Source organism: Paenibacillus sp. J31R122, assembly GCF_056269185.1.
The window spans coordinates 1-57,671 of the sequence record NZ_JBWDNM010000023.1; the positions used below are offsets into that span (position 1 = coordinate 1).

The 57,671-nt window shown below is 45.5% G+C and carries 52 protein-coding genes, 1 rRNA gene, 1 pseudogene and 1 riboswitch; of the genes and pseudogenes, 2 read left to right on the top strand and 52 right to left on the bottom strand.

What is annotated here, in order from left to right:
- The 34 genes from AC0YN7_RS27050 to spoVT all read right to left on the bottom strand — a co-directional run.
- Positions 1-65, bottom strand: a 16S ribosomal RNA gene (locus AC0YN7_RS27050); the annotation flags it as partial.
- 389 nt (positions 66-454) lie between these two features.
- Complete coding sequence (gene lysS, locus AC0YN7_RS27055; RefSeq protein ID WP_475813133.1) at positions 455-1,987, bottom strand: lysine--tRNA ligase; 1,533 nt, start codon at positions 1,985-1,987, stop codon at positions 455-457.
- A gap of 72 nt (positions 1,988-2,059) precedes the next feature.
- Positions 2,060-2,536 (bottom strand): transcription elongation factor GreA, encoded by a 477-nt coding sequence (greA, locus tag AC0YN7_RS27060; protein WP_475813134.1) that lies wholly within the window; start codon positions 2,534-2,536, stop codon positions 2,060-2,062.
- A 356-nt stretch (positions 2,537-2,892) separates the two neighbouring features.
- The gene (gene dusB, locus AC0YN7_RS27065; RefSeq protein ID WP_475813135.1) at positions 2,893-3,933 is read right to left on the bottom strand and encodes a tRNA dihydrouridine synthase DusB; all 1,041 of its coding nucleotides are present in this window, start codon (positions 3,931-3,933) and stop codon (positions 2,893-2,895) included.
- Positions 3,934-3,990: 57 nt separating this feature from the next.
- Positions 3,991-4,203: a helix-turn-helix domain-containing protein gene (locus AC0YN7_RS27070; RefSeq protein ID WP_475813136.1), complete on the bottom strand. Its 213-nt coding sequence runs from the start codon at positions 4,201-4,203 to the stop codon at positions 3,991-3,993.
- Positions 4,155-4,709, bottom strand: a complete 555-nt coding sequence (gene folK, locus AC0YN7_RS27075; protein ID WP_475813137.1) for a 2-amino-4-hydroxy-6-hydroxymethyldihydropteridine diphosphokinase — start codon at positions 4,707-4,709, stop codon at positions 4,155-4,157. Before folK ends, AC0YN7_RS27070 begins: the two co-directional genes overlap by 49 nt.
- A complete protein-coding gene (folB, locus tag AC0YN7_RS27080; RefSeq protein WP_475813138.1) occupies positions 4,687-5,073 on the bottom strand; it encodes a dihydroneopterin aldolase in 387 nt (128 codons plus the stop codon). The genes folK and folB overlap by 23 nt, the downstream gene beginning before the upstream one ends.
- A 106-nt stretch (positions 5,074-5,179) precedes the next feature.
- On the bottom strand, positions 5,180-6,034 hold the full coding sequence (gene folP, locus AC0YN7_RS27085; protein ID WP_475813139.1) for a dihydropteroate synthase: 855 nt from the start codon (positions 6,032-6,034) through the stop codon (positions 5,180-5,182).
- 114 nt (positions 6,035-6,148) lie between these two features.
- Complete coding sequence (pabC, locus tag AC0YN7_RS27090; protein ID WP_475813140.1) at positions 6,149-7,021, bottom strand: aminodeoxychorismate lyase; 873 nt, start codon at positions 7,019-7,021, stop codon at positions 6,149-6,151.
- Positions 7,018-7,599 carry an aminodeoxychorismate/anthranilate synthase component II gene (gene pabA, locus AC0YN7_RS27095; RefSeq protein ID WP_475813141.1) on the bottom strand — a complete coding sequence of 194 codons (582 nt, stop codon included), beginning with the start codon at positions 7,597-7,599 and terminating at the stop codon, positions 7,018-7,020. Before pabA ends, pabC begins: the two co-directional genes overlap by 4 nt.
- Before the next feature lie 30 nt (positions 7,600-7,629).
- A complete protein-coding gene (locus AC0YN7_RS27100) occupies positions 7,630-9,204 on the bottom strand; it encodes an anthranilate synthase component I family protein (protein WP_475813142.1) in 1,575 nt (524 codons plus the stop codon).
- Between the two features lie 360 nt (positions 9,205-9,564).
- Positions 9,565-10,503: a cysteine synthase A gene (gene cysK / locus AC0YN7_RS27105; protein ID WP_475813143.1), complete on the bottom strand. Its 939-nt coding sequence runs from the start codon at positions 10,501-10,503 to the stop codon at positions 9,565-9,567.
- A 104-nt stretch (positions 10,504-10,607) separates the two neighbouring features.
- Positions 10,608-11,612: a peptidylprolyl isomerase gene (locus tag AC0YN7_RS27110; RefSeq protein WP_475813144.1), complete on the bottom strand. Its 1,005-nt coding sequence runs from the start codon at positions 11,610-11,612 to the stop codon at positions 10,608-10,610.
- Between the two features lie 17 nt (positions 11,613-11,629).
- Complete coding sequence (gene hslO / locus AC0YN7_RS27115; protein ID WP_475813145.1) at positions 11,630-12,535, bottom strand: Hsp33 family molecular chaperone HslO; 906 nt, start codon at positions 12,533-12,535, stop codon at positions 11,630-11,632.
- Positions 12,535-13,308 carry a type III pantothenate kinase gene (locus AC0YN7_RS27120; RefSeq protein ID WP_475813146.1) on the bottom strand — a complete coding sequence of 258 codons (774 nt, stop codon included), beginning with the start codon at positions 13,306-13,308 and terminating at the stop codon, positions 12,535-12,537. The genes hslO and AC0YN7_RS27120 overlap by 1 nt, the downstream gene beginning before the upstream one ends.
- A gap of 5 nt (positions 13,309-13,313) precedes the next feature.
- Positions 13,314-14,189 (bottom strand): carboxylating nicotinate-nucleotide diphosphorylase, encoded by an 876-nt coding sequence (nadC, locus tag AC0YN7_RS27125; RefSeq protein ID WP_475813147.1) that lies wholly within the window; start codon positions 14,187-14,189, stop codon positions 13,314-13,316.
- Complete coding sequence (nadB, locus tag AC0YN7_RS27130; protein ID WP_475813148.1) at positions 14,182-15,798, bottom strand: L-aspartate oxidase; 1,617 nt, start codon at positions 15,796-15,798, stop codon at positions 14,182-14,184. The genes nadC and nadB overlap by 8 nt, the downstream gene beginning before the upstream one ends.
- Positions 15,799-15,854: 56 nt before the next feature.
- Positions 15,855-16,793: a quinolinate synthase NadA gene (gene nadA, locus AC0YN7_RS27135; RefSeq protein ID WP_475813149.1), complete on the bottom strand. Its 939-nt coding sequence runs from the start codon at positions 16,791-16,793 to the stop codon at positions 15,855-15,857.
- Between the two features lie 415 nt (positions 16,794-17,208).
- Complete coding sequence (ftsH, locus tag AC0YN7_RS27140; RefSeq protein ID WP_475813150.1) at positions 17,209-19,215, bottom strand: ATP-dependent zinc metalloprotease FtsH; 2,007 nt, start codon at positions 19,213-19,215, stop codon at positions 17,209-17,211.
- 119 nt (positions 19,216-19,334) lie between these two features.
- Positions 19,335-19,874: a hypoxanthine phosphoribosyltransferase gene (gene hpt, locus AC0YN7_RS27145; RefSeq protein WP_475813151.1), complete on the bottom strand. Its 540-nt coding sequence runs from the start codon at positions 19,872-19,874 to the stop codon at positions 19,335-19,337.
- Between the two features lie 51 nt (positions 19,875-19,925).
- On the bottom strand, positions 19,926-21,338 hold the full coding sequence (tilS, locus tag AC0YN7_RS27150; protein ID WP_475813152.1) for a tRNA lysidine(34) synthetase TilS: 1,413 nt from the start codon (positions 21,336-21,338) through the stop codon (positions 19,926-19,928).
- A 32-nt stretch (positions 21,339-21,370) separates the two neighbouring features.
- Positions 21,371-22,294: a serine/threonine protein kinase gene (locus AC0YN7_RS27155; protein WP_475813153.1), complete on the bottom strand. Its 924-nt coding sequence runs from the start codon at positions 22,292-22,294 to the stop codon at positions 21,371-21,373.
- The gene (locus tag AC0YN7_RS27160) at positions 22,278-23,003 is read right to left on the bottom strand and encodes a vWA domain-containing protein (protein WP_475813154.1); all 726 of its coding nucleotides are present in this window, start codon (positions 23,001-23,003) and stop codon (positions 22,278-22,280) included. The genes AC0YN7_RS27155 and AC0YN7_RS27160 overlap by 17 nt, the downstream gene beginning before the upstream one ends.
- Before the next feature lie 680 nt (positions 23,004-23,683).
- Positions 23,684-26,176: a stage II sporulation protein E gene (gene spoIIE / locus AC0YN7_RS27165; RefSeq protein ID WP_475813155.1), complete on the bottom strand. Its 2,493-nt coding sequence runs from the start codon at positions 26,174-26,176 to the stop codon at positions 23,684-23,686.
- A gap of 493 nt (positions 26,177-26,669) precedes the next feature.
- Positions 26,670-27,194 carry a S1 domain-containing RNA-binding protein gene (locus AC0YN7_RS27170; RefSeq protein ID WP_475813156.1) on the bottom strand — a complete coding sequence of 175 codons (525 nt, stop codon included), beginning with the start codon at positions 27,192-27,194 and terminating at the stop codon, positions 26,670-26,672.
- A 226-nt stretch (positions 27,195-27,420) separates the two neighbouring features.
- Entirely contained in the window at positions 27,421-27,729 is a 309-nt protein-coding gene (locus AC0YN7_RS27175) for an FtsB family cell division protein (RefSeq protein WP_475813157.1), read from the bottom strand.
- Positions 27,730-27,736: 7 nt separating this feature from the next.
- The gene (gene yabQ / locus AC0YN7_RS27180; protein ID WP_475813158.1) at positions 27,737-28,345 is read right to left on the bottom strand and encodes a spore cortex biosynthesis protein YabQ; all 609 of its coding nucleotides are present in this window, start codon (positions 28,343-28,345) and stop codon (positions 27,737-27,739) included.
- Positions 28,342-28,629: a sporulation protein YabP gene (gene yabP / locus AC0YN7_RS27185; protein ID WP_475813159.1), complete on the bottom strand. Its 288-nt coding sequence runs from the start codon at positions 28,627-28,629 to the stop codon at positions 28,342-28,344. The genes yabQ and yabP overlap by 4 nt, the downstream gene beginning before the upstream one ends.
- Before the next feature lie 177 nt (positions 28,630-28,806).
- Complete coding sequence (locus AC0YN7_RS27190; protein WP_475813160.1) at positions 28,807-29,553, bottom strand: hypothetical protein; 747 nt, start codon at positions 29,551-29,553, stop codon at positions 28,807-28,809.
- 221 nt (positions 29,554-29,774) lie between these two features.
- On the bottom strand, positions 29,775-30,059 hold the full coding sequence (locus tag AC0YN7_RS27195; protein WP_475813161.1) for an RNA-binding S4 domain-containing protein: 285 nt from the start codon (positions 30,057-30,059) through the stop codon (positions 29,775-29,777).
- 4 nt (positions 30,060-30,063) lie between these two features.
- Positions 30,064-30,336 carry an HU family DNA-binding protein gene (locus AC0YN7_RS27200; protein ID WP_475813162.1) on the bottom strand — a complete coding sequence of 91 codons (273 nt, stop codon included), beginning with the start codon at positions 30,334-30,336 and terminating at the stop codon, positions 30,064-30,066.
- A gap of 180 nt (positions 30,337-30,516) precedes the next feature.
- The gene (gene yabN / locus AC0YN7_RS27205; RefSeq protein ID WP_475813163.1) at positions 30,517-32,184 is read right to left on the bottom strand and encodes a bifunctional methyltransferase/pyrophosphohydrolase YabN; all 1,668 of its coding nucleotides are present in this window, start codon (positions 32,182-32,184) and stop codon (positions 30,517-30,519) included.
- A gap of 819 nt (positions 32,185-33,003) precedes the next feature.
- On the bottom strand, positions 33,004-34,986 hold the full coding sequence (locus AC0YN7_RS27210) for a polysaccharide biosynthesis protein (RefSeq protein WP_475813164.1): 1,983 nt from the start codon (positions 34,984-34,986) through the stop codon (positions 33,004-33,006).
- 250 nt (positions 34,987-35,236) lie between these two features.
- Positions 35,237-35,779 (bottom strand): stage V sporulation protein T, encoded by a 543-nt coding sequence (gene spoVT / locus AC0YN7_RS27215; RefSeq protein WP_475813165.1) that lies wholly within the window; start codon positions 35,777-35,779, stop codon positions 35,237-35,239.
- A gap of 371 nt (positions 35,780-36,150) precedes the next feature.
- Between spoVT and AC0YN7_RS27220 the strand changes: the two genes are divergently transcribed.
- Positions 36,151-37,281, top strand: a complete 1,131-nt coding sequence (locus AC0YN7_RS27220; RefSeq protein ID WP_475813166.1) for an ATP-binding protein — start codon at positions 36,151-36,153, stop codon at positions 37,279-37,281.
- Positions 37,282-37,433: 152 nt separating this feature from the next.
- Here AC0YN7_RS27220 and AC0YN7_RS27225 read toward each other — a convergent pair whose 3' ends face one another.
- From AC0YN7_RS27225 to pth, 4 genes are all read right to left on the bottom strand, one after another.
- Positions 37,434-38,525, bottom strand: coding sequence for a peptidylprolyl isomerase (locus tag AC0YN7_RS27225; RefSeq protein WP_475813167.1), 1,092 nt, complete (start codon positions 38,523-38,525; stop codon positions 37,434-37,436).
- A 71-nt stretch (positions 38,526-38,596) separates the two neighbouring features.
- Positions 38,597-42,184: a transcription-repair coupling factor gene (mfd, locus tag AC0YN7_RS27230; protein ID WP_475813168.1), complete on the bottom strand. Its 3,588-nt coding sequence runs from the start codon at positions 42,182-42,184 to the stop codon at positions 38,597-38,599.
- A gap of 169 nt (positions 42,185-42,353) precedes the next feature.
- On the bottom strand, positions 42,354-42,584 hold the full coding sequence (locus AC0YN7_RS27235; protein ID WP_475813169.1) for an anti-sigma-F factor Fin: 231 nt from the start codon (positions 42,582-42,584) through the stop codon (positions 42,354-42,356).
- A 64-nt stretch (positions 42,585-42,648) separates the two neighbouring features.
- Positions 42,649-43,209: an aminoacyl-tRNA hydrolase gene (gene pth / locus AC0YN7_RS27240; RefSeq protein WP_475813170.1), complete on the bottom strand. Its 561-nt coding sequence runs from the start codon at positions 43,207-43,209 to the stop codon at positions 42,649-42,651.
- Positions 43,210-43,445: 236 nt separating this feature from the next.
- Between pth and AC0YN7_RS27245 the strand changes: the two are divergent.
- A pseudogene (locus AC0YN7_RS27245) lies at positions 43,446-43,649 on the top strand (IS3 family transposase); the annotation flags it as partial.
- A gap of 227 nt (positions 43,650-43,876) precedes the next feature.
- Here the strand turns inward: AC0YN7_RS27245 and AC0YN7_RS27250 are convergent.
- The 14 genes from AC0YN7_RS27250 to AC0YN7_RS27315 all read right to left on the bottom strand — a co-directional run bounded on the left by AC0YN7_RS27250 (position 43,877) and on the right by AC0YN7_RS27315 (position 57,476).
- Complete coding sequence (locus tag AC0YN7_RS27250; protein ID WP_475813171.1) at positions 43,877-44,527, bottom strand: 50S ribosomal protein L25; 651 nt, start codon at positions 44,525-44,527, stop codon at positions 43,877-43,879.
- Between the two features lie 1,230 nt (positions 44,528-45,757).
- Entirely contained in the window at positions 45,758-47,155 is a 1,398-nt protein-coding gene (glmU, locus tag AC0YN7_RS27255) for a bifunctional UDP-N-acetylglucosamine diphosphorylase/glucosamine-1-phosphate N-acetyltransferase GlmU (protein WP_475813172.1), read from the bottom strand.
- Positions 47,156-47,388: 233 nt separating this feature from the next.
- Positions 47,389-47,670: a septation regulator SpoVG gene (gene spoVG / locus AC0YN7_RS27260; RefSeq protein ID WP_068686994.1), complete on the bottom strand. Its 282-nt coding sequence runs from the start codon at positions 47,668-47,670 to the stop codon at positions 47,389-47,391.
- Between the two features lie 130 nt (positions 47,671-47,800).
- Positions 47,801-48,199, bottom strand: coding sequence for a RidA family protein (locus AC0YN7_RS27265; protein ID WP_475813173.1), 399 nt, complete (start codon positions 48,197-48,199; stop codon positions 47,801-47,803).
- Positions 48,200-48,249: 50 nt separating this feature from the next.
- Positions 48,250-49,077 carry a pur operon repressor gene (purR, locus tag AC0YN7_RS27270; protein WP_475813174.1) on the bottom strand — a complete coding sequence of 276 codons (828 nt, stop codon included), beginning with the start codon at positions 49,075-49,077 and terminating at the stop codon, positions 48,250-48,252.
- An 82-nt stretch (positions 49,078-49,159) separates the two neighbouring features.
- A complete protein-coding gene (gene ispE / locus AC0YN7_RS27275) occupies positions 49,160-50,014 on the bottom strand; it encodes a 4-(cytidine 5'-diphospho)-2-C-methyl-D-erythritol kinase (protein WP_475813175.1) in 855 nt (284 codons plus the stop codon).
- A gap of 139 nt (positions 50,015-50,153) precedes the next feature.
- Positions 50,154-50,339: a small, acid-soluble spore protein, alpha/beta type gene (locus AC0YN7_RS27280; protein WP_475813176.1), complete on the bottom strand. Its 186-nt coding sequence runs from the start codon at positions 50,337-50,339 to the stop codon at positions 50,154-50,156.
- Between the two features lie 234 nt (positions 50,340-50,573).
- On the bottom strand, positions 50,574-50,849 hold the full coding sequence (veg, locus tag AC0YN7_RS27285) for a biofilm formation stimulator Veg (protein WP_475813177.1): 276 nt from the start codon (positions 50,847-50,849) through the stop codon (positions 50,574-50,576).
- Between the two features lie 155 nt (positions 50,850-51,004).
- Positions 51,005-51,895 (bottom strand): sporulation peptidase YabG, encoded by an 891-nt coding sequence (yabG, locus tag AC0YN7_RS27290; protein WP_475813178.1) that lies wholly within the window; start codon positions 51,893-51,895, stop codon positions 51,005-51,007.
- A 74-nt stretch (positions 51,896-51,969) separates the two neighbouring features.
- Positions 51,970-52,899: a 16S rRNA (adenine(1518)-N(6)/adenine(1519)-N(6))-dimethyltransferase RsmA gene (gene rsmA, locus AC0YN7_RS27295; RefSeq protein ID WP_475813179.1), complete on the bottom strand. Its 930-nt coding sequence runs from the start codon at positions 52,897-52,899 to the stop codon at positions 51,970-51,972.
- A 3-nt stretch (positions 52,900-52,902) separates the two neighbouring features.
- The gene (gene rnmV, locus AC0YN7_RS27300; RefSeq protein ID WP_475813180.1) at positions 52,903-53,451 is read right to left on the bottom strand and encodes a ribonuclease M5; all 549 of its coding nucleotides are present in this window, start codon (positions 53,449-53,451) and stop codon (positions 52,903-52,905) included.
- A 175-nt stretch (positions 53,452-53,626) separates the two neighbouring features.
- Positions 53,627-54,775, bottom strand: coding sequence for a ubiquitin-like domain-containing protein (locus AC0YN7_RS27305; protein ID WP_475813181.1), 1,149 nt, complete (start codon positions 54,773-54,775; stop codon positions 53,627-53,629).
- 245 nt (positions 54,776-55,020) lie between these two features.
- Positions 55,021-55,202, bottom strand: a riboswitch (cyclic di-AMP (ydaO/yuaA leader).
- Positions 55,203-55,386: 184 nt separating this feature from the next.
- Positions 55,387-56,160: a TatD family hydrolase gene (locus AC0YN7_RS27310; protein ID WP_475813182.1), complete on the bottom strand. Its 774-nt coding sequence runs from the start codon at positions 56,158-56,160 to the stop codon at positions 55,387-55,389.
- A 17-nt stretch (positions 56,161-56,177) separates the two neighbouring features.
- The gene (locus AC0YN7_RS27315; protein ID WP_475813194.1) at positions 56,178-57,476 is read right to left on the bottom strand and encodes an HD domain-containing protein; all 1,299 of its coding nucleotides are present in this window, start codon (positions 57,474-57,476) and stop codon (positions 56,178-56,180) included.
- Positions 57,477-57,671: the final 195 nt, after the last annotated feature.

Here is a 57,671-nt window from a genome sequence, read left to right on the forward strand (position 1 = left end):
TCGACTTGCATGTATTAGGCACGCCGCCAGCGTTCGTCCTGAGCCAGGATCAAACTCTCCAAATTGGTGTTTGACTTGCTCATTACTTTTTATCGCTTTTTCTAATGATCCATAAGGATCGTTAGGGCAGTTTAATACTCGTTGTTCAGTTTTCAAAGAGCAATCTTTGGTCGCTTGCCAACCGTATGTCTCGTTGGCGACCTAGATAATATATCACGCAGGCCTATATGAATGCAAGCTTTATTTTTAAAAATCATATAATTGTTTTGAAATGCGCTTATGACCACCGTAAAACTCTAGAAACTCGCTTTTATTATATAGAAGAGACATAACTTACTTATGTTAATCAACTCCGTTAAATCGTGTGTTCTACTGCTTTATCCGATGAAATAAAAAAAAACGCCGGGCAGCTACGCCCAGCGGTCCTATATGTCGTTGTCCTTGATACGCTTATTTACTCTGCTGTGCGTTGTTCTCTCATATGCGGGAATAGCAGCACATCTCGGATCGAAGGAGAGTCGGTCAACAGCATAACTAAACGGTCAATCCCTATTCCGAGCCCGCCTGTTGGCGGCATACCGTATTCTAGAGCGCGAATGAAGTCATCATCCATCTCATGCGCCTCGTCATTACCATGCTCGCGTTCTACTAGCTGAGACTCGAAGCGTTCACGCTGATCAATTGGATCATTCAGCTCAGTAAAGGCGTTGGCATGCTCACGCGCAACAATAAACAGCTCGAATCGATCTGTAAACCGAGGATCGGATTCACTTTTCTTGGCAAGCGGTGATATAGCAACAGGATGACCTGTAACGAACGTTGGCTGAATCAAAGTATGCTCTCCAAATTGCTCGAAGAACGCGTTCACGATATGACCAAATGTCATATGCGGATCGACAGCAACCTTATGCTCCTTAGCCAAACGATGTGCTTCCTCGTCACTCATTTCAACGTTGAAATCAACACCTGTTGTTTCTTTAACAAGATCAACCATCGTAACACGACGCCATTGCGGAGTCAGATCGATCTCTTGGCCTTGATACATAATTTTCGTTGAGCCAAGTACTTCTTGTGCAATATGTGCAATGAGATTCTCAGTCAACGCCATAATATCCTTGTAATCCGCATAAGCCTCGTACAGCTCGATCATCGTGAATTCAGGATTGTGACGTGTAGAAATACCTTCATTTCGGTATACGCGCCCAATCTCATAGACCTTCTCCAATCCGCCAACAATTAGACGTTTCAGATGAAGCTCAATTGCGATCCGCATATAAAGCTGCATATCTAGAGCATTATGATGCGTTTCGAATGGTCGAGCCGCCGCGCCTCCAGCAATAGAATGCAATGTAGGCGTTTCAACCTCTAAGTAATCCAGGGAATCCAAATAACGGCGCATGGATTGAATAATTTTCGAACGAGTGATAAAAGTCTGTTGAACATCCGGGTTCACGATCAAATCTACGTAACGTTGACGGTATCGAAGCTCTACATCCTTAAGACCGTGGTATTTATCTGGAAGAGGAAGCAATGACTTAGTCAATACCTCTACATCTAGCGCCTTTACTGATATTTCTCCCGTATTGGTTTTGAACACAACACCATGTACGCCGATAATATCGCCGATATCGAGCAAATTAAATGCTGCGAATTTCTGTTCGTCAACCGCGTCTTTACGAACATAAATTTGAATTCTGCCGCTCAAGTCTTGTATATGAGCAAAGCCTGCTTTGCCCATACCGCGCTTCTGCATAATACGGCCGGCAATACTCACCTTTACCCCTTGCTCTTCCAGTTCCTCTTTGCTTGCCGCTTCATGTGAATCCATAATATTTTTGGCATTATGAGTGCGTTCGAATTTGCGGCCGAACGGATCCACACCTAGCTCACGAAGCTCGTCCAGCTTGTCTCTGCGAATTTGCAAAAGCTCACTTAGCTCTTGTTCATTGTTCACTTGCTCTTTGTTATCATGCTCCACTTCATTCATCTCCTTGACACGTTCGGTAAACGTTCAAAAAGCTTCCCACAAGGAAGCTTTCCGAGCCGCACATAGCAAACTTTATTTTTTTATATCGATAATCTTGTATTGGATGATTCCGACTGGTACGTTTACTTCAACGACTATGCCTTTTTTCTTGCCCAGAATCGCTTTCCCAACCGGACTTTCATTTGAAATCTTGTTTTGTAAAGGATCGGCCTCAGCTGAACCGACAATCGCGTATTCCATCGTATCGCCATACTCCATATCCTCGACTGTAACAATGGACCCAATACTTACGATATCAGTATCAATTTCATCGTTATTTATAATGCGCGCATTGCGCAGCATTTTCTCAAGGGTAATAACACGGCCTTCAATGAATGCTTGCTCATTCTTCGCGTCCTCGTATTCCGAGTTTTCACTGATATCGCCATAGCCAATCGCTACTTTGATCCGTTCAGCAACTTCACGACGTTTGACCGATTTAAGATTCTCTAATTCATCTTCGAGCTTTCGAAGCCCTTCTTGAGTCAGAATGATTTGCTTATCGTTCATCTTTCCGATTCTCCTGTCGTGTGACTAATTTTCATACCGTGTATGAATTCACTGTTACTTAATATATTACGCTTAACAACCTTCATACCTATAGTTGTTGAAGTGCGCTCGTGGTGTGCTCGATAGATTATATTGCACGATTATATTTCAAAGTTACCCTGAATGTCAATCAAAGCCAGCAGAACCATGAAAACCATTTCATTGTCGATCCACCAAGAATAAACGACCTTCATCGTCCATAGAAGACATTAGTGCGTTTCTAGGGGATAGATAAGTAGATTGATATCATTCCATGTCAAAAACTGTCGATGTTCGACTGGCATTCAGGCAAAATGTATTTGTACCCTTTGCAGTACTTAGTAAACAACTTCTCCTGCAACTTGATTATCCTCTGACATTTCGCTTGAAGGCGCCATATCCGCCTGCTCTTCAAGCGATAAAATGTACTTCTCCAATATGGAAACCAATGGATCACGTCCGGTCTCTTCCATTATAACATCCTTCACGCGAGCACCGCCCGGCAGACCCTTCAAGTACCAAGCTAAATGCTTTCGCATCTCACGTACGGCGACGTGCTCATTCTTCAGCGCGACCAAACGATCTAAGTGAAGAATAGCTACCTCCATCTTCTCACGAGGAGTTGGATCGCTTAACAGCTCACCGTTCGTCAAATATTGAATCGTACGGTACAGCATCCATGGGTTTCCAAGCGCGCCTCTACCGATCATGACACCGTCACAGCCCGTATGGTCGAGTAACCGTTTGGCATCTTCAGGAGAACATACATCACCGTTTCCAATTACGGGAATAGATACCGCTTCTTTAACATCCTTTATAATGTCCCAATTAGCCTTGCCCGTATACAGCTGTTCGCGCGTACGACCGTGCACGCTGACAGCGCTACCGCCTGCCCGCTCTACTGCACGTGCATTCTCCACTGCATAAATGTGCTCAGCATCCCAACCAATACGCATTTTCACCGTGACTGGCTTTTTAACAGCATCAACTACTGCCGATACCATTTCGTATATTTTGTTAGGATCGAGCAGCCACCTTGCACCCGCATCACATTTCGTAACTTTTGGAACTGGACAGCCCATATTAATATCGATGATGTCCGCATTTGTTTGCTGGTCAACTACTTTTGCCGCTTCGACAAGTGATTCCCGGTCACCGCCGAAAATTTGAAGGCTTAGGGGCTTTTCCCGTTCATCAACATACAGCATCTCCAGCGTTCGCTTGTTACCGTGCAGGATTGCCTTGTCACTTACCATCTCAGCGCAAACAAGACCCGTTCCAAATTCCTTAGCAATTAATCGAAAAGCTGGGTTGCACACGCCTGCCATCGGCGCCAGCACTACTCTGTTCTTCATCTCGATGTCTCCGATTTTCAGCATGTCGCTCCTTGCTCCTTTACAGCCTTATTTAAAATAGAAATCATTTTGTAAGAGTTGCTACTCTCGGTCATTGGACATTAATTCTTCATAGCTGATATCTAATGTTTTGGCAATATGATTAAGCAGCTTAGGATCTGTCTTTCTTGTTCCCCGCTCCAATGATCCAAGCACCGCCACTGATACGCCAAGCTTCTTGGCCAGCTCCTGCTGTGTGTAGCCCTTCAGCTTCCGAAAGGCTCTGACGCGCTGCGCCAATTGGTTGTTTTCCATAATGAAATGCCTTCCTTTCCATCCAGAAGTGCCACTCTTGAAGACGAACTAACCTGATCCCTTAGCGGGTGTGCTCGTTCGATAACATCATTCAACGGCACTAACACGAATGCTCGCTCCATCATACGCGGATGCGGCAGCGTCAGCTCCTCTTGATCCATTCTGACATTATCATATAGGAGAAGATCAAGGTCAATGGTTCTCGGTCCCCAACGCACCTGTCGAATTCGTCCGAGCTGCTGCTCAATGGCAAGCAGCTGACGCAATAATTGAATTGGCGCTAATACGGTCCGAACGACCACGACCATATTCAGAAATGACGGCTGCTCCGTAAAACCTACAGGGTCGGTCTCGTAAATGGCCGACACTCTGCAAACATCAAGGTCTGTATGACCATTAATCTGCTCTATTGCTTCATAAAGCAGTTGGTCCCGATCACCCATGTTCGAGCCTAAACCAATATATGCTTCAACCACTGCGCCGTTACGCTGGTATTGTTCGTCCATCAGCATCTCGCTTTCTGCGCATCTCTATCGTTACACCGTCAAAATGGATGTCGAACGGCGGATGTGGCTTAGTTACTCGAACTGTCACTTCATTTACCATAGTATAAGCTTCCAAAACACGCGATGCAATGTTGCCGGTTAATGCTTCTATTAGTTTATATGGCGGACCCTCTACAATTTTTTTCGTAAAAGCATGAATATCCGCGTAATTTATCGTAAAGTTTAGATCGTCCGTTTGCGCAGCTTGCTCTAAATCCATTTTCAATTCCAGATCAATAAAGAACTGCTGCCCAAGCTTATTCTCCTCCGCAAAAACGCCATGATAGCCATAGAAGCGCATCCCTCTAATTATCATATTATCCAATTCAGTCACTCCCCTAACAATTTAGCTCCTCTTACATGTTAAAGAGCTTTAGTCGGTGCAATCTGTGTCACATTTTTCTATTGTAAAAAGCTCACCTATTCCCCAATCAGCTTCGATAAAAAATAGCATCTGTCATAAGAGCTGTCCGCTTGATTGCACGGACATCATGCACGCGCACGATTTGACAGCCTTGCGCGATTCCAACTGCGACGGTCGCAGCCGTCCCCTCTACAAGCTCTTCAACTGGCAAATTTAATGCCTGACGGATGAAACGCTTGCGAGAGGTTCCTAACAACACAGGATAACCAAGCTCTGCAAGCTCAGAAAGACGTCTGATCATTTCAATGTTTTCATCATAGCTTTTGGCAAAACCGATACCGGGGTCAAGCCATACCTGATCATCTAAGATACCAGCCGCTCTTGCAATCGTAATGCTGCCCTGAAGATCGGTGAGAACATCCGGAACGAGGTCATTATAGTTCTGGTCATGGCGATTATGATTAATAATAACAGGACAACCATATTCAGCAACGACTGCTGCCATATTGGGATCACTCTTCAATCCCCAAATATCATTAATAATATGCGCACCAGCTTCAAGAGCTTGGCGAGCCGTCTCCGGCTTGTATGTGTCAATCGAGAGCGGGATATGCGGGAGTGCTTCGCGAACCGCCCGAATAACCGGCAAAATACGCCGCAGCTCTTCTTCAAGAGCTACTGGCTCAAAGCCAGGACGAGTGGATTCACCGCCAATATCAAGAATATCAGCTCCCTCGCTTACCATTGCCTCAGCATGCGCAACAGCCGCGTCTACATGGGTATAACGTCCGCCATCCGAGAAAGAATCTGGTGTTGCATTCAATATCCCCATAATTAATGTCCGTTGACCAAGCTCGAGCTTGACGCCGCCGCTAAGATTGTATTCTCGTTTCTGAAAACTAGGTTGACTATTTATTGTCATTACGTTACCTTCATCCTTTCTCTTGCTGCTTATCAACATCCGTACCGCCCGCGCAGTCCGGACCTGCTCTCATAGCCTATTTTTACTATGTACTGTAACCTCTCAATCCAAGGGTTAAGAAAACGTCGTATCGCGATATAACGACAACAGCTGCCTGGTAACCGCCCCCGCCGTACCACTGCTTACCTTAACACTTTGACCGCTCATGTCCGTCAGCTTAGTAATGGGGATAAGCTCTTGTATCGAATTAGTCATCCAAATTTCATCCGCTTGCAGCAGATGTTCCCAGCTGTATAATCCTTCTTCCACTTTATAACCTTTATCGAGTGCCAGCTCCACTACTCGCTCCCGCGTTATTCCAGGTAAAATACCAGTAGTAATAGAGGGAGTATGTACAACGCCATCTGCTACGAAAAATAAATTGCTCGTAATGCCTTCCGCCAACCAGCCCTCATCGCTAAGCATCAATCCTTCTACTCCGATCGCGGCTCCGCAATGAACCAATTCTCGCTTAGCAATAATATTGTTCATATAATGGAGAGATTTAAAGCGAACATCGCCTTCCGGCGTATTCCGCCGCGTCTGCAGAAGCCGCAGTTCCCGTCCGTGCATATGAACCTCATTATTCGCTTTTGGCAGTGATTTTACAAGCAATAGTACGGTCGGGTGCATATAATCACCCGATGGCAATCCAAGCTCAGCTTCACCTGCACTTACTGTAAGCCGCACATAGCCATCCCCGAGTCCGTTTGCATCCAACACCTCACGTGCCCAATTATCAATCAGAGTCAAGTCAGCACGATAAGGTATACCGAGCTGATCACACCCATGCTGCAAACGCTTCAAGTGTCTATCCAACAAATAGGGCTTGCCATTATAGGTTCGAAATGTTTCAAACAAGCCTATCCCGTACAAAAAACCGTGATCATATACTGAGATCACGGCCTTGCTCGCATCCAAAACGGAGCCATTCAGTCCGACTTTCATCGTGCTGCTCCCGTCCGTTTTTGCAAAAAATTACGAAGCATCGTAAGCCCATGCTCCGTTATGATAGATTCAGGATGGAATTGCACCCCTTCGATCGCATGCTCCTTATGTCGCAAGCCCATTATTTCACCTTCGGCCGTTTCCGCAGTAATCTCCAAGCAATCTGGAAGCGTTTCTCTGCGAACAATAAGCGAATGATAGCGGGTAGCGGTGAATGGCGATGGCATTCCCTCGAAAATCGATTTTCCATCATGAAAAATTGCTGAAGTCTTGCCGTGCATCAGTCTCTCCGCGCGTACTACATCCCCTCCGAATGCTTGTCCGATCGATTGATGTCCCAAGCAAACACCGAAAATCGGTATTTTCCCTTTAAAATGCTCGATTAGCGACAAACTAACACCCGCTTCATTCGGCGAACAAGGTCCCGGTGATATCAGTATGTGATCAGGAGCTAAAGCTTCTATGCCGGCTAAATCGATCTCGTCATTCCGCTTAACCGTAATTTCTTCCCCAAGCTCTCCTAGGTACTGAACCAAATTGTACGTAAAAGAATCATAATTATCGATTACAAGTATCATCGCAAGACTCCCCCTTCATCCTATTCACATTCACTCTTGGTTTAACACTTTTAATTGTTCACTGTATTGAATGGCCTTCCATAAAGCCTTCGCCTTATTCAATGATTCTTCATATTCCCGATCCGGATTAGAATCAATAACGATACCCGCACCTGCTTGAATATGAACATGACCGCCTTGCACGACCATAGTTCTAATAATAATATTAAATTCCATATCGCCGTTGTAGTCAATCCACCCAAGAGAACCAGTATACGGGCCTCTGCGAGTGGGTTCCAGCTCTTCGATAATTTCCATGGTGCGTATTTTTGGCGCTCCTGTAATCGTCCCGCCTGGAAACGTGGCTGCTATGACGTCGTAAGCATCTTTTCCACCTGCTAGCTGTCCTTCAACCTGCGAGACGAGATGCATTACATGCGAATACTGTTCAATAACCATCAGCTCTTTCACATGGACCGTACCATAGGCCGATATGCGACCGAGATCATTCCGCTCGAGGTCGACGAGCATAATATGCTCCGCCCGCTCCTTCTCATTCGATCGCAAAGCTTCAGCCAGCCGTTGATCTTCTTCCTCTGTAAGTCCGCGACGTCTGGTTCCTGCGATCGGCCTAGTAATGAGTCGATTCTCATTAAGCTCGACCAGAAGCTCAGGCGATGCCGACACAAGCTGGAAGTCAGGGCAGCGCAGAAAGCCCATATACGGAGAAGGATTGAATATTCTAAGCCATTCATACAGCTCTTCAGGAGACGTATCAACCGCCCTGCTCTGGCGTACTGACAAATTAACCTGAAATACATCTCCTTGCTCAATATAACGTTGAATGCTGCAAACGGCTTCCTTGTACGCTTCCTTTGCGAATGGAGAATGTATACCTTTGAATGTCTCGACATCAATATGCAGAGAATCCTCTTCGGTCAGACGCAGTCGGGCAACGCGCTGCTCTGTAGCTTTCTCCCTTGCTTCTACTTCATCAAACCATTTCAGCCAGTAATCGGCCATTTCTTCAATTTTTGAAAGACCGTGCACATAAACTTCCTTTAAATCATCGTCGCTTGTATCCAATGCAATTTTGTTATGAACGACAGCATATAGCTTCTTATCCACATGATCGATAATCCAAAGCTCATTTATCCGCAGAAACAGATAGTCAGGCAGCTTCAAATCATCTTCAGCCTGCTCAGGCAGCCGCTCAATTGACCGTACAATATCATAGCTCCAATAGCCTATGCAGCCTCCGGTCCATTTAGGGCCATTGTCGACTCTAGGACCCTTGTGACCCTCCATCCACTGTCGAACAACCTCAAGCGGCTTTCCATGCCACAGTTGCTCGCTCTGTCCCTCTTGCGGCTTGAACTCCACGGATTCAGCTGTTAAGCCCTTTCCGCGGATGATACCGTCTGGATGAAGGCCCAAATAAGTGTAACGGCCTTCCTTACCACTCTCGAGTACAAAAGCATAAGGAGAAGCATCCTGCCATACCTCTTCCCACGAAACAACTCCCGCTCTATTGTCGAAATGAAAAGGAATCTGCTTAATTAGCGGTAGTGTCGTATATTTCCGTTCGGCGTGCCACCGAGTCCACTGGTCTAATGCGGTGACCATCACCTTCAACCCCCGATTGCTTAACTTATTTTGCTCAGTATACAGAATAGAACGTCAAGTGTAAACGGCTGACTCCGTCCTTTGGCGGCGTAAGCTTGTTTCGCGGTGAAATGAAACCTACTTTGTCATCTTTACATAATGACAAACGATTTCTCGTAAATATAGGTTGAGTATAAGCGTGAAACTTATACATCCTATATTTTGAGAAGAAACCTACTTTGTCATCCTTACTTAAGGATAAACGGTTTCTCGTAAAAATATAGGCAGAGTATAAGAGTCAAACTTATATTTTCCTATATTTTAAAAAGAAAGCCTTCCATTCCGAAGAATGAAAGGCTTCCTGTTATTGTATGCACAAAACTAATTATCGAAGTTAAACAGCGGTGTGCTCAGGTAACGTTCGCCGTTGCTTGGAACGATAGCAACTACACGTTTGCCCGCGCCTAGCTCTTTCGCTACTTGCAGAGCAGCATAAATAGCTGCGCCGGAAGATATTCCACATAGAATGCCTTCTTCCTTCGCTGCGCGACGAGCGTATTCAAACGCCTCTTCATTCTCAATTGTAATGACAGCGTCATACACATCACGGTTCAATATATCAGGTACAAAGTTCGCGCCGATACCTTGAATTTTGTGAGCGCCAGGCTTTCCGCCAGACAAAATTGGTGAGCCAGCAGGCTCAACAGCATAGATCTTGATGCCTTCGAAGTTCTGCTTCAATACTTCACCAGTACCCGAGATAGTACCGCCTGTACCGATACCTGCAACGAAAGCGTCCAATTTACCGTCAAGCGAGTTGATGGCTTCAACGATTTCAGGACCCGTTGTCTCACGATGAACCTTCACATTCGCTTGGTTTTTGAATTGTTGCGGCAAGAAGTAAGACGGGTTTTCTGCCGCCAGCTCTTCAGCTTTGCGAACAGCGCCGTTCATACCTTCGGAGCCTGGTGTTAATACGAGGTCCGCACCATATGCGCGGAGCAGGTTGCGACGCTCAATACTCATTGTTTCTGGCATAACTAGAATAGCGTTATAACCTTTTGCCGCTGCAACGAGTGCTAGACCGATTCCTGTGTTGCCACTTGTAGGCTCAATAATAGTATCGCCTGGCTTAATGATTCCTTCTTGCTCCGCTACCTCAATCATGCTGAGAGCGATACGGTCTTTAACACTAGCACCTGGGTTTTGGTACTCAAGCTTCACATAAACCTCTGCACTACCTTCTGGTACGAGACGATTCAAACGAACAAGCGGAGTATCACCGATAAGATCAAGAACGCTTTGAACTATTTTGGCCATAAAATGACTTCCTCCTTATTCCGACTGGTTCAGTTGGTATTTTAGCTAACTTAATATTAACAATGTCTTATAGTCGTTGTCAATAGACACTTCCAGCTCGATTGTCAGGGGGTTTGTACAGCGTCATATTTGTTTAAAAGCCGATCCTCTAAGTCATTCAGTGATTCTGCCTTCTCTAGTGCCAACTGCTTTCGAACGGCATCCTGCAGTCTGCTTCCAATCAATTCCGATGTCACATGGCGCTCTAATAATCGAATAATCGCATATCCGCCATCTACCTTAATGGGACCAGCTGTCTCGGTTACTTGAAGTTTACTTGCGGTATCCAGCATGCCACTATCGTAAAAAGGATCCTGCACATCAATCAAGCCTAAGTCGCCACCACTATCAGCTGTAAAACCATCTAGTGAGTAGCTGCGCGCCAGTAATGCAAAATCCTCGCCATCACGCAGAAGCTGCAGCACTGCATTAGCTTCCTTCTCCGTTTCAGTCAAAATCCATTGCAAATGAAGCTGAAGCTGTGATCCATATTCCTCAGGATGCTCCGTAATATATTTCTCTACTTCAACATCAGTTACAATGATGCTGCGAACCGCTATTTTCTCTAACAGCAGCTTATAACGCAAGTCTTCTTGCACTTGCTCCTTCGTCATACCCAGCTGCTCTTTCATAACCTCGTAATAACGAGCCTCGCTGTCGTAGCCGTCAATCACCTCATCAAGCTCCCGCTGCATTTCCTCTTGCGACACGCTTAACTCCGAGGCCTCAGCCTCCAAGTCTATCGCTTTGTGTACCATCATCACTCTTAGCACACTGTCACCATACTGTTTGTAAAGCTGGTCATCCAGCTCCGCAGCTGTTATGAGTACATTTCCCACCTTGGCTACTGTCCGATTAGGGTCTGCTTGTTCGGGGGTATTGGCTCCTGGCGTTTGTTCCGGCTTATCAGGTTCAGCTGTTCCATCATCACGGCCAACATTCGTCTGTGGCTGTGGATCAATTAGTCTATTGTTCCCTGGCCACACCTTTATTACTACTACCACGGTTAATACAACCATACATACAGCTTGAAGGATGACCACTGCCTTCAGTACTTTGTATTTCCTCATTGCCCCAATGCCTCCGATTATTGGATCGGCTTCGGTTTAGCTTGAGCAAGCAATTGCCCGAGCTGTGCCCGTTCGAATGTATATGCTTCGTTGCAAAATTGGCAAACGACTTCCGCTTTTCCGTCTTCTTCAATAATTTGCTGTAGTTCTTGTTCACCTAAACTGAGAAGCGTTTGCTCTACACGATCCGACGAACAGAAGCATTGAAATTTCAAGTCCATCGTATCATGAATAGTTAGCTCTCCGTCCCCGACAATCCAACGAAGCAGTTCCTCAGGAGATTCCCCTTGGTCAAGCAGTGCGGTGACTGGCGGCATTGAAGCTACAGCCTGCTCCAGTCTCGTAATTTCCACATCCGTCAAACCTGGCATCAATTGCACAATGAATCCACCCGCATGCAGGACTGAATTATCCGTGTCTACCAGTACACCTAATCCTACAGCAGATGGCGTTTGCTCAGATACAGCGAAATAATAGGTGAAGTCTTCGCCCAGCTCTCCCGAAATAATTGGAACGCTGCCGCGATAAGGCTCTTTCATACCTAAATCTTTGCTGATATGCAGGTGACCGCTTCTTCCGACAGCACCTGCCACATCAAGTTTGCCCTTTGCATTGCTAGCCAAATGAACCTCTGGATGGTCTACGTAGCCCCGTACCTCGCCATCCGCATTAGCATCAACGACGATTTGGCCGATTGGACCATCACCCTTCACTTGAATGGTAAGCTTTTCTTTCCCTTTAAGCATGGCTCCCATTATAGCGCCGGCTGTCAGTGTTCTTCCAAGCGCTGCCGTTGCCGTCGGAAATGTGCCATGTCTTTGGCGAAGCTCCTCTACGAGCTGAGTCGTACGAGCTGCGAACACTCTTATTTTACCGCCCCACGCTGTTCCTCGCACAAGTACGTCCTTCAGCTGATCGTCCATTATATTACCTCCTGATTGCGCTCGTATATGATACGCAGACCCTCAAGCGTCAGCAGTGGATCCACTTCTTCTATTGTCTCTGACTCAGCAGCAATTAACTCTGCAAAGCCGCCCGTTGCAATAACTCGCGGTGTAACACCGAACTCTTTACGAATACGACCTACAATTCCGTCAACCTGTCCAGCATAGCCAAAAATAATACCCGCTTGCATAGAGGTTACCGGATTACGACCGATCACACTCTTTGGTCTAACAAGCTCTATACGAGGAAGCTTGGCCGCTCGTTGGTACAAGGCTTCCGTTGATATTCCAATCCCTGGAACAATCGCTCCACCCAAATAATTGCCGCCCTCATCTATGTAATCAAATGTAGTAGCGGTGCCAAAGTCGACGATAATTAATGGTGATCCATATTTCACAATGCCCGCTACGGAGTTGACTATACGATCCGCACCGACCTCGCGTGGATTTTCATAACGAATATTTAAGCCAGTTTTCACACCTGGTCCAACAATTAAAGGAGTCTTGTGCAAATACTTAAGACACAGCTCCTCCAATGTTCGCATGAGCGGAGGCACGACTGAGGATACGACAACTCCATCAATCTGATCAAGCTTCACGCCTGCAAAATGGAACAGGTTATGAATATTAATGCCATATTCATCTACTGTCGAAGAACGATTCGTACTTAGACGCCAATGATGAAGCAGTTCTTTCCCTTTGTAAATACCAAGCACAATATTTGTGTTTCCGACATCAATAACGAGGATCACAACATTTACCCGCCCTTCTTCGCATTCAAATCCAAGCTAATATCCAGCGCATGGAAGGAATACGTCAATCCGCCGATCGATATAACGTCAACGCCACAAGCCGCAATTGCATAAACGGTGTCAAGAGTTACCCCTCCTGAAGCCTCTACAATAACATGCGGTGCCGCTGCTTTAATACGTCCTACCGCTTCCGTCATAATAGCCGTACTCATATTATCCAGCATGATGATATCAGCCCCGCAAGCTAGCGCTTCATCAACCTGCTCAATCGATTCGGTCTCTACTTCAATTTTCATTGTATGAGGAATTTTGTGGCGCGCCGCCTCTACAGCAGCTCTTATTGTACCCGCACCCTTAATATGATTGTCTTTAATCATTACTGCATCATATAAGCCAAAACGGTGATTGGCTCCACCACCAACGCGCACCGCATACTTCTCCATCATCCGATGGCCCGGTGTTGTTTTGCGAGTATCAACAAGTCTAACCGGCAGCCCCGCAAGCGCATCGACGAAGGAACGTGTCTTAGTCGCAATTCCCGACAGTCTCTGCATCAAATTAAGAGCAAGACGCTCTCCGGTTAATAAGCTATGAGTACTGCCCTCTACAATGGCGAGTACCGTACCCTTCTCTACATAATCGCCGTCTTGCACCTTCGCTTCAAACACAAGTGACGAATCAACCACTTCAAATACAAGCCTTGCGATAGGTATTCCGGCAATTATGCCGCTTTCCTTCACATGAATAACCGCCTTCGATCGCGAATCCTTCGGAATCGTTGTCTCGGTCGTTATGTCGCCGCTTCCTACATCCTCAGACAGCCATCCGTGAATTTGTTCACGCACGGCAACGTCATACCCACCTGTTGTCCATTCAAACATCTTCTATCCGCTCCTCCGTCAGTCCATATAGACGGTGCAATACCGTATGCTTTCTCCACATTACATCGTCACGCGCTGGAAAGTCCTCGCGATAGTGTCCGCCGCGGCTTTCCTCCCGCTGCAATGCCGCCTCGGTAGTCAGCATCGCGCAGGTTAGCAAGTTAGCAAATTCATAGTCTTCCCGTTCCGTTAGAATAGACTGGAATATGGGAAGCTGCCGTTTAAGCTCTTCAAGGCCTTTGCCAAGCCCCTTCGCGTCACGGCGAAGCCCGACATACCGAACCATAATTTTCTGCAGTTTAAGACGTCGCTCTACAACCGCCTGAATCGGTGTGCTGGTTCTTTCTAGTTCATTATGAATAGCCGGCTCGATAAGAAGATCCGATAATTCATCAATGCGCTTAACAATTCTTCTGCCGAATACGATAGCTTCCGATAAGGAATTGCTTGCCAAACGATTTGCTCCATGTACACCGGTTGATGAGACCTCGCCGCATGCGAACAATCGCTTTATATTTGTTTCCCCATTTAGATCCGTTTTCACTCCACCCATCATATAATGCATGGCAGGTGCAACAGGAATCCAATCAGACGTCAAATCCAAACCGTACTTTAAACAGTATTCATATATAGTAGGAAAACGATGCTTCACCATCTCTGCCGATTCATGTGTAATATCAATATAGACAAAAGTTGATTTCGTCTCTTCCATTTCGCTAACGATAGCGCGGGCAACAATATCCCGTGGAGCCAGCTCCATTTGCTCATGGTAACGATCCATGAAGCGCTCGCCTTTAATGTTGCGGAGTACAGCACCTTCCCCCCGCACCGCTTCCGAAATAAGAAAACGCGGCGCTCCAGGATAACAAAGTGAGGTCGGATGAAACTGAAGAAACTCCACATCTTGAATGAATGCACCCGCACGGTAAGCCATCGCAATTCCATCGCCTGTTGCTACCTCAGGATTTGTTGTATAGCGGTACAATTGGCCCGCGCCACCTGAGCATAATATAGTCGCTTTTCCTTTTACGAACAGTCGCTGTCCGTTAGGCTTCTGCACAATTGCTCCACAGCACTCGCCGTCTTGGGTTATAAGGTCGATAACAAAAGAATCATCCCATACTTCAATTTTGGGATTAGACACCGCATTTTCCGATAGCGCGCGTACGATCTCGTAACCTGTTGCATCTCCATTGGCATGCAAAATACGACGCTGACTATGAGCGCCTTCCTTCGTCAGAGCATACTCGCCATCATTCTCCATATCAAATAGCGTACCCATCTTAATAAGTCTGCGTACACCTTTCGGTCCTTCATGGACAAGCACATCAACAGCTTCATTCGAGCATAAACCTGCTCCAGCAATTAATGTATCTTGACGATGATATTCCGGAGAATCCTCATCGGAGATGACGGCGGCAATTCCGCCTTGTGCATATCTTGTATTGCTGTCCAGCAGTGATTTCTTCGTAATCATAAGTACCGAATTATTTTCGCTTGCCCGTATAGCGGTAAAAAGACCGGCTATGCCGGCCCCAATTACAATGACGTCTTTTTCAATAACGGGTAGCCCGTTTAATTGCACATCAACTAAATATCTAGGAATCATAGAGGGCTCCTCCAAATGTTTACGTTCTAATCCTTCAAACATAGGAACAGCGTATGCTACTTAACAAGCAGCATACGCTCCAAGGATAAACGGGCCTGATCGGCAACTGCCGGCGGAACATAAATTTGTGGCTGCATCGTCTCTAAACATTTAACGAGCTTCTTCAAATTGTTCACCTTCATGTTCGGACAAACCAAATATTTAGATGCAAAATGGAACGTCTTGCCCGGGCTGTCTAAACGCAACTGATAACCAGTGCCATCCTCGGTTCCAACAATAAATTGTTGGCAATCAGATTCCTTGCAATATTTAATGATGGCGGTTGTACTGCCAACGAAGTCTCCAAGCTCAACTACCTCAGGACGACATTCAGGATGCACAACAAACTGGGCATCTGGATATTTCGCTTTCATTTCTTCTACATCTTTAACCGTAAGCATATCATGCGTATTGCAGTAACCTTCCCAGATTATCATTTTCTTATCTGTGTTCTGCTGCACATAATGACCAAGGTTCTTATCCGGTACCCAGATAACCTCGTCACCTTCAACCGAATTCACAACCTTAACCGCATTCGCAGACGTACAGCAAATGTCTGTCTCTGCTTTAATTTCAGCAGAGGAGTTAATATAGGTAACGACTTTGGCATTCGGATGCTGTGCCTTAAGTTTGCGCAAACCATCAACACTAACCATGTCTGCCATTGGGCAGCCGGCACGTTCATCCGGGATAATAACAGTCTTGTTCGGAGCCAAAATTTTCGCGCTTTCTCCCATGAAATGAACGCCGCAAAATACAATAACGTCAGCATCTGTTTCCGCCGCTTTCTGGGCTAGCAGAAAGGAGTCTCCACGAAAGTCAGCGACTTCTTGAATTTCATCTCGTTGATAATAATGAGCTAAAATAATGGCATTTCGTTCTTTCTTTAACTGTAACAACCGTTCACGCAGTTCGCGGTTTTGTTCCGCTTTGCGTTCCAGTGCCAGTGCTTCCATGGTAGATCCTCTCCTCTTATGAGGGATGGGGGATTAGCCCATTCCATGATCGGGCCAGCAGACTTTGTGAATTGATGCACAAACTATGAAAGTCGCTCGCTTATAAATCAAAACAAAAGTGATAATTAATAAATGAATGGATTAAGACTTAATTTACACGTGGTAGAAGGTGCTGTCAATCCATAATGCGCCTTTTTATAGAGCCAATTTCTAATTCGGGCTGTTTCAGTAATCCTTTAGAAATTGCTCCATCATTTTATTTGAATGGAATTACAATTCCATATGCTAGCATTTGTTTTTTTTACTACAGGTTTACATCTGTATTATAGGCTAAATCTGAACATTAATAAAGAAAAAAGTCGGCTTTCTACTCAAGAAAAGTAGTAAGCCGACTTTTTAATACCGAAAGAGTAAACTAAGAGTTATTATCTGAATCGTCAGGGTTATTTTGCTTCTTCTCTAAGCTAACACCCTTCACTTCATCTTCGTCATGGGTTTGAATACGTACAGTCACATCGCCCATTGTCTCAATAATCGGCTCAGTTGTCGGTACGGATACATCACCATCTGAAGAAGCTCCGCCGTCACCATCAAGTGAACCGGTTTCGATCAGACGCTTGATTTGATCCATTTCAAGTGTTTCGACAGTAAGCAATGTCTGTGCAATGATATGCATTTCCTTGCTCTTCTCTGTCAATAGCTTCTTAGCGCGATCGTAGCAAGCGTTCGTAATGGTCTGCATCTCTTGATCAATCTCGTATGCAATTGAATCGGAATAGTTCTGCTCATGACCAATATCGCGGCCAAGGAATACTTGGCTTTGTGAGCTGCTGCCGAACTGCATCGGTCCAAGCCTGTCGCTCATACCGTATTCCATAATCATACTGCGTACAATACCTGTCGCTTGTTTAAAGTCACTGTAAGCGCCAGTTCCGATTTCACCGATAAACAGCTCTTCCGCAACACGACCGGCTAGCAAGCCTGTTATCTTATCAAGAAGCTCTTGCTTTGTAACCAGCATACGATCTTCTTTTGGAAGCATGATGACGTAACCGCCAGCGCGACCTCGCGGAATAATTGTTACTTTATGAACCATATCTGCATGTTCAAGGAAGAAACCAGCAATTGTATGTCCCGCTTCATGATAAGCGACAATACGTTTCTCACGATCACTCACGACACGGCTTTTCTTCTCCGTACCGACTATGATACGGTCAATCGCATCATCAATCTCAAGCATGGCGATTTCTTTCTTATTGCGACGCGCAGCAAGTAGAGCTGCTTCATTCAACAGGTTCTCAAGGTCTGCTCCACTAAATCCAGTGGTACGCTTTGCAATGATATCCAGCTTAACGTCGCCTGTAAATGGTTTGTTGCGTGCATGAACTTTCAGAACCGCTTCACGGCCCTTCACATCTGGACGGTCAACCGTAATCTGACGGTCAAAGCGGCCTGGACGTAGAAGTGCTGGATCCAGAATGTCTGGACGGTTTGTTGCAGCAATGATAATAATTCCCTCGTTAGCGCCAAAACCATCCATCTCAACGAGCAATTGGTTGAGTGTCTGTTCACGCTCGTCATGACCACCGCCAAGACCTGCGCCACGCTGACGTCCTACAGCATCAATCTCATCAATAAATATGATACAAGGTGCGTTTTTCTTAGCATTTTCAAACAAATCACGCACACGCGAAGCACCGACACCGACGAACATTTCCACGAAATCCGAACCGGAAATACTGAAGAAAGGTACGCCCGCTTCACCAGCTACAGCACGTGCAAGCAATGTCTTACCTGTACCTGGAGGACCAACTAGCAGAACCCCCTTCGGTATGCGCGCGCCAACAAGGTTAAACTTACGCGGATCCTTCAAGAAGTCGACAACCTCAACGAGCTCTTGTTTCTCCTCGTCCGCCCCTGCCACATCCTCGAAAGTAATCCGTTTCTTCTCATTATCATACAGCCGCGCTTTGCTCTTGCCGAAATTCATGACTTTGCCGCCGCCGCCTTGAGCCTGATTCATCAAAAAGAAGAATAGGACAAGAATGATGATGAACGGAATAATAGAAGTAAGGAATGTAAGCCAAATACTTGGCGTATCCATTTTCTTATTTTCTAATTTAAAGCCGTATTGCTCCTGCCAATCGAGAATTTTCTCTTCCGCCTTAACGCCAATTCGAGATACGAATTCATCGCTTTCCGCGTCAGCAGGCTTTTGTTTATATTTACCAGTAACAAAATAAGTTTGGTTATCAAACTTCACACTCATTTCTGCAACATTGCCTGATTCAACGGCAGTGCGAAGCTCATCATAACGCAAACCTACAGTAGCTTTATTTTGGCTGCTGATAAATTGAAAGATCCCAACGGTCACCAAAAAGATAATTAAATAAAAACCAGTATTACGGATGATCCGATTCATCCCCAACCTCCTCTCAGACACTTTAAATATTTTACCATAGCATGACTTCCCATAACAATAGAGGTGTCAGGTGAAGAGGCATGTACGGGTGAATCGCCAAAGAATGACTGTCTTATTACTTATTTCTCATATATTTGCGGCTTCAAAATACCAATATACGGAAGATTGCGATATTTTTCCGCATAGTCTAGACCATAGCCTACAACAAACTCGTCTGGCAACGTAAAGCCTTTGTAGTCAGCTTCCAGATCTACAGTGCGACGGCCTGGTTTATCAAACAACGTAACGACTGTAACTGACTTCGCGTTACGGCGCTCAAGCACATCGATTAAGTAGCTAAGTGTTAGCCCGCTGTCGATAATATCCTCGACAATTAGCACATCACGTCCTTCAACCGATACATCGAGGTCTTTAATGATTTTGACAACACCTGACGATTTAGTTGACTGTCCGTAGCTGGATACAGCCATGAAGTCGATCTCGAGCGGTACCGTAATTTCTTTAACCAGGTCAGCCATAAAAATAAACGCGCCTTTTAGAACGCAAATAACGAGCGGATTACGTCCACCAAAATCCTTGCTTAGCATTTCTCCAAGCTCTTTAACCTTCGTTTGAATCTGCTCTTCATCATACAGTACTTCTAGAATATCATTCTGCAAAGTATAAATCCCCCTACGCTTTAACTATGTTTATGAGTGTAACAGTGCTACTTATTCGTTGTTCGCTCGGATGAACAATACGTCTTTTGTGTGTGAATCTGTGAGCGCGTGACTTGAACGGCGAATGCCAGGAATCCAAAGCAAGCGTCCGGCAGAATCAAATAACAGCGGATATAGCTCACGCTCAGAAGGGGCAATCTTCTCGTCAACGAACATATCTTGCACTTTTTTCGAGCCATTTAATCCTAAAACTTGAATTCTGTCACCCGGAAGTCGATTTCGCATGATTAACGGATATGTAAGCTGTGAAGCATCGAAGTAAGCTTCATAACGAGAAGCAGGCCTTTGGCTCTGATGAGCGGACGAATAGCCTAACAAAAAGCTCCATCCATTCGACTCTATCGTCAAGCTGGCAGCATCTCTTCCCACTTCGCACAAAAAGCCGCTTGCATCGTTCAATGTGTTAGGCGATACCGTTAGCCATCGCATCACATCATATTCACGAGCGCAGCGAACACCGGCACCTGCATCGATTCGCCATGTAGCAGGCGCATGATCCGAAGCAGCAAGTCGCATCGTCTCGATCTGTTCGAAGGATATGTTTTCCGTTTCCTTAGAAAGATAACTTAATATTAGTTTAATCAATCTCCTTTGTAAAGCGACATGGAGACCGCTTAAATCATTGCAGCTTAAAGCGCATTCGTCAGAGGATCTAGAAACAAGCTGAGCGAATATCGCTTCTGTTTGTTTCTCCATCCATTCATCCTCCGCGCCGGCCACTTCGGCAAGCCGCTGTAACGATTGAGGCAGCTGTGGGTTAAACTGTGATAAATAAGGCAAAATATCGAGCCGGATGACATTCCGGAAATAATAGCGTTCCTTGTTGCTGCCATCCAGACAGAATGGTACGTCTTGCTCTTCGCAGTAGCGTAGGATGTCTGACTTGTTCATACGAAGCATAGGCCGAATAAGTTCCACGTTTTTTTCACGACGTTTACTAAGAATGCCCGCAAGACCCGTTAACCCCGTTCCGCGAATAACACGCATAAGAACTGTCTCCGATTGATCGTCTCCATGATGGGCAAGCGCAATCCGTGATGCGCCATGTCGCTCCGCTACCTCGTGCAAAAAGGCGTAACGTTTCTCGCGCGCGGCAACCTGTCCATTTAATCCCGTTTCTTCTATGTAACTTGGTAAATCTAGTGTTATAGTCTCGCACGCCACATTTAATCGCTTCGCATACGCTTTAACAACCTCCAGCTCCTTAGCTGACTCCACGGGACGAAAGCCATGATTAACATGTGCCGCGATAATTGTTAAACTGCCGCTCTCTGCCAGGGAAGATAGCATATGCAGCAGTGCCATCGAATCCGGTCCGCCGGAGACAGCCACTACTATACGGTCTCCATTCGTCCACAAACCGCGCTCCTCTGCAGCCCTCACAAGCTCGTTTCGCAAAATCATATGTATCTTCACCTCCATCTATTATGTCACTATTACAGCATATTCCGTAATAACCAATAGACTGATGTCGCCAGTAATACTGCTGATGCGACAGCAAGCCCTTTAAGCCAAATAGGTAATTTCGCGGATTTATGCGTATCGCTCCTATGCATGAGCATTCTCCATGCCACCGCTCCCTCACCCGCATCCGCAAATTGGCCAGTAAATGCTTTGTTTAGCCACCCAGCAATCGGTTTTAGCTTCGGACTGCTCTGAGCGATTTGCATTAGCTCCGATACAGAACGATTTTGCGGCAGCAGCTCAAGCGTCAGCTGATGGAGCTTCTTATCCTCATGCAGTTGAATGCAAAGCACGCCAAAAGAGAATAGATCATACTTTGTATCTGCCGACCTTGACCCGCCATTCCAATAGCCTCTATCATAAATTTCAGTAAATTGCCGAATACCCTTGCCAATGGCAGTTACACCACCGAAATCTACCAGCTCAACATGACCATAATCACCAACAAGTACATTTTCAACCTTTAAATCGCCGAACACCCAGCCAGCTTGATGTAGTCTGGACAGCTTGACTAGTAAATTAAGCCCAACGAGAGGAAACCACTCGGTGCCCTGTTGCTTCAAGTATACAGATAATGTTGTGCCAAGCACATAACGCATAATGTAGAACGGATATTCGCGACCGTCAGATCCGTACAGGTCATCCACGTCAAACAAAAAAGGCTCCTGCCCCTGCTGCTTCTGTGAAGCAATAGACTGCAGAACATTAATCTCTGATTGCAGATCGATGGCATCAGATCCAACCTTAAGCGCAAACCAGTTGCGATCACGCTGTACGAGATATACTTTACCGTTAGCGCCCTCTCCAAGCAAGCGTTCTATCCGATACCTTCCTTGCTTCCATTTGCCGGTCACCACCATACCGCGGCGAAGATCGACCTTAAACGACGTAGTCACTCATCATCCCATCCGTTTCATCTCTTCTCTGTCTGCCGTAATCACCCGGCCGATAATAATCAATGACCTTCATTATAGCAGGTCCTGTCGGAGTCGTACCGCCCATCTGAAGCTTTGGCAAAATGGCATGAACGCCATTCAAGTGATCCGTCCATCCCATATCCATTACGCAATCGTCACCGTTTCTCGAGGCTGGAAAGTGGAAGACTGAAATTTCACTCTTCCCTTGCCGTGACTGCAGACTTAGCATGAGATCCCTTATAGCTTCTTCCACAGCAGGAAGCTTGGGTTTCATACTGGCGCTTGCGTCTATCAGAAGAGCAACCTGCAATCTGGACGTCTCGCCAAGCTCATCAATCACCCGTACGACCTCACCGCGCTTCTGCGGAGGCAGCGCTTCAATGGATCCATTGCCCAGCACCTGCTTTAATTCCTTCTGTACAGCTAATTGAATCGTCTGGACGACCGTCTTGCGAGTCATCATCTGCACCGTCTGTGAGAGCTGACGTACATTAACCAATCTGCTTAAGCCGCCTCCGGCACGCGCGATCTCTTCAATCTCGTTCGCACCTAGCTCGCCCACATCACCATGATCAAGTACACCTACTACATTAACAGAAATACCTTCTGAATTCGCATGGGCAGCAGCCACAATGGGACTGAGCCCGACATTCGAACAGCCATCCGTTATTAATAAAATTTGCTTCATAGTTATTTACCCTCCTCAACTCTTTGTGCAACCAAGCAAAAATGCCTTCGGTGTCTTCTGGACACCGAGGTAGCTTTGACGGAGAAATATCAGAGAAAGTAGAAGTAATTTTATACTTTCTGATATTTGAACATCGCTTCCAATGCACAGACTCAGAGCAAGCCTTTCTATCAGCTTTGCCTTTTTTAGGAGGGATAAACAGCTAAACTAGCAAAAAGTTCATTTAAAACGCTTCTCTATGTATTTTATCGACAAGATTTATGTGTTAGATGAATATATCTATTAGGTCGGTTTCGCTAGTTAACGGCTTACATTCATTCCCAGGGCGATTATTTGCGTTATTGGACTTGGGGGTTCGAGTGCGATCGATACTTGAAGAGGCAGCTGATGCCGGGGTTGTAGTGTTGCTTGAATAGAATGAGCTATCGAGGTGTTTGTTGCAGTTGTGAGCTGTAATTATAAACGTAGAGGAAGGCGCTCATATCGCACCTCCCCCTTCTTTACCTTCAAGCATAAAACGACCTTTGCCGTCCTTTGCGGCGTAAACTTGTTTCAGAGTGAAATATTAGTCGAGTATAGGGTCAAACATATCCTCCTTTCTTAGATTTGAACAAATCCGTTTCCCTGTAATCATTCCTCCTTTAAACATTTGTCATGTCAAAAGACTGCTGGATCAGATGTCAGCTCACCGTCCTTGGACGCTCCATACGCGATACCCCCGGCCAGCGGAATGATGCCCATTCCGGTAAATGCTTATCAATACGAGCAACAAGCACTGTCATATCGTCCATAATCTCGCCTTCATGATAACGAACTACCATCTCTAGCAGCGCGTCTGCCATCTCCTGCGGATCATTTGTCTTCAGCTCATTAATAATCCGTTTCATCCAAAGCTCCTTGTTTACAGCATGGCCCGGCGCATCATAAATACCATCGCTCATCATAACAAGCGTGTCACCCGGCTGCATCTGCATGGATACAAAGTCGACATCGATATCCTGAAGAATCCCAATCGGCAAATTATTAGCGCTTACTAAAATAACCTCGTTTCCTCGTTTGATAAAGCTCGGCGTCGAGCCAATTTTCATAAACGTCGTTTGTGCTGTATATAAATCTACTATTGCTAAATCAACAGTAGCGAATACTTCATCCGAGGACCTAAGCAGCAGCACCGAGTTAACCGATTTCACCGCCAGCTTCTCATCCATGCCCGACTGCAGCAGCTGCTGCAAAATAGACAACGCCGCGCTGCTCTCCTGCCGCGCTCGTTCACCATTGCCCATTCCATCGCTTATCGCTACAGCAAATTTGCCGTTGCCAAGCTCAACCATGCTAAAGCTGTCTCCTGACAATAAATCGCCGCCTTTGGCCGCGCCTGCTATGCCCGTCTCCACCTCATACTGCTTCGCCGAACAGAAGGCTACTAACGTCGGCTCACCGTTTGCGGCTGGCGGATGCTCCGATTTAACCGCAATATACTCACCCAAAATATCACTTAACAGCGGTGCGATAATTTTACGGCATTCGTCATATCCCCTTTCAAAAGAATGATAGACCTCAATATCCACATTGCCCTCCTCTAAACTCACTATGTCGATGCCTTGTATCGATAATCCTAATCCTTCCACCGCCTCTCGAATTTGTTCCTCTTGCAAGTGAAGCGTCTGTCCCTCCCTCTTAATTTCTTTGGCCAAATCCTCCATAACTTGCGATACACCTTGCAATTGATCAGCAACAAGTTGACGAGAGTCGTATATTTGCTTCTTCCAGTGCATATTATTTTGATATAGCTCGTATTGCTGACGCATGTCCATCAGCACCTGCGATGATTTCACGCAATGGGCAGTCCATGCCCGCGGTATTTCCTTCGAGGCAGGAATGCGATCCTCCTCGACCACTACCATCATATCCGTCATCATTTTATAGGTGTGAAAAAACTTGTCCTCCCAGCAAGCATTCTGCCTATGGCAGCTGGCACAGCTGCGCTCTGCAACCGCATTCATGAAATGATTGATCTCCTCTTCCCGCTTCACCTCCGTTACATTTTTCGTTAGTTGACCAAAGCTTTGTGACAGCTGCTTAAATACTTCAGAGTATTGTGATACACGGTCAGCCGTAACCTCGCGCACCCGCTTTGCATACTCATGCTGCGACTTCGCGTGCTCATTGGTACCTGGCACGTAACGGGATATGGTGCGAATAATTCCGCGAGGCGTCAACATAAGCAAAGTAGCCGCTGCGACTGATTCCCATGTAGAACTCATAACATCAGCCTGACTGCCTACATATATGGATAAAATTGACGTACCTAACAGCATCCCAAACGCGGTAGCCATCTTACCGCCTTCACGAAGCAGCCCGGCAAGCAGTCCGGCAAAAGCAAGCAGACTCATCTGAACAACTGCTCCAAAGTCCGCCAAGCTCAAAATGAGGCCTGCAACTACGCCAACTGAGGCACCAAGCGGCGCACCGCCTGCTAGAGCGAACAACAGCAGCATATAACGAGACATCACATGCTCCGCTGAAAGCCCATAAACTACCCAGCCAACCGCCCCTGTCATAACGGAAGCTAGTAAAATCATCAAACAAATGATTTCCTCATTTTTTAGCGAGGCTGATTTTTTCGTCATAGTCAGAACTGGAATAGCCTGTATAAAGACGAGTGTAAGCACGAACCCAAGCGCCGCCTCCACAACAACGAGCATAAAGTTATACCAGCTAAGCGCGTCCCCTATAAATACACTGAACAGCTGGACGAGCAACGTGGCTGCAAATACAATAATCGGGGCTACCGACAGCTCTGCCTTCTCGTAGGCATCCAACCCTCGCACAAATAGAAAAAACACTGCAATTTCCATCGCAATCCACATCGGTGCAGGATCAGCCGCCAGCCAGCTGCCGGCCACTAATGAAATCGCCACCCAAGGATAAATATCTCGTCGCATGAAATACATGACTGCAAAGTAAGCAATTGCAAACGGCATAAGTGATTCCAATATGACCGCTCTACCAAGTAGGAATGCAATACCTACAAGAAGAAACGTCCATTTCTTGGCCAAAATAACTTGAATGAAATGACGCGCTGCCGCCCACTCCCGTCCCTTCTGCATAACTGTCTGCACGAGGTTTGTCCGTTTCACTCCAGGAAATACAACTGCATTTTCCTTGTCCATTAATAGACACCACCATTCCGATTGTAATGTGTTTTTCATTATAGGAGGTTGTCCGTATGAAGTTTGTCAGTTAACGTAACGCGCCTAAAAGTTTTTTCCGACAAAAACAAAGGCTCATGCAGTCATTGTCATCGAGCAGCCAAACATATACGCCGCAAGGATTTGATCGGTTTATTGTGAATCCTTTTCACTAGACAGCTTCAACAAAAACCGTGTTGCGCATATTCCTTTTGCTGACGAATGAACGTTATAACCTGTCGGGAATGATGGAGGATGAGAGAAAAGTTTTTTTTCCTAAACCTAAGCATCTCCGAAAACGACAAGGAAGCCGTCAGCCCCTATCACCGCTGCTCTATTACAATCATTTTTGCAGGCTCTGCGTCCCTCTTCGACAGCAGAACGTAAGGCATCTGAAATCCTTTCCTACTAAAAAACGCAAAAAAAGCAGAACCTTATAGGTTCTGCTTCATGTATGAATATATGACGATTCAGCTTAAACTCGCTTGGCTCCGCGTCCGCCGCGTTTGCCCTCTGTGTTTTTCTTCAGAGTAGAGATGCGTTCTTCGCTGTCTTTCAGGAAGCGTGACACTTTATCCTCGAATGACGGTTTACCGTAAGCCGGTCTGCCAGCCGATTGCTTGTTGAAGGGACGTCCGCCGCCGCCACCACCGCCGCCATTGCCTCCACGATTGAAACGTTCTCCGCCACCACTACCGCCAGTGCTTCCTCCGCCTCCGCCGCTATGACGCTCGCGTTGTTGTGGCGCTGGTTGGCCTTCCGGCCGGTCAATGGCTTGCTTAATGGAAAGTCCGATCTTTCCGTCTTTGTCCACGTTGATCACTTTTACTTTCACGACATCGTCGATTTTCAGGTGATCCTTCACGTCTTTGACGTAATTATCAGCGATTTCCGAAATGTGAACAAGACCTGTGACACCTCCCGACAAGTCGACAAATGCCCCGAAATGCGTAATTCCTGTCACTTTTCCCTCTAACTTAGCGCCCACTTCAATTGCCATAAAATAAAATGTTCCTCCCTAAATGATTTGCAAAGCAAATCTTTCATCGTAAACCTAAACCTTGTTACGCGCAACAAAACTGTCATAGAAAACCCATACCTGAAATATGAAGCAATAACTGAATTTTAAGTATAAGCCGAAAGTTTTGTGAAACCGCTACTAACGTGATTATAACCGAACGGTTGAAGTAAGGTCAACAGACGTTCACCCGTTTTAAAGCCTCTATTTAATCCGTAAATATTTGTTGCTCACCCTTCTTCACCATGCCTTGCTCCTTGGTGGCCAGCTGAGCTATATATTCGGGATCGTTAAGCCGTTCAATCTGCTGCTTAAGCGCGTTGCTATCACTTGTAGAGCTATCCACTTGCTTCTGTAGGGTAGACAGCTTGAGGTTAGTTGCGCTACTCTGCTGCATCTGGCCGAAGATTGTATACGCCGCCCAACCTATAAAAAGCACAATGAACATCATCCAAATCTTAAAACGACGTTTCGTCCCAGCCCCCGTCGATGTCTTGTTTACACTAGCAGTTGTCATTCGCGTATTACCTCCTAAACCATTTACTCCATATTCGCGCAATTTGTAATCCAATCTTTCGCAGCCTATCGGCAACTTGCCATTTAGCCATATAAAATGACAGCCACCGTCCTATGGGACGAGTGATAGGTCTAGCCATCCAATTCAGCACCCGCCAAAATGGACGAACCAATTGTAACACAATTTTCAGAAGGAAAATAGTGAGTGCAGTCACAAATCCTAAAATAACCTTCACTAGTTTATATAATAACACAAGCGGTTTAATGATAATAAAGTTCAAACATTTTAATATAAACGAAAGGAGTGACCTAACTGCATGAATCAGCCATTTCACAATTGCAATAACTGCTCTGCTAAGCAGCCAATAGTACAAGAGGACGCCGACTGCCAGTCCGATAAACACATACGCCCGCACCTCGCCATTGTTGCTTGCGTATAGAACTCGGAAGACAACTACAGCAGCCGCCATCCAGTAGATGACATCGAGTACAGGCAGCCACCACCGAGGAAACCGAAGCTCGTTGGACAACACACGATAGCCATCGAACACGGTTCCCATGCCTAATCCGGATAATAGCATAAATGCCATCGTCAACCACTGCATGCTTAGCGTCACTTAAATAGCTTCCCGAACAACCCTTTGGACTTTGCGGATGCGTTGTTCCCATCCAAATAGGCGAGTGAATGAACGAGTCCTTCGATGGCGACCAGTCCCTGTTCCAGGCTTAAATGCTTAATATGCAGGTTTTGTCCTGTAACCGTCAAGAAACCAAGCTCTGTTTCCAGCAAGAACTCTTCGCTGTCGAAACTTTCCACATTTATTACTCCGGTAAGCTCCAGCAGCTTGCGATTTAGCATGTTTACTTCCTGGCGCTTCTGCACCTTGCTTTGTTCAACCATAGACTCGTCCCCCGCTTCGTTAACATATCCCAAGCTCAAACGGCTGCCGTAGAGCCCAATGCGGCACGGCATACGTTTTGCAGTCAAATATTCGCAGAGTATAAGTGCAAGTCTCACACTCTGTTATAGGTTAAGACTAGCTTATGGACGGTGGACGAGGTTTAGAACCTAGTTTAATCATTTGTTCTGATCGATAGGCATAGCTTTATTAGCCGTTCTGACTTGCAAATAAACGAGCAGCAAAATGACTATAAGCAGTTGGCTAAACCAGTCGAACAATACATCAAAAGCAGACCAGACTATCCAATGGTCAATGCTCGTCATGGTCGATAACAGCATTGGTGCAGTAGTAATAATAATGGTGAATGTAAGCATTGCCGCGTAGCCGGTTAGTGCATAGCCTGCAAATTTGAAGTAGCGTCCGCGCGACATAGTCCGGCTTAATTCCATTGGGTTAATTGCGGAGGTATTCTCGACCGATACGATAATTGGCATAAGCATGAGCCGTACAGCATAGATGAGGCCAGGAATAATCAAGAGGAATATCCCTGCAATAATAATGACGCTCTGCAAAAAGCTGTACATAATCATTCGAATCCATTTACGTAGCCCCCATTGAATGGAGGATCTAAAGCTTTGGTTTGCTTGCGTCATTTTGCCTAAGATGAAATGAACGACCATGGGAGTAGTTGCGCATAGAAATAGTAGTTTGGCGATATTATCATAACGCGGTGAGGAATAGATTTCTCCATAATCATTCCAATCAACAAAATAATAATGTTTGATTACTTCAACAGGAACAGCAATTAATGCCGTAAGCAAAAAAATCGGTCCAGCATTTCTGAAGAACAGGCTAAATGCATAGCGCAGTAATGCAAAGCCCTTCAATTCAAAATCAGGTACCTCCAGGTACATCTGTTTCATAGAGTTCTTCCTCCACAGGGATTGGCAGCTTTTTTCAATATATTCCCATGATAGAAGACGATATGAAAACTGTCCATTGTGGAATTGAAATAAGCTTAAACGGCTGTCGCCCATCTTCTGCGGCAAAAGCTTTGGTTTTTACGGAGATTAGAAATCACATATATAAGTCTATTAAAAAAAGCTGCCGTACCAAGCGAATTGCTTGATACGGCAGCTCTCTATTATTTCTCCCATTCGAGAATATTCTCGCGTGGGCGTTGTTCCTCTTTCACCAAAGAATAGAGCTCTCCGGCTTCATCCTTACGGGTTGTATCCGCAATACGCTCTACGCGTACGGTTACGATTTTCTGGCCGTATTGGATTTGGAGCTCATCACCGACCTTTACGGCACTGCTAGCTTTCGCTTCGCGGCCGTTAATCCATACGCGTCCCTGCTCGGAAACATCCTTCGCAACGGTACGGCGCTTGATCAATCGGGATACTTTGAGAAATTTATCTAATCGCATTAGACTACTTAATTGCTTCTTTCAGCTTGTTACCAGCTTTGAACGCAGGAACCTTCGATTCTGGAATCGTGATCTCTGCACCCGTTTGCGGGTTGCGGCCTACACGGCCGGAGCGTTTGCGAGTTTCGAAAGTACCGAAGCCGATCAATTGTACTTTGTCGCCACCTGCAAGTGCATCTGTTACTTCACCAAGAAATCCGTTAAGCACGGACTCTACGTCACGTTTAGTCAAGCCGCTTTTTTCTGCAATGTTGTTGATAAGATCTGTTTTGTTCATTAAAAAAACCTCCTAGTAATTTACGATTATTTGTGGTCGACATTTAAAACGCCGCCGTGGTTTGAAATTTTTACTCTTCTCGTGAATACTTATTCTGCCTTAGAGTAAAAAAATCCTGCCGCTAACTGAAAATATTTTGCGAAAACTGTGGAATAAAGGCGATTTGTGCCGAAATGAACGCTAAGACTGATGTTTTGCCTCTTCCCACCAACGATCCATTTCTGTTAAATCAGTCTGGTCAAATTGTTTGCCGCTTATACGAAGCTGCTCTTCAATATAGGCAAATCGACTGCGAAATTTTTTGTTCGTACGGGAAAGGGCCTCTTCTGGATCAGCATGAATGAATCTCGACGCATTGACGACAGCAAATAAAAGATCGCCAAGCTCCGCCGCTTGCTCCTCTTCGCTCTGCGTTGCAATAGCTTCACGAAGCTCATTCAGCTCCTCCTCGATTTTATCAAGTACAGGTCCTAGCTCGTCCCAGTCAAAGCCGACCTTAGCCGCTTTTTTCTGCAGCTTATAGGCTTTCATCAGCGCCGGAAGGTCAGCCGGAATCCCGTCTAACACCGATGGACGATTCACGTCTGTGCCATTTAACCGTTTTTCTTCAGCCTTCATCTGCTCCCAAGTGCCAAGTGCTTCTTCGGCATTTGCCGCGCCTTGATCACCAAACACATGCGGATGACGGAAGATAAGCTTCTCGTTTAGCGACTGAATGACATCATAGACCGAGAACGCGCCTGTCTCTTCTTCCATTTGGCTATGCAGCATGACCTGTAGTATAACATCTCCAAACTCCTCTTGCATCCCATCCGGGTCATCATTATCGATCGCTTCAAGCGCTTCGTAAAGCTCTTCGATAAAGTTTTTGCGAATGGACTGATGCGTCTGCTCCCTATCCCACGGACAACCCTCGGGACTGCGCAATATCGTGACAATCTCATGCAGCCGCTCAAAGGATCGATTGCGAAGTGCAGGATCATCAGAGCGCGGCACCCATATGAGTGACAGATTTCCGTATCCTGGGGTGCGATCAAGCTCGTATAGCGGAACGCGAATGATTTGCTGCTGACCGATAACGCCGAGAGCATGTCCTACAACGACTTCATAATCGTCAGGGTAACGCTCCATAAGTGCCAGCTTCACATCAGATGCGGTGAAAGCATCATACACCTGTCCGATGATTGTATGCAACTGTGGATGTACTTGTGATGGCTGAAGCTCGGCTGCATCCAGCAGCGTAAAGCCCTCAATCGGGTCAATGCCAAGGCTGATGAACGCCTGGTCAAGAAAGCTCTCTCCGCCTAGAATTTGCAGTGTAATTCCCGCTTGCGGGCATTGCTCACGAAGCAGCTGGACGGTACGCTCCGCCACCATCGGATGGCCAGGAACGGCGTAGATGAGCGATTGGCTGGAAACAGCGGATGAGGCGGACGAGCCAAGGCCGACAGACTCTTTGGATGGAGCAGGTGGAGATAGATCAACGGACTCGTTGGATCGAGCGGGCGGAGCATAGACAACAGACTCGCTCGATGAGGCTGACGATGTAGGTGAGGCAGGATTAATAGACTTGTTGGAACGAGTATGCTCATTAGTTGGGTGGAGGGCCTCGGCAATCAATGCCTCTGCTATAGCTTTGTAGACGTCAGGAAATGAATCATTATCCTCGTATAGGGAATCAAATGAACGGTATTCGATATTATTTTCTTCGAAAATAGCCATCATAGGGTGCTGCGCTGTCCGAACGAAAATCCGCTCTGCCGTTTGCAGCCTGCGCCACACGCCTAGTGTAAGTTGATCCGGATCTCCTGAGCCGAGCCCGACTACTGTAATAACTGGTTTAGTCATTTTGAGTAAACCTCCTTGATTTTTTGGGGGAATTTGAAAATTAAGTTATTTAAAAGTGTAAGGAACGTTTTTACTGTTATTGCAAAACGATTATGTATTAAGCTTCAGCGGGTATTTCAAGCTTGCCTATTTATTATCCTAATACCAGACGCAAACAAGCTATAAGAGCAATCAGTGGCTTGTACATTTCCGTCCTGCTCGAATATGGGGCTGTACAAACGCTCTACCGAGTTAACGGATAGGGCACGGCAAACGAAAAGCAGCTTAACGGACTCTGGTTTCACTATTCAGAGATTTTAACGCTGTTAAGCTAGGTTACGGACACAGCTTCCGTTTTTCCCTCTCATTCGGGGCCTATTTATCCTCTTTAGTACAAATAACGGATCTGTAGTCCGCATCCATCTCCGAATGAGGGAAATGTTCAAAAGTACGCGCTTCTGTGTCCGCTGCCTTATTTGCTATGCCCGCATAGTTTCAATATTTGCAATTAAATGAGGCCCTAAACGGGTAATCTGGAATTTAGTGTCAGGAAATGAATTTAATTGCTGGGTTAGCTCGAGCCGCACACTCTTTCCGATGAATTAGCTACTTATTCTGAAACTAAATCGTCTCTATTTCCATAATAAATCTCATTAGTTTCACAATTTGAAATTAATTCAACACGCCTTCAATCCGGCAGATGAATATGTACTTTCATGATATCCCATTTACAAATAGTGGGATATTTATGACCATACTTCATATTTATTAATCAATAGGCGTGAGTTTCAGGTTATGTAATAGCCAGATCAAGTAATTACGTCAGCCGCAGACTGCCGGCTAACGGTCTCGATCCGCTGGCGGAAGAAGCCGCCAGCGCTGCAACCGGGCGGCCAATAGGCCGCCGCCCGGCAACGCGCGCAATTCGCGCGCGCTAACAGCGCCGCCGCGCAATGCCGCGGCGCTGAAGGCGCAAGCGCCGACGGCAACGCCCGTCAGCGCGAGCGCAGCTGCTGCCGCCCGAGGCGGCAGCCCGCCAAGCGCGGCGCTCAGCGCTCGCTCGGCGACAACTAGCGCCGCGGCCATGACCGCGAGCGCAAAGCCCGTGCCTGCGGCCGCGCGGCCAAGCGCCGGCCCTCGTCTCACCCTATCACGCTTCGCCAACTTTGTCTTTCTTTTAGCATCCGTCACTAACTTTGTTTTTCTCGTAGTATCCGTCGCCAGCTTTGTCTTTCTTGCAGCATCTGTCACCCCAGAAGCCTCCCATGCTCCTCGCGTTCTAGACGCCCCCGAAGCTAAAGCGGCATAGCGTACTGCGATCGTTCCGAGCAAAGCTGTCACGCTGAGAGCAATAACGCCTGCAACAGCAGCCCCATCTACGCCATACGAGGGGACAAGCAAAGCGTTAAGTACCCCCTTAAGAAACGCTGCGACAAGCAGCAATAAAGCGGGAGTACGTACTGCGCCAAGCGCCTGCAGCACAGGTGCGGTAATCGCATTCACGCTTCCAGCTAGCGCCGTACAGCCCACTAGAGCAAAGGCCCATGTGCCATTGGCATCGGCATATAGCATAATATTAAGCGGCTCCGCCAGCATAACAAGTCCTACACTCGCAGCCGCTCCTATTGCCCAAGCCGCGCGCTGTGCAAGCGATACTTGAAGATACAGCTGCCCGTAGGCACCTCGCATTCTAGTGAGCGCCAGACCAGGCACTAATGCGGCCCCAGCAGCTCCCGCTACCATGACTAGCAGTTGAACAAGCGGCTGAGCACGGCTATAAATACCGAACATCGTCATTGCATGAGCTTCAGTTAGCCCGGCATCCCTTAATAATCTCGGCACCGTAAATGCATCAACAACGCCAAGCACAGGTACAACAACCGACCCCAATGCAACAGGCAGAGCGATAACAGCCAGTTTTTTCATTTCGCCAATAAGGGCCCCTGGCTTACGCGTCAAGCGCTGTCGTTTCCTAGTCCGCCAAAAATAAATAATCAAAATAAATAAAGCTGCTAGAGCACCAAACGCCGATCCGCTCATGACACCAGCCGCAACGGAGGAGTCCTCCCAAGCTGCGGATAAGCTCATCATAAGAACAATTAACATAACGGCTACGCGAATGACTTGCTCAATAACTTGAGAAGCAGCTGACAATGCCATCCTGTTTAGCCCCTGGGCATAACCGCGTAAAGCAGCTACAAAAGGTACCAGCAATAACGCCAGTGAAACCGCGCGAATAGCTTTAACTGTCTCTGCGTCCCCGATCCAGCGAGATACTTGTCCTGCCCCAGCCCACATCCAGCCGAAAGCAACAATTCCCGTCACTCCAAGAAGCAGTAAGGCAGCATATAGCGTTCTTCTTACCCCGTCAGAATCAGCACCCTTACGCAGCCGTTCTGCGATAAGCAGCGACACGGCTGTCGGAAGTCCCGCAGTTGCGAGAACAGCAAACAGTTGATACAACGGATATACAGCATTATAAATGCCAAACACGCGGTCACCCGCTATATTTTGCAACGGAATTTTTTGCAGAACACCGATCAGCTTTGACAAAAGTGCCGCGCCAGCCAACCATGCTACACCGCTTGCCAACTTCCGGCCAGCCTTTTTCTGATATGGGCCAGCATCCGCTTCCATACCTTGTTCACCGCTTTGTCGGCCAGCATCCGCTATCCCGCCTTGTTCACCGCTTTGTCGGCCAGCATCCGCTATCCCGCCTTGTTCACCGCTTTGTCGCTCAGATTCCGCTATAACAGCCTCTTCCCCACGCCCCGCCGCATCAGCATGTATACTGTCTGTCAGCGAAGAAGGCTTGCGGTTCATACGTCCACTCTCCCACCTATCCATTGATCATGTTGATATCTATTATACCTCACAATCGTTAACCTTGAAAAAAGCTTCCTTAATCAAGAGATGCCTTGATCAAAGAAGCTGTCGTATGCCTAGCTATTTATGTTACAACTATCCAAATTGATTGTGTATGTTCTTTGATTCTGGCTCGTTTCTATACGATCTCATTAATTCCAATTCGTTCTTCACAAGCAGAAAACATCCGCCGCTCCTACCCCGAGCTCTATTGCTCCATTTGTTTCGCCAAAAAGCCTGCTGCCGTCTCCACCATTTTTGTTTCCATATTGCCCATACTCACTGATTCATCTTTGCTTAAAAATATTACTGTTCCAATCGGGTCCCCGCCCGCAATGATCGGAGCAATAACAAATGAGCTATACGTTTCAGGCATGTCCTTTATAATTTCGTAAGATCCGCTGTTTGTTTCCGACAGCGTTTTACGATTTTCCATACAGCCTTCCAAAACAGTCCCGACCTGCTTATCGAGAAGATCCTTCTTAGAAGCTCCTGCAACAGCGATAACATTATCACGATCGGTTATCAATGTAACATGGTTAGTTCCCTCAAAAAGTGACTCGGCATATTCTTTCGCAAAGTCGCCAAGCTCACTAATCGGAGAGTACTTCTTCAAAATAACCTCGCCATCACGATCTACAAATATTTCCAGAGGATCACCCTCGCGAATACGCAATGTTCGACGGATCTCCTTTGGAATTACTACACGCCCAAGATCATCAATGCGACGCACAATTCCAGTTGCTTTCATTTCTTGTTGCCCCACTTTCCTAGAGGATTTTGAGTCGACTGGATTTTTACTGCTTGCTTATAACGAAGAGGAAAGATCCTTCAGAAGACTTTGAATCTGACCATAGTATTCATCCGCTCCCAGAATCTTATGCACGACTAAAGGACTAAACAAAAGACTAATTACAGACTGTCGTTACGTCCTATGACCGACCCCTATGCGCTGCATGCTAAAACAACATTATGCTTGAATATCCTTCTCCAGTATTCCCCGTTTTCTCCTATCACTTGCATGGTTATGTTTACACCCAAATTATTACATGTTATAATTTACTCAAATACGTAATTACGTAATTACGTAAAAGCATATAACCTTTAGAAGAGGTGATTTATTTGACAAACACTAGAGATTACGGAGCTGAAATTGACACTATACGAGCTCAATTAAGTGATATTCGAGAGCTAGTTAGCCAGCTCACAAACGATAAAACTCCCAGAGTGTTTCCTAAATCCATCGAGCATTCCAGCTTCGTAATAAGTGAAGAAAAACAATCAGAAACAGAGCAAGGAAGCCTTTTTTATTCCGGGCAATACCGTCGAGAGAACCGACACTACAGATGGGAGCCCCAGGAAAGACGCGTCGATCATCTTCTAGAGCTTGACGGAGAGAAGGCCGCCAAGGTACTGGCTGCGCTCGGACACCAGCAGCGCTTGGATATTTTGAGAACAGTGCTGAAGGAGCCCCTTACCGGCCCGGAGATTGTTGAACGATTGAACATGGGGACAACCGGGCAGCTGTACCACCATATCAAAGCGCTTATGGCTGCTGATCTCCTTACCCAGGAAGAACGAGGCGGAAAGTACTCACTCCCTTCTCATCGCTCTCTTCCGCTTTTACTATTGCTCGCGGCTACTTCTGATTTGATTGATACAAGTGACTACATGGAATTAGCAGAGACTAGAACGAATGTCAGTTCTTATTTAGGAGCGCCACATTCCGCGTATGACCCCCATCACTTGTTGCTCGCCGTTGTTGAGAATACCATTCTCGAGCATCAAGCAGGTTTCTGTAATCAAGCTAGTTTATTTCTTCATAGCGATGGCAGCATAACGGTTGCCGATAACGGCAGAGGCATTCCAGTTCAAGCTCTTCCAAACACGAACAAAACCAATTTACAAACGATCCTCACCAATATAAGTCATTACAACACTGGTGCTTCCTTCGTTGTACCAGGAGGTGAGAAAGGTATTACAATAGCAGTTGTTAACGCGCTCTCTCAGAAGTTGTCTGTCGAAGTTCGCCGCGACGGAAAAATATTTCGGCAGGACTACAAGCATGGCATTCCGCAATCCGAATTATTAACCATTGGCGTCACAGATGAAACAGGAACAAGCATTACTTTTGTACCGGATAAAGAAATATTTAGCTCCCCATTTGACGCAACCATACTGTCATCCCAAATAAACAAAATATCCGACGCATACCCGAAATTAACTATTCAGTTACACTCGCTCTCCTTATAGTACTTTAATATTTCAAAAAGCCGATAAACCAGAACTTATGTCATGTAAGATGACACACACTAAAAAAAAGAACCTATCTTAAAGCATTAGCTTCAAGATAGGTTCTTTCTAAAAATCAGTTATAACTATGGCATTATTGAATTGTTCCTAGATTATTTCGCTGCAGGTGCGTCCGTTGCAGGCGCGTCCGTCGCTGGAGTTTCTTCCCCAGCAGGCTTGTCACTTGCAGGAGTCTCATCGGTCGCCGGTGCTTTCTCATCGGTTGTTTCATCTTTAGGCAAAGTAATAACTATTTCTTGCTTAGGCATTTCATCCGTCATGAATTTATTCATGTGGGTGTATGCTACAGCACTTCTCAGTTCTTCTTTATCAGCATCAGTCATTGTGTCGAAAGTCTTGTTATCACGTTTCTCAACTTTCATAACATGATAACCGAATTCCGTTTCTACCGGATCACCAATAACGCCAATTTCTTGCTTGTAAGCAGCCAGCTTAAATTGTTCTGCCGTGTCGCGAATTTTCATATCTTCATACAAGCCGCCCTTATCTTTCGAGCCTGGATCTTCAGAATATTGTTTAGCAAGGGCTGTCCAATCGCCGCCAGCATCCAGTTTTGCTTTTACTTCTTTAGCTATTTTAAGTGCTTCCTCAGGAGTACGAACATCTGTCTCCTCTTTCGTCGTTGGGTCTGTCTTTTTGGTTGCTACCAAAATATGACGAACGTTAACGGTCGCATAATTCGCGGCATTCGTTTCTAACTCTTTTTTCATTTCATCATCTGTTACTTTGGAGTTCATATGTGCTACAAGTGTTGAAGTCATTAGCAAATAATTTTCCATATCTTTGTTGCTAACCTTTTGAGCATCTACTGCAGCTTTCAATTGAGCATCCTTAGTCAAAGCATCTTTATATTGCTTCATCTGCTCTTTAACATCTTTAGCCGCCTTTTTCTTAGACTCTTCCGATGCTTGACTACCTATAATTTTGTACGAAATATACTGCTGCAGCAATTGCTCTTTAAATTGCGGAACTGCGATGATTTGCTCATAACCTGGTTGTAGAACATTGAAAACAGCGATGTACTTGTCGAATTCCGTTTCCGTTACATTGCCGCCCTTGTAAGTAGCAACAACTGTTGATTCATCTTTAGCACCACACGCCGCCATCAAGGTCATGGCCAGTACTGCTGTAATAACAAGCAGCGCGCCTCTGCGCCATGCTGATTTGTTTGAACTTTGTAACATGTTGAATCCCCTTTCATTCTATGAACTTCTTAATATTGTAACAGAAACGGGACTAAAAAAGCGAATTCCGTCTATGGCGTCACATTTTGCAACTCTTCCTTTTGTAAAAGTGTATCCTTGTATCCTTGCAAAAATTGTTCCATCATATGGATTTTTTGCTCCATATTCAATCCCTTGCCACGCAGCAGCACAGTAGGGTTAGGTTCTTGGTCACTTCCCTGCTTAAACCGGTTCTCATGCTTCAAGCAGAGCTGGTCGACCTTCTTCCGATCAATTCGACGTTTCTCGCCAGCTGCATAGCGCATAAGCAGGTCATCACCTTTGCCGCTAATCTGCTCAATGCCATATATCGTACCGTACACCTTAAGACGGGCCACCGCGAGCAAATTGCTAACCGACTGCGGCAAATCTCCAAAGCGATCCACAAGCTCATCAATGACATCATCCGATTCTTCAAACGTACGAATTGCTGCCACCTTTTTATAAATTTCGATTTTCTGTATACTGTCGTAAATATAATCGGATGGCAAGTACGCATCAATGCTGACATCAATTAATGTGCTGACCGGCTTCTCTTCCTTAATTTCCTCACCGTTCATCTCTGCTTTCCGCTTGGCAATCTCATCAGCAAGCATCTGCGAATACATATCAAAGCCGACTGAAGCAATAAATCCATGCTGCTCAGCACCAAGCAAATTACCCGCTCCTCGTATCGAGAGATCTCGCATCGCTATTTTAAAGCCAGAGCCAAGCTCCGTGAATTCCTTGATGGATTGCAGACGCTTCTCAGCTACCTCAGTAAGCACCTTATCACGCTGATAAGTGAAATAAGCATACGCTATCCGATTCGAACGGCCAACTCGACCCCGAAGCTGGTACAGCTGAGAAAGCCCCATTTTATCCGCATCATGTACGATTAGCGTGTTAACGTTCGGAATATCGACGCCCGTCTCGATAATACTCGTACTAACTAAAACGTCTGACTCGCCATCAAGAAAGTCGAGAATTGTTTTCTCCAGCTCTTGCTCAGACATTTGTCCATGGCCTACCGCAACTCTAGCATCCGGTACGAGCGCGTTAATCTGCTCAGCCATTTGATAGATCCCTTGTACGCGATTATAAAGATAATAAACCTGGCCGCCTCGCGCGAGTTCTCGTTCAATAGCCTCACGAACTAGAGCATGATTATGCTCCACTACGTAAGTCTGCACCGGAAAACGGTTTTCTGGCGGTGTTTCAATAACCGATAGGTCACGCACACCCAGCATCGACATATGAAGCGTACGCGGTATTGGCGTTGCTGTCAGAGTAAGCACGTCTACATTGGTTTTAAGCTTCTTCAGCTTCTCCTTATGCGATACGCCAAAGCGCTGCTCCTCGTCCACGATAAGCAGTCCAAGCTGCTTGAATATAATATCTTGAGAGAGCAAGCGATGCGTTCCTATAACGACATCAACCGTACCGTTCTTTAGACCTTTCATCGTATCATTCTGCTCCTTGCGTGAACGAAAACGACTAAGCACCTGTACATTGATCGGATATCCCGCGAAACGTTCGCGGAATGTTTCATAATGCTGCTGGGCAAGAATCGTAGTCGGCACTAACACAGCCACTTGCCTGCTATCCATCGCCGACTTAAAGGCAGCTCGAATAGCGACCTCGGTTTTTCCATAGCCGACATCTCCGCATAGCAGCCGATCCATCGGCTGGCTTTTCTCCATGTCCTTTTTTATCTCTTCAATAGCTCTGAGCTGATCGCGCGTCTCATCGTAAGGGAACATCGCTTCAAATTCCTGTTGATACGAAGTATCTTCACCGAACGAATATCCGGGCGCTGTTTGCCGCTGTGCATATAGCTTAATCAAGTCATCGGCTATATCTTGAACAGATGCTTTTACTTTACTTTTTGCTTTCGTCCATTCGCTGCCGCCAAGTTTATTTACTTTAGGTTCTTTATCTTCATTGCCGACATACTTCTGAATCATATCAACTTGCTCGATCGGAACAGACAGCTTATCGCCGCCAGCATACAAAATGTGCAAATAATCTTTATGAATGCCCGCTATCTCAAGCGTGCCGATTCCTACATATTTTCCGATACCATGATTGTGATGAACAACGTAGTCGCCGAGCTTGAGCTCCGTATAGCTTTTTATACGCTCGGCATTATCTACCTTCTTATCTATCTTCCGTATTTTTCGCTGCTTTTGCGAGAACATCTCGCCTTCGGTAATAACGACCAAACGAGTTGATGAAAGCTCAAAGCCCGATTGCAGATTGCCTTCGAGAAGAGTTGGCGTTTCGATATTATAGTCCTCAAGAACACGACGCATCCGCTGCATCCGCTCGGCATTGCCAGCCAGCATCATAACCGTGCTGCCCGTCTTGTGCCAACGCTCCATCTCCGCCTTCAGTAAATTCATTTGGCCATGAAAGTTTTGCATCGAACGACTTGTCATATTCAAAATATTTTGTGGCTGCGAGTGCGGAACCTGTCTCAAAAATAACGATAAAAACAATGTCGGAAACGGACGATGATGCAATATTTCCTCTGTATCGCGTGCTAATACAAAACCTGGCAACGACTTGCCATTTTGCAGCAAATGCATCGACCATTCAGCCTCGTCCCGCTCCAACTGCTTTGCCGTCTCTATCAAACGCGTCGGCTCGTCTAGTATAAGAATCGTATCGCTTGGCATATAGTCGAGAATCGTTTGCCGTTCAGGATACAACAATGAAATATATTTATATATTTCTGGAAAATACACATGTTCACGAAGCTTCTCGAGCTCTCCGCCAATTTCAGTACGCAAACGATCCTTAGCTGTGCGATCAGTCATTTTTTCAAGTTGCTTCTCTAGCAGCTGCTGCGCATGATTCGCAGCGATCTCCATACGACGGCCATCAGCCAGCATTTCCTGACAAGGTGGAACAATGAACGACTCGAAACGATCGGAGGATCGTTGATCAGCAGGGTCGAACGCTCGTATAGAATCGACATCATCCCCGAACCATTCGATACGATAAGCGGTAGCAGTCGTTAACGGATAAAAATCGACAATGCCTCCTCTTACGCTCATCTCCCCGCGCAATTCTACTCGATCAGCACGTGTATAACCAAGCGCCGTCATTTGGCACAGGAAAGTGTCGATTGGCAGCACATCACCAACCTTTACTGCTATCTGAGCTTCTGCCATGACTGAACCGATAGGCAAATAACGCCGTACGCCGGAGAATGGCACAACAACGATCCCGCGATAGCCTTTGGATAGCTTGATCAGCACGTCCATTCGCTGCGCCAGCGTCTCGTGACTCGAGATCGCTGCTTCGGCAGCCATAAGCTCATTCGCAGGATATAACAATACCTCGTCTGAAGATAAACATTCTTGTAAATCCTCTGCTATCTTCTGAGCAGAGAACATATTATGCGTTACAACAAGCATTGGCAGTTCTACTTCTTTCTGAAGCGCTGCAATCAGCACTTGACGAGAGGAGCCTGCAAGACCTGATATCATCTGTTCACGCATGCCTTTATGAATACCGGATATAACAGACTGAACGTCCGTATCCGCGGCAAAAGCTTTAATTAACGCTTTCAACGTTTGCGACACCCCGTTTCTATAAACAATCGGAGAGTGATACGATCGCTCCCTGTACATTGAAAATAAGCCTCAGCATACGCTAAGGCCCAAGCAGAAACAACTCCATCATCCGAAATCATTTGGATGACGCTGTTTCGCATCGAGAGATAAGCATCACATACGCTGATACTCTCAGCTCGTATATGATCTTATCGTATTCAAAATTACGCCCATTGTTTCCAGTTGATCACTGCAATGGATTACTTACAAGATTCAGCTCAGGATTTGCGTCAATTGCTTCACGACAATAATCACATACTACTTTTACAGTTACGTCCCCATTAGGGTCATACGCTATTATATCGCTGCGCTCTTCGGGGGTCAAGAAATGGAAACCGAGCTGTTGCTCTGTAATATCCGACCCGCTTAGTGAACCAATAGACGTCTTGCAATGTCGACAAATATAGTTTACAGCCATATGTATGCCTCCTGAAGAGTTGTTATTCTCTTCAGTATGCCCAGCCCTATCGTTATTTAACAGATTACCTGTTAAACTTCGCCATCGTTTCTTCAAAAGGCGCTTTCAATCCAAATTCGATCGCATCACAAGCCGCATTGATCATCTCGGCAAGCAGCTCCTTGTCGCTCTTAGGGAAGGTAGAGAGTACATAGTCAGCAATATTCATTCCCGGCTGCGGACGAGAAATACCCATCCTTACACGGTCGAATGTTTGAGTGCCCAGATGCTGAATAAGCGATTTTATTCCATTATGCCCCCCAGCACTTCCTTGATAACGGAGTCTCAGTTTGCCAATTTCCGTATCCAAATCATCGTAAACAACAATGCCATCCTGTAAATCCGCTTTATAATAATCAAGAAACGACCGAACCGACTCTCCCGACAGGTTCATATATGTCATCGGCTTAAGGAGATACACCTTCGTGCCTTGCACATTGCCTTCTCCGATTAAAGCCTTGCATTTATTTTGCGTTACGTTAATTCCCCATCGTCTCGCCAGCTCATCAATCACCATAAAACCGACGTTATGACGGGTTCCTTGATAAGCGGAGCCGGGGTTTCCTAGACCTACAATCCATTTCATGGCTCGCACCACTCCTTTATGGACAAATGTATCATAATCTCGTGCAAGCGTAAACTTTTGACGTTATCCTTTTGAGGTGACGTCAAATTGGTCCTCAGGGCCGAACGAGAAAAAAAGCCTTCCGGCACGGACGGACTTAATCCGGAACTGACCCCGAAATGTGAGACAAAGTAAAACACCTTTAAGTTGAGATACGACTTTTGTAAAATAATCGTACAACTTGGAGGTGTTTTTGCGTGGGAACAAGAGTAAGTTACCATGTAGAGGTAAAAATGAAGGCTATTGAAATGAGGTTAGCAGGTGTGCCTGTAAAAGATGTGATGGATCAACTACTCATTCGTAATAAGACCCAATTAAAGACTTGGATGAAATGGTACCGTAATGGTGAAGTCCATCGACTAGAACAACCAGTAGGGAAACAATATAGCTTTAATAAGGGACATTACATAGACTATTATGTCCATATTCGTATTCAAACGAAACTAAATAACCAGTCACCGATTCATTATCGACAACTGGCTGCTTAGTTAGGTGTTTTATCCCTGTCTCATAAACGGGGGTCAGTTCCCTACATGAACGGCGTTTTTTTTATTTAATATGATGCGAAAATTGCTAAGCTCTTTATCTCCAACTTAAGGAGAGGAGTAAGCCTTTTACGCTTCTATGTCTAAAACGTTTTTAAGCCCTCTAGCTTCGCTTCCTTCGAACGCGACTCTGCTTCTGTAAGCTCTACCGCTGCATCCGCCGCTTCTTCCTCGCTGAGTTCTTTCTGTGGTGACAAAATGGTCAAAACTACGGTGTCGGCATCTGAAGTGGCTTCTACACCCTGTGGCAGCTTCAAGTCACTAATGAGCAAGCTTTCGCCAATTCCTAATGCCGTAATATCCACCGCGACCGTTTCGGGAATGCTTGTCGGCAAGCACTGTACCTCAAGCTCATGCAAAATAACTTGAAGAACACCACCCTCCCTTACACCTTGGGAATCACCTTCCGCTTCAATACGGACATATGCTTTCACTTTTTCGTTCAAGTTAATTTGATGAAAATCAACATGCTGCACTTTACGGCTAAGCGAATCACGCTGTACATCAGATATCATTACCGACTGTTTGCCGTATGTCGGAATATCGATTTCAATAACCGCATTGGGATGCGAACGAAGCAGTGGAAGCAGCTCCTTCTCATCTATCATTACTAGGGCAGCCGAGCTTAATTGTTTGCCATATACAACACCAGGTATTTTGCCTTGATTCCGCAACTGGCGAAGATCACCTTTCGTCGAGCGAGTTCGTTCGTTTGCATTCATAGCTATCGCCATTTTGTAAACCTCCTAAAGTTTTGTGAAGCAAAACTAGCTTCGTAAGCATTTACTTTGAGTTTTGTGAAGCAAAACCCGCTTCGTAAGTTGTCTCCATATATCTTTACCCAATCAAACCGGAAGTTAAACTTTTTTTGCGATTTTAACTGACTCATTGTTATTATCAGTAATCAGTGCTTGATTATACCTAAGCCACGCATATTCTGCGGACCTTAGATCCTCAATAATCCCCAAATGTCATGAAAATTGACAAATAACGGATCCAGTGTCTGTAAGCTGTTATTGGTTTATCGCAACCCTTGTATAAAATTTTTTTGACAAAGTTTCGTCAGCATGTAGGGAGAATTATTTCTGCTTTCAAAGCAAAAAAACCGCCTTACAAGGAGGCGGTTAGTTCAAATAAGTACTTATCTCAACACCTTTTCTAATACTTTGGCAACACCATTTTTATCATTCGAATCTGTTACCTCACTAGCTAATTCCTATAATTCATCCACGGCATTTATCATTTCACCCCCATTGCGCGTAACGTATGGCATCTCATGAAATGAACAATAAACGCTGTCAGAATCATTTAGTAAACAGAACTAATAGCCTACTCTGTATCAGCGAGTAGGCTTATTATCGACATATCATTCATTTTACAGTATATAACAAATTATTCAAACACACCTGTTGGTTAATCACTATGAAGTACCTGACACCGGGAATGCTTGCGCGGTAACAAGAAAAAAACAAGTGGTCACGACTAACCCTTTATTTGTCGATCGAATATATCCATAGAAGTATCTATTCATCTGACGGCTTGAAGGTAAAGTTAAATTAGTTTCACAATATGAAATTAATGATAGTCATTATCGGATTAGAGACGATTTAGTTTCAGAATATGCAGTTAATTCACCGAAAAGAGGGCGCGGGTCGAGCTAACCCAGCAATTAAGTTCATCATCTGACACTAAATCGCAGTTCACCCTTTTGCGCCCTCATTTAATTGCAAATATTGAAACTAAACGGGTATTTGGCATGTTACACAAGTGGTCTAGATTTTTTTTGGTTTGTTCCTTTGGTTTGTTCCTTTGGTTTGTTTCTTAGGTTTGTTCTTTTGGTTTGTTTCTTAGGTTTGTTTCTTAGGTTTGTTTCTTAGGTTTGTTTCTTAGGTTTGTTTCTTAGGTTTGTTTCTTAGGTTTGTTTCTTAGGTTTGTTTCTTAGGTCTGATTCTTAGGTCTGATTCTTAGGTTTGTTTCTTATCTTTCTTCGCTTTCGCCCGTCCCCGAATCTTATCGGCATAGTCCGGTTTGTTCACCTGACGCTCGCGCGCAATAGCCAAGTCACCTGCTGGTACATCCTTCGTAATGGTAGAACCTGCAACGACGTATGCTCCATCCCCGATTTTCACAGGAGCGATCAGGTTTACATTACTTCCGACAAAAGCATTGTCACCAATCTCTGTCACAAACTTATTAAACCCGTCATAATTAACGGTTATAGCCCCACAGCCAATATTAACATCTTTGCCGACCTTAGCATCTCCAACATAGCTAAGATGCGATACTTTGCTGCCATCGTCGAGTGAAGCATTTTTCAGCTCTACGAAATCGCCAATTTTACAGCCGCGGCCAAGCTTTGAATTTGGACGTAAATTCGCGTAAGGCCCTACTGCGCTTTCGTCACCTATAATTGATTCTACAACTGTTGAATATTTAACCGTTACACCGTTGCCAATCGAGCTATCCGCAATATCAGCCTGGGGTCCAATAACACAGTCTTCACCAATGACAGTATTCCCTCGCAATACCGTACCTGGATATATAACGGTATCCGATCCGATTTGAACGCCCGCTTCTATATAGGCGGATGCCACATCAATGAAGGTTACGCCATTCAGCAAATGGCCACGATTAATACGAGCGCGCATAAGCTGCTCAGCCTCCGCCAACGCAACACGATCATTAACTCCTATTGCTTCTGCCAGATCATCTGTGCAATAGCCCTGAACCGATTCTCCCGCTTCACGGAATATGCCAATAACATCCGTCAAATAATACTCACCCTGTACGTTGTTACTTGTAACCTTGGCGAGCGCTTTGAATAGCTTTTTATTATCGAAGCAATACGTCCCTGTATTAATTTCCTTAACTGCAGCTTCATCAGGTGAGCAATCCTTTTGCTCGACAATACGCTGTACAGAGCCGTCATCATCACGCAGAACACGTCCGTAGCCCGTTGGATTGTCAAAGGAGGCTGTTAGTACCGTCGCAGCCGCCCCATTAGAAGCATGCAGCTCAAGCATTGCAGTAATTGTTGAAGCTTGAACAAGGGGGGTATCGCCGCAGACGACGATTGTCGTCCCTTCCTCACCGCCAAGCAATTCCTCTGCTTGACGCACTGCATGCCCCGTACCAAGCTGCTGTTCTTGTAATACATACTCCGCTGCATCGCCTAAATGTGACTTCACCAGCTCAGCCCCATGGCCTACAATAACAACAGTACGCTCCGAGGAAGCTTCCTTCACCGTATCGAGAACATGCTCTACCATCGGCTTGCCGCATACTGGATGAAGAACCTTATATAATTTCGATTTCATTCGCTTACCCTGTCCCGCAGCAAGCACAATCGCCATGATTTTCAAATTAAAAACCCCCTGCTTAAATAGAAATTATTCATTATTTAATATCCATTATACAATATATTATACGCTATAGGCGTAAACGGTCTTCGCCATCTTAGGCGGCGTAAGCTCGTTTCGCGTTGAACTATATGCCTAGTTAAGGTAAATCATATACTTTCTCTATTTTCAAAAAAAAGAAAAGAGAGCCGTGGCCCTCTTCTCCAATCATTCCAAACACTCATGAAATGCTCTGGTTAAGCTCCTTCTTCAATTACAACTTCTTCTGCTGCGCGCTCGTATTCAGCGAGTACTGCAGCTTGAATCTTCTCACGGGTCGTTGAAGAGATCGGATGAGCGATATCCCGAAACTCTCCATCCGGAGTACGCTTGCTCGGCATTGCAACAAACATTCCATTGTTACCATCAATCACACGAATATCGTGAACAACGAATTCATTATCAATGGTAATGGATGCGATGGCCTTCATGCGTCCTTCCGAATTTACACGGCGGAGTCTGACATCAGTAATTTGCACTTGTGTTCACCACCTTTGTCTATCAGAGACTTGGTGTATATTTCCACGTTTTTGTGCTAAATCCTGCTAGTTTTTTGGTAAAATGAAGCACTTTTTAAACTTTTTTTTTGATTTTGAATTTTTTTCGTTATCATTCGACATTTGTCGATGCAATGACCTCTATTTCGACAAGAACATCCTTTGGAAGCCTTGCCACTTCAACAGCAGAACGTGCCGGTTTATGGTCTCCGAAGTAAGAAGCATAGATGCCGTTGACCGTTGCAAACTGATTCATATCCTTTAGAAATACAGTCGCTTTAACAACATCCTGAAGGCCGGATCCAGCAGCTGTAAGAACAGCATCTAAATTTTTGAATACTTGATGGGTTTGCTCCTCAATTCCGCCCTCAACAAGCTGCCCCGACGCATCCAGTGGAATTTGACCGGAAGTAAACAATAATCCGCCAAGCTTAATCGCTTGGGAATAGGGACCGATCGCAGCAGGAGCTTGATCTGTAGATATTACTTGTGGTATTTGCTTCTTTGTCATGGATAACCAACCTCTCGGAGCGTGATGCAAAGAATAATGCATCCATACCCTTATAATTTAAAATAGTTACCTGCAACAGCTGTAGTTTGCTTTGTCTTCGTATCAACTGCCGTTAGCTTAGCTAGCGACACGTAATCCTCCAGCAACCGCTCCTCAAGCTCCACTTCGCCTGACTCTACAAATACACCAACTCCTGCAACGATGGCCTTAAACTCGAACAGTAGATCCATCATGCCTTGAATGGTGCCGCCGGCTTTCATGAAATCATCGATAATGAGCACTCGCGATTGCTCCTTCAGCGCTCTGCGTGCAAGTGACATCGTCTGAATTCGCTTCGTCGACCCGGACACATAATTAATACTGACGGCGGAGCCCTCAGTTACCTTATTGTCCCGTCTTACAATCACAACAGGAATGTTGAGGCAAGCAGCCGTAGCGTATGCCAATGGTATCCCCTTTGTTTCCACCGTCATAATGACGTCGATCTTCCGGTCCGCGAATGCAGTAGCAAACATTCTTCCGACATCAGCAAGCAGCTCCGGCTCGCCTAACATATCAGTAATATACAAATAGCCCCCGGGAAGAACCCTTTCAGGCTGCTCAAGCTGGCGGCATATGCTCGTCATAATAGAAAGAGCTGTTTCTTCTTCCATCTTAGGTGTATATTTTACTCCGCCTGCCGCTCCGGCAAGAGTCTGAAGCTGTCCGATACCTTCTTCCTCGAACACTTCTTTTATTATGGCTAAATCCTCACTAATGGATGATTTCGCCGACTGGTATCGATCAGCAAATGCTGTAAGTGAAATTAACGTGTGGGGTCGAGTTAACAGGTACTGTGTCATTTCTACCAACCGTGAGCTCCGTTTCAACTTCTTCAAGCACATCTCCCCCCACTAAATCCGAATAATATAATGCCAATATAACATTTTTATACGGATTTAATCAAGAACAACGTCATTCCTATGTGAGCATTCTTACCACATACACTTCTTTACAAAATCCGCGTAACCCATTATAAATACGTGAAAGCTTGGCTTCCTTCGATACAAGACCGAATACAGTAGGCCCGCTTCCCGACATTAATACGCCATCTGCCCCAAGCTTAATCATAATTTCCTTAAGCTGCATGACCTCAGGATATACGCCCAGAGTAACATTCTCCAATACATTGCCAAGCCCTTCGCATATATCATTAAAAGAGCCTCTTGCCAGCGCGTCAGTCATATTGGCGATAGATGGATGCTCCTTCAGCTCATTCGCGCGGAATCGACCGTATACGTCAGCAGTGGATACGTTGATTGGCGGCTTCGCAAGTACAACCCAGCATTGCGGCGGGTTGTCGATATGCTCAAGGCGCTCTCCGCGTCCGCGAGCAATAGCTGTTCCACCAGTTACACAGAACGGTACGTCAGAGCCTAGCTCAGCTCCAAGGCGACATAGCTCGTCCTCCGGGATTTGAAGCTTCCACAGTCGATTCAAGCCTCGAAGTGCGGCAGCTGCGTCGCTGCTTCCACCGGCAAGACCTGCAGCAACCGGTATTTTTTTGTCTAAATGAATATAAACGCCTTGTCTTACGTCATAGCGCTCTTTAATAAGCCTAGCCGCTTGAAATGCAAGGTTCTTCTCATCGAGCGGTATGTAGCCAACTTGGCTTGATATAATAATCGTATCTCTATTAAGCTCTTCCATTTCTAGACGGTCCGCGAGGTCGACCATAGTCATTATCATTTCAACCTCATGGTAGCCGTCATCACGCTTTCGCAGTACATCAAGCACCAAATTAATTTTGGCAGGAGCTTTTTCATATATTTTCATCTGATAAGTTCACCCGTTCGTCCTTAAGCTTAAACCTTATTATACCAAACGAACGCAATAAAAGCTAAGAGCTGGCGATCAACTAATTTCTGACAGCCAGCAGCTTAGCTTTTTTTAATTAATAGGAGTCCTTTTTTCCTTATGGACGATTAGATTTAGCTGCTGCTTGCTCTGCAAGTTCAATAGCTCTTTTCACCATATTTCCAGCATCCTTTGCACGGATACCGCCCCAGCCTTCTTGCTGAACTGTATCATAAAATCCAAGATCCTTAGCGAGCTCATATTTCAATTGCTCCGACATAATGCCTCGACTTCTTCGACCCATTTTTAATCCCTCCGACTCCATATTAACGACCACTGCAATTAATTAATTGCAATATACATAAACCACTAACGCCATCGTCTGGTGCAGTAGTTCCAATAGTATGCTTCAAAGCCATGTGCACAATACCCCCACAGCTCGCGTTGTGATTTGAGCAATTTACTAATCAACCATTATAAACAAAAAAAAGCGCAGATGCGATCTGCGCTAAACTGCCTCATTCGGCCATATATTAATCTATTGTTGAATATGGGCGATACGGACTTGACCCTCATCATTGCATACGGTCACTTCCACCGACTCCGTCAGTATATCCGCATAACTGTAAGAGACACGCTTAAAGGCATGCTGCTCCTCATCCAGTTTAACAATGAAAACAGAAGGGTAGATATCTTCCAACACACCGGTTCGTTCGATAGTCTTTCGTCGACCACCGTTAGCTCGAAGACGGATTTTGGAACCAACGTGAGCTTCCAAACTGCGTTTAATATCCAATAGCGCATTTTTTGCCATTGTCCACTACCACCTCTTTCCTTGTCCATTATAAACAAAAAGAGGGTAGTTGTCAAATAAGGCAAAATATTATATCAGCCGGAATATTCTCTTGTCAACGGTGATTTCACCCATTTTTTTAAAAATCATGCATATTTCACGTAAAGTTAGTTATATTAAGAAGTTGTTTTCAATGCAGACACCCCTGCCGTTACTTTCGGCTTCGGTAAACCTACTCGGAAGCGACCCATAGTTTCTATGCCGCCTACACCATCTATCCCGCTTATCGTTCCGTGAATAACATCCGCCAAGTTAATGGTGTCGCGAATCGACGTGTAGCTTGCTTTTATGGCAATATATACCGGGTCTAGAGCATGAATCAATATACGACCTGGTGAGCTGGCGAAGTTAGACCCTACCTGCAACAGCGCTTCAAAATGGGACTGACACGCTCCCGCAATAACAATCAATCCATCTCTGTTCTTCTCATACTCGCGAGCAATACGGACTGCGTTAACAAAGTTCTGTGAATTTTTGTAGCTGCTTAAACTATACAGGTCCATTGGTGTGCGATGCTTGAGCACACCATCGTGCCCCGTAATAACGACGATATCTGGTTTGATCTGCGGCAATAGACGATACAGCACTTCCGCCATCTGTGATTCATGCACATGAAGGCCATGCGAAGGGACATGCATCGTATTATACAATTGCATGCTCTTTCTCAAATAGTTGCTGTCTCCATCGAGATGGAGAACCTTGCCGGGCACCTCAAAGAATGCTTTGCTCTGATGCACCGCTTGCCGAATGTTATCTTCTGTTTCAATGGCTTGACGCTCTCTCTGAGAGTGCATCCGCTGTAAAGAGTCGTTAACTTTAATACGGACTTGCTGCACCGCTCTCGTCGATTCTGGGTCGTTTACGACCGACAGATCAGGAATCGGAGCATCCGCCAACAATCGGTAGTCCGTGCCTTTTAGTATGGCATTATGTGTACGAACAACTTCAACTCGGAACAGCACATCACCGCCATACGATTTGCGGACGACCAGGTCCCCTTGCTTCATGGGTAAATCACCTCTTCGTCTATCTTATGGGCAGGAAAGACGAATGGTGAGTACTTTATGCTGATCCCGTGTAACTACCGCCAGCCCTCTTCCAGCATACCGCGGCTTATACGTGCGAATTCCTCTAGGGAGAGTGTCTCGCCCCGGCGAATTGGATCTATTTCATTCCTCAGCAGCAGCTCATTTAAGGCCTCACGTCGCTCTTTGCCAACGAATGCGGTCAAATTATTAGCCAGTGTCTTGCGACGCTGTGCAAAACTCGCTTGAACAACTCGAAAGAAATGGTCTTCATCTGGAACATCGACAGCGGGCTTATCACGAAGCGATAGCTTTATAACCGCAGAATCAACGTTCGGCTGTGGAATAAATACGGTGTTTGGCACCATACACACGAGCTTAGGCACGCAGTAATACTGAACCGCGACGCTTAAACTGCCATAAGTCTTGCTTCCTGGCTTTGCCGCCATTCGCTCGGCTACTTCCTTCTGAATCATAACCACGATGTGCTCAAGCGGGAGACGCTTCTCAAGCAGCTTCATAAGTATAGGCGTGGTTACGTAGTAAGGCAGGTTAGCCACTACGCTAACTCCTGAAACATCGCCAAACTGATCTTCGAACAATTGCTTCAAATCGAGCTTTAACACATCGCCATGAATGACCGTTGTATGAGATTCATCCGCGAGTACCTCTCTCAGAATCGGTATAAGTCGATTATCAATCTCTACCGCTGTCACTTTGCCTGCTACCGCTGCAAGCCTCTGTGTAAGCGCACCAATGCCCGGTCCGATTTCTAGCGCGCCCTTCGTTTCATCAAGCTCTGCTGCTGTGACAATGTTGTTTAATATATTTTGGTCGATCAGAAAATTTTGTCCCAGACTCTTCTTAAAGGAGAAGCCGTATTTCGCAATTATTTCTTTTGTCCGCTTTGGTGTCGCTACTTCTAACGCCGTTTGTTTTTTTATCGCTGCCGTAATGCCCTGCTTCTGCTGTTCCAATTCGCTCATGGCTTATCCCTCCAGTTTCTCTTCCATCTCACGAAGCGCAGCCGTAAATTCCGCCTTAGAGATACGGAAGCTTGTACAGCGCTTATAAAACTGCTTACCATTCGCATAACCAATACCAAGTATTTTGCCTATGATTAATCGACGATTAGACGCGTCTGGATGCACAATCAACCCTGCTTCCATTAAGTCCTCGAAGGTTATCTCTCCCTCTTCATCTAGAGTCTCCGTACGAAGCTCTGAGAGTGCTCCGCGAATGGCTTCCGGGCTTGCATTCTCAATTCCGATATCACCTTTGTACAAAGCTTTCTCTTGTGGTAAAAAAGCATGCTTGCAGCCCGGCGCATGACGCGCAACAATTTTGCGAATTCGCTCGCCAGCATAGTCGGGATCCGTAAAAATAATAACACCGCGGCGCTCGTTAGCCAGAGCAATCCGGCGCAGTACATCCTCGCCGATCGCAGATCCGTTCGTTTCAATCGTATCCGCCTCAACTGCTCGTTTAATAGCTATAGTATCATCCTTGCCTTCAACGACAATGATCTCCTTGATCACTAAGACCATTCCCTTCCTGAATTATCACTCGCTCCAACGTCTACGGATGGCCTCAGTTGCTACTGTTACTATTAACCTAACTTGTCCGCAAACATGCAAAAAGAAGAGGCAGTGCCTCTCCTTATGATGGCATATTTAATTGCATTTTACGATATGATGATGATAACCCCTTAAATTAGCTTGCGGTAGGTTTATTCGGTCCTAATAAATAGACCGTATAACCTTTCTTCCTACCGAACTTATCCGCACTCTTGGAGCTATCAAAATAAATATCGATTTTATTGCCTTTAACGGCCCCGCCCTTATCTTCCGCGCGGCGGAAACCTATACCTTCGATGTATACCCACCAGCCAATTGGAATAACTTTCGGGTCTACCGCAATGGTCCGTCCCTCTTTAACACGGGCACCCGATGCAGTAATTCCATACTGTGGATGGCTATCATCCTTACCTGTCGACTCTACGCCTGCAGAATATGCAGTTAAGGTGAAGTTCTTAATTACTTTCTTCGCCTTGAACTTCACACCGTTCTTAGTCAGTGTTGGTACACTCTGAGTCTTATTCGAGAGCACCGATACTTTAGGCTCTTCCTTCTTTGAGCCGACTGCTACAACCTGATCGACTGATGCTGTCTGCACAACCTTGTTGACCGACTTCTTTGATACCAATACACCATCCTCATATTGGTTCTCGATTCGTTCAACAACAAGCCCTTCCTTACCGGTCTTCACGAGCTTTTCCTTACCCTTTTCCAGCGTTGGATCGTCTTTCTTTACGATAGAGAACGGCAATACATGTTTCGTTTCCGATACCTTTGTATCGACACGAACTACAGTAACCGTCGTTTCCGCATTAATGACTGATTCCAGCGGAGGTGATACTTTATCTTGACCACGAACAGGAATATTTAATTCCTCGATCGCCGCCTGCACTGTTCTCTCTGTCGTGTATACAGTCGATGCCTTGCCATCAGCCTTCACAATTACCGGTATCGCTTGAGTTACCTCAATACGATCTCCGTCCTTTATCGCCGCGTTAAGCGGCATTGACACCTCATCATGTGGTCCAATTGCGATAGCTTGTTCATCCAGTAGGCGTTGCAGGACCCATTGCTTCGTTTCAACAACGGTTTCTTGTCCATTCACTACTACGGAGACGCTTTTGACAGCCGTTCCGTACAACAACACCAAAAACATGAAAGTCATAGCGATTGAGATAATAGCACTCAAAAGAATCAAACGCAAGTTTTCACGCTTCCATCGCAATGCGAAAGACATGCTGGATGATCGTTTCCCATGGGTGTCCTTTACCTGGAATAATCCCACTTCATCGGTCCTCCTTCATAGCCCCGCCGCCAAGTGTTACGCATGATACAACTGACGCGACTATAGTATATTGGCGTGCAAGCACGCAAACCAGTAATGCTATCTAACCTCCCATCCCCATCTCTAACCCTATGTCGACAAAATCCCGTTTATTCGAAAATAAAAAGAAGCCGTCGACAGAGGATCTGTTTCGTGGCTTCCCGGGTTTTTACACTAGGGATACAAAAAAAATGGGCACGAGGTTTGATCACTCTCTATAAACGCTTACGAGGTTAGCTGACGGGTTCGGGCAAGAGAGCAGCCCTATTCGTAGTACAATGCTCATGGCATCGGCTAAGAAATTCACCCCTGAAGAATTCAAAATGCGGTAATTTTTCCCGCACCTGGTTCCCCCGCTCTCCGAATGGAGATTAAGCGCAAACTGGAAATCCAATACAAAAGTTTAATGCTCTGAGATGAATCATACCTTCATCTGCGCCTAGTTGTAAAGATGCGATAAAAGACGATTTTAGCTAAAAAGAGGGGTAAAGACGGTAAAAATCGGCGATTACCTCTATAAAAATTAGTTTTTACGCCCTAAATGTCTCTAATTCTCTCGAATTCACGTATTATCAATCAATGTTGAAACATTTTTTACCATTTTCACTCGTAATTGATGCGATTTCATCTACTGTTTTGCCCAGTAATTCAGCTATCGTCTCTGCTACACGAGACACATATGCTGACTCATTTCGCTTCCCTCGAAATGGACTTGGAGCTAAATATGGGGCATCGGTTTCGATCAATAATCGGTCGAGCGGAACCCTCTTCACTACCTCTTTTGGAACGCGAGCATTTTGGAAAGTAACAGGACCGCCGAATGAAATATAAAAGTTCATATCTAAGCATTGCTTAGCTGTCTCCCAGCTTCCTGAGAAGCAATGCATCACACCGCCGACCTCTGCTGCATTTTCTTCCTGAAGAATACGAATGACATCCTCATGCGCATCTCGGTTATGAATAACAATAGGTTTTCCAACCTTGCGCGCAAGTCTAATTTGTTCACGAAATACACGCTGCTGCACTTCTTTAGGCGACGTATCCCAGTGATAATCCAGTCCAATCTCTCCAATGGCAACGACCTTCTCATGAGAGCACAGCCGCTCGATCCATTCCAAATCCTCTGGTAGCATATCTATGCTGTCCACGGGGTGCCAGCCGACAGCCGCATAAATAAAATCATACTGCTCCGCAAGCGCCATAGTCGTGGGAATCGTTTCACGATTAAAGCCTATATTTACAAGCATATGTACACCTGCGGCTCTTGCGCGTTCTATAACCTCTGTACGGTCCTCGTCAAACTTGGTCGAGTCTAGATGTGTATGGGTATCAAACAGTAATGTCATGTTAGTGTCAGGCTCCTTTAGTCCAGCTTGAATAATTTTTTTAACGAAGCGCTTAATAAATGCGCAGATTGTTTTAACGGCTCCTCTGGATAATACAAATGATATTGCCCTTGATGCAGGCCGGTAATAGAACGAACAATGTCGGATTTGGCAGATATTTCACTTATTTCTCCTTGGCCATCTAACAACAAAATCGGCGCTTTTCCTTCCTTTTCTCCCTCTTTTTTATCCGGTCGATACACGTCATATGGCAGGTCAAATGGGAAATCAATCATCATATGATAATCAGGATGTAAACCGATAGAAGAGAAGCCATCACTTATTTCATTTAATAGTGCTTCATCCGGGTTTTCAATCGTAATATATTTATATAATTTACGATTCATGAAACGGTCGCATAAGTCACTCAGAATAGTATCATTTTCTTCCGCCCACTGCGTAAAGACCGTTTGAACAAGAGCTTCATCCAGCTTCAAATAATCATATACGGTCAACGTATTGTTCAGTAGACACATCAATGAGTTAGGCAGCCACTCAAAGACATAGCCGCTCGCGTAAAGCTCCTGAGCCCTCTTGAATATTTGCCGTAAAATAATCTCAGAACTTCTTGTTACTGGATGGAAGTAAATCTGCCAATACATCTGATATCGTGACATTAAATAATGTTCTACCGCATGCATACCGCTTTCCTTCACTACAATTTGTCCTTTATATGGGCGCAATACACGCAAAATACGTTCTAAATCAAATGTCCCGTAATTTACACCTGTAAAATAGGCATCTCTCAACAAATAGTCCATACGATCTGCATCCATCTGACTAGAAATGAGACTAACTACGATCGGCTTCGGATATGTCTTCTTAATAACCGAAGAAACCTTCTGAGGAAAATCATCGGATACAGAACGCAGTACACGATTGATTTCAGTATCTTCTAATATTATATTGCACGTCCATTGCTCATGGTCCGTATCGAATACTTCTTCTAAAGAGTGTGAGAACGGACCATGACCGACATCGTGCAAGAGCGCCGCGCATAACGATACTAGCCGCTCCTCTTTAGGCCAGTCTGGAAAGTGATTTCGTTCGAACTGAGAAATAATTTTTCGTGTTATTTCATATACACCAAGTGAGTGTGAAAACCGACTATGCTCCGCCCCGTGAAAGGTTAAAAAGGATGCGCCTAATTGACGAATTCTACGTAATCTTTGAAATTCTTTCGTATTAATCAATTCCCAAATCGTTTGGTCCTGTACATAAATATAGTTATGAACAGGATCCTTAAATACCTTCTCTTCCGTTAGCTGTTCCTTCATCATTATCTCATCTCCTTCGTTCATACTTTCGACACAAACAGCGTGTATTATGTCGAATAGTGTCGTAAATTAGTTTCCAAAATATCAAAGCTGTTGTATTGTAATACATAGTAATACGCCCTTTACAGCTAGTCAAATTGTTATCCTATCAGCTATTATAGCGATATTTATGTTGACTATTTTGGGAATCGTTGG

Bases quoted from the DNA above. Each gene is read 5' to 3' on its own strand.
- AC0YN7_RS27170 (WP_475813156.1), bottom strand. From the start codon at position 27,194: ATGGCAATTGAAGTGGGCGCTAAGTTAGAGGGAAAAGTGACAGGAATT.
- AC0YN7_RS27190 (WP_475813160.1), bottom strand. From the start codon at position 29,553: ATGAAACAGATGTACCTGGAGGTACCTGATTTTGAATTGAAGGGCTTT.
- yabN (WP_475813163.1), bottom strand. From the start codon at position 32,184: ATGACTAAACCAGTTATTACAGTAGTCGGGCTCGGCTCAGGAGATCCG.
- spoVT (WP_475813165.1), bottom strand. From the start codon at position 35,779: ATGAAAGCAACTGGAATTGTGCGTCGCATTGATGATCTTGGGCGTGTA.
- AC0YN7_RS27195 (WP_475813161.1), bottom strand. From the start codon at position 30,059: ATGCGATTAGATAAATTTCTCAAAGTATCCCGATTGATCAAGCGCCGT.
- rsmA (WP_475813179.1), bottom strand. From the start codon at position 52,899: ATGAGCGAATTGGAACAGCAGAAGCAGGGCATTACGGCAGCGATAAAA.
- AC0YN7_RS27070 (WP_475813136.1), bottom strand. From the start codon at position 4,203: ATGGAAAACAACCAATTGGCGCAGCGCGTCAGAGCCTTTCGGAAGCTG.
- AC0YN7_RS27280 (WP_475813176.1), bottom strand. From the start codon at position 50,339: ATGGGTCGAAGAAGTCGAGGCATTATGTCGGAGCAATTGAAATATGAG.
- folK (WP_475813137.1), bottom strand. From the start codon at position 4,709: ATGGACGAACAATACCAGCGTAACGGCGCAGTGGTTGAAGCATATATT.
- AC0YN7_RS27235 (WP_475813169.1), bottom strand. From the start codon at position 42,584: ATGGCTGTAAACTATATTTGTCGACATTGCAAGACGTCTATTGGTTCA.
- pabA (WP_475813141.1), bottom strand. From the start codon at position 7,599: ATGATACTTGTAATCGATAATTATGATTCTTTTACGTACAATTTGGTT.
- AC0YN7_RS27250 (WP_475813171.1), bottom strand. From the start codon at position 44,527: ATGGCGATAGCTATGAATGCAAACGAACGAACTCGCTCGACGAAAGGT.
- veg (WP_475813177.1), bottom strand. From the start codon at position 50,849: ATGGCAAAAAATGCGCTATTGGATATTAAACGCAGTTTGGAAGCTCAC.
- AC0YN7_RS27100 (WP_475813142.1), bottom strand. From the start codon at position 9,204: ATGGTCACCGCATTAGACCAGTGGACTCGGTGGCACGCCGAACGGAAA.
- lysS (WP_475813133.1), bottom strand. From the start codon at position 1,987: ATGAATGAAGTGGAGCATGATAACAAAGAGCAAGTGAACAATGAACAA.
- mfd (WP_475813168.1), bottom strand. From the start codon at position 42,184: ATGTACAGGGAGCGATCGTATCACTCTCCGATTGTTTATAGAAACGGG.
- hslO (WP_475813145.1), bottom strand. From the start codon at position 12,535: ATGGACGATCAGCTGAAGGACGTACTTGTGCGAGGAACAGCGTGGGGC.
- yabG (WP_475813178.1), bottom strand. From the start codon at position 51,895: ATGAAGCAAGGGGACCTGGTCGTCCGCAAATCGTATGGCGGTGATGTG.
- AC0YN7_RS27175 (WP_475813157.1), bottom strand. From the start codon at position 27,729: ATGACAACTGCTAGTGTAAACAAGACATCGACGGGGGCTGGGACGAAA.
- AC0YN7_RS27200 (WP_475813162.1), bottom strand. From the start codon at position 30,336: ATGAACAAAACAGATCTTATCAACAACATTGCAGAAAAAAGCGGCTTG.
- greA (WP_475813134.1), bottom strand. From the start codon at position 2,536: ATGAACGATAAGCAAATCATTCTGACTCAAGAAGGGCTTCGAAAGCTC.
- pabC (WP_475813140.1), bottom strand. From the start codon at position 7,021: ATGAAAGTCGGACTGAATGGCTCCGTTTTGGATGCGAGCAAGGCCGTG.
- spoIIE (WP_475813155.1), bottom strand. From the start codon at position 26,176: ATGGACAAGGAAAATGCAGTTGTATTTCCTGGAGTGAAACGGACAAAC.
- AC0YN7_RS27265 (WP_475813173.1), bottom strand. From the start codon at position 48,199: ATGACAAAGAAGCAAATACCACAAGTAATATCTACAGATCAAGCTCCT.
- AC0YN7_RS27315 (WP_475813194.1), bottom strand. From the start codon at position 57,476: ATGAAGGAACAGCTAACGGAAGAGAAGGTATTTAAGGATCCTGTTCAT.
- ispE (WP_475813175.1), bottom strand. From the start codon at position 50,014: ATGAAAATATATGAAAAAGCTCCTGCCAAAATTAATTTGGTGCTTGAT.
- folP (WP_475813139.1), bottom strand. From the start codon at position 6,034: ATGACAATAAATAGTCAACCTAGTTTTCAGAAACGAGAATACAATCTT.
- nadB (WP_475813148.1), bottom strand. From the start codon at position 15,798: ATGATTCCTAGATATTTAGTTGATGTGCAATTAAACGGGCTACCCGTT.
- AC0YN7_RS27225 (WP_475813167.1), bottom strand. From the start codon at position 38,525: ATGTTACAAAGTTCAAACAAATCAGCATGGCGCAGAGGCGCGCTGCTT.
- nadA (WP_475813149.1), bottom strand. From the start codon at position 16,793: ATGGAAGCACTGGCACTGGAACGCAAAGCGGAACAAAACCGCGAACTG.
- AC0YN7_RS27210 (WP_475813164.1), bottom strand. From the start codon at position 34,986: ATGAACCGCAAGCCTTCTTCGCTGACAGACAGTATACATGCTGATGCG.
- AC0YN7_RS27310 (WP_475813182.1), bottom strand. From the start codon at position 56,160: ATGACATTACTGTTTGATACCCATACACATCTAGACTCGACCAAGTTT.
- tilS (WP_475813152.1), bottom strand. From the start codon at position 21,338: ATGATTTTGCGAAACGAGCTTGTGAGGGCTGCAGAGGAGCGCGGTTTG.
- yabP (WP_475813159.1), bottom strand. From the start codon at position 28,629: ATGGTTGAACAAAGCAAGGTGCAGAAGCGCCAGGAAGTAAACATGCTA.
- dusB (WP_475813135.1), bottom strand. From the start codon at position 3,933: ATGCTGAAAATCGGAGACATCGAGATGAAGAACAGAGTAGTGCTGGCG.
- AC0YN7_RS27110 (WP_475813144.1), bottom strand. From the start codon at position 11,612: ATGAGGAAATACAAAGTACTGAAGGCAGTGGTCATCCTTCAAGCTGTA.
- nadC (WP_475813147.1), bottom strand. From the start codon at position 14,189: ATGTTTGAATGGACAACAGGTGGGTATGACGTTGCCGTGCGTGAACAA.
- pth (WP_475813170.1), bottom strand. From the start codon at position 43,209: ATGAAATGGATTGTAGGTCTAGGAAACCCCGGCTCCGCTTATCAAGGA.
- cysK (WP_475813143.1), bottom strand. From the start codon at position 10,503: ATGGCCAAAATAGTTCAAAGCGTTCTTGATCTTATCGGTGATACTCCG.
- ftsH (WP_475813150.1), bottom strand. From the start codon at position 19,215: ATGAATCGGATCATCCGTAATACTGGTTTTTATTTAATTATCTTTTTG.
- AC0YN7_RS27160 (WP_475813154.1), bottom strand. From the start codon at position 23,003: ATGAAGCAAATTTTATTAATAACGGATGGCTGTTCGAATGTCGGGCTC.